The following is a 57,671-nucleotide window of genomic DNA, read 5'->3' on the forward strand; positions in this document are numbered from 1 at the left end:
GCCGGGTCCATATCGTCCTTGACCACTGCCTGAATCTTAACGGTGTCCCCGATCGTATACTCACCTTCCTCAATCGAATAACTTATCAGATTAGGTGCCTCCGTATCCTCCATCGCACTTCCTGTCATCTGAAACGAACTCATCACCAACATCACAACGATGAGTTGAGCTATCCACTTCTTCATCAATTTCCCTCTTCCCTATCTATATATGTAGACTTTTGAATGTTAATCCTATAAATCCCATATAAAAATATAGCATGTTTCTTAAAAACGGAATGACCTGTTTTTAAAAACGAGTGTATGATTGCAACAAAAAAAGAGTGAAGCCCCATCGCTTCACTCTTGCCTCACTGATAGTTCGCCATCGCCGTCACCGGATACTTCCCTTCCTCCCACGTATGGTCCGCTCGCAATGTCGCATCGGACACTAAGAAATAGTCGTACCCGACTTTCCCCGGCTGGTTCGGAACCGGATCGTTCCACGTTGTGTCCAAATGATACCATTCCCCGTCAAGCTTGACGAGGCTCCACGCGTGAAGACCAGTTTCGACTTCTCCTGAAATATATCGCGTCTCGACTCCGGCCGCTTCTAATAGAAGCAACGTCGTCAGCGCGTACCCTTCACAGACACCTTCCCCGTTGAACAATATCGAGTACGGTGTGTATGGGCTCGTTGCGCTTTCCAAGTTATACGCCGTGTTCAACACGACGAAGTCGTTCACGTATTTCACTTTCTCAAAGTCGTTCAGACCGATCGGCATCTCTTGAACGATGCGCTCGACGCGGGCCGCGATCTGATGAGCCTCTTCTGTCGTCATGTCGTACGTCAACTTCATGTCGAGGTCGACATAGCCACCGTGATCCCGATATTGACTCTCTCCGCCGCGCGACAAGCGAAAGACGTAGATGTGGTTCGCCTCGAGCCAGTCCCACGCGGCATCCATCGTCTCCTCAAAGTCTTTCGTCTTCCCGATGTAACGGATACTGAACGTTTCATCGAATCGGCTCATGTGATAGGCGAGTGCCATCCCGAGTTCCTCAGGTGAAGCAATCTGGCTCGGCAATTCGAACGTTTCATCAAGTATCGTGGCCGACGAACTTACCACTTGTCGCGAACCCGGCCACTCGATGATCTTCGCCTCTTGGTACGTCGCATATCCGCCGACCGCACTCACACCCAACATGATCAACGCCAACACGTTGCGTCCTGTCATCGCAATCGAAGACCAGACCGCCGAGCGTCGACTTTTGATTAACCGATTCAACTCATCGCTCACAAGTTGCTCCAATTCGGCTCGTTTCATCTTCACGTTCGAGTGGACTTGAAACACGACTTTTCGATAGATTGGATCGAGCAAGTCAAACTGTCGGGCCGGGTTATGTTCCGCCCGTTTCAATTCGTCGTCGATCGTTCGCAGTTCTCGTCGCAACGCCTGCTGAACGAGTCTTGTCGCACGCCCAGTTCGGAACAATAGTACACCCACTCCTCCGCTCAATCCCATAATCAACATATACATAATGATTTCCACGATAGCCGCTCCTCGCATTCTTCTTTACCAGTTAGAATATTTTTCCTACCCAGCATCCTCTATAAGTATATAATAACTTTATAAACAATATATGGAAGGTGTTGCGTGATGAACATTAATACATATTTGAAAGAATACGCCCACACACTACTCGGCGACGGCACACATGCCGCCCCGAACATTCCCGACAAAAAATTGAACGGAGCCATTAAAAATTATGCGGAGGACGCGCTTCCTGAACACGTTGTCGTCTTATACGATTCAACGCTCTTTAAGAGCGGTAAAGAAGGCATGCTGTTTTTAGGTGACCGCTTCTATTTCAAACCGTTGCTCGAGAAGCCGATTTGCGTCTACTACAAGGATTTGCAACGCGTCGATTTGGACCGTGAAGTCACATATAAGAACGATAAGCGAAAAGAAAAACTTCATATCGTCATGCACACAGAGAAATACGATTACAGTCTGTCTGACAAGCTTGCGACGTATAACGTCGAAGGCGTCGTCGAGCTATTGAACGGGATTTCCGCTTTGAAAGACAAGGAAGACGAGCTCATCAACGTCTCACAGGTCACCCCGCTCGCCGACTTGCCCGAGGCGTATAAGCTCACCTACTTAAAAGTCTTGGCAAACTTCACGTTCGTCGATGATCAACAGATTGATGCCGAAGAGTATAGCGAACTGATGTCGCTCGTCACCCGTATCCATCTCAGTTCGGACTATCGCTTGCAACTTCGGGGCTATTTGAGCAATCCGAATGAACACGAACCGACAATCGCATTGATTGACGAGTTACGCGACTTGTCAACGACCATCGACTTCTCGATTGTCGAGAAATCGTTGTTCAAAGACTTACTCTATCTATTTAAACTGAAGCGCCCGCTCTCGGCTTGGTTCGAGAACAAGTTTCTTGAAGAGTTGAAAGAAGTACTCTCAATCTCGCGCGAAGAAATCGAACTCATCACTAGCGCCATCCAAAGCGACGAGGACATTTTGACGTTCCGTAAAAACGATTCAGAGATCGCCAAATCGATGAAAGACTTGGCGGCGAAAGCAGCTGCAGTCGGCGTCCCACTCACCGCTATCTATTTATCAGGTTCGGTCGTCGGATTGAGCGCGGCAGGTTTAACGTCTGGCCTGGCCTCGCTCGGCATGGGTGGGCTTCTCGGCTTCTCGAGCATGTTCACGGGCATCGGCGTGTTGGTCGTCATCGGGGTCGGTACGTATCAAGGGTTGAAAAAAATCACGGGAATGAAAGACATCGAGAACAATAAACAGCGGGAATACATGCTGCAGGCCATCATCCGCAACACGCAACAAACGCTTAACTGTCTGCTCGAGGACATCAATGAGATCTCGAATCGACTCGTCGCTGCCATCCAGCATGGTAACGCCAACTCAGAAAAGATCAATCAGCTGTCGAACATGCTCCAAATGCTCAATGAGAGTGCTCAGTTCAGTGCCGACAAACAAGTCCACTCGCAGAAAGAACAGATCATCACGCAGCTCCCTTCGAAACTGAGCACGGTCCGTTTAGACGAGTTGACGTCAAAACCGACGTATCAGAAAATTCGTGACTACGTATATGCATGTTATACGCCAGAACCAGTCCAGCTCGATGACTCGACGTTCAGTTCCGAGGAAGAGCTCGTCTTGAAAGAGACGCTCACGCTCGACGAGTTGGACCAGTTACACGAATCGCTCCAAGCAATCGGCTACTTTGACATGTCAGGCGGCGGTCTGGCCGAGGTGACAGGTGGGGCGAAGCGTCTTGTCAAAAACGTCTTCGGTGACAAATGAACCGGTCCGAACAAAATCTAACCGATAAGGCGAAGGCGTTGCTCGCCCAACAACACCAAGCCACGAAAGCCGAACAACGTCTAGGTGACGTTCAGACGCATTTGAGCCAACTTGAAGGGAAGCAAGACGCGCAGTCTGAAGTGCTCGACCAGTTGTTCGAAGACATGATGCGGCTTATGAATGGACAGGCATCCCAAGCCGGGGCAACTCAGTTAACGTCACTCGCCGTCCCAACGTTTGAGGACCTCGAGCCGATTCATGTTTCCGACGTCTCTTGGGATGTGTACTTGGCCAACCTTGATATATACGCGACGAGACATGAAGTGACCGGGCTTGACGACCCGTTCGCCCATCTATTGACAGCACGGCAGAGGCACGACTTGGCGACAACGTTTAAAGAAGACTTTTTGCTGAAGGAAGCGGAATGTGACCGCTACGATTATATGATCGCGTCCTTCAGTGGCCTTGTCGCCGGCCTCATCGACAGTTTCTTTGTCGGTTCCCCGACGGACAGCAAACTCCAGAGTTGGTCAGACGAGAAAGTCGACAACGTCGTCATCAAGTTCGCCAACCTCGTCTGGAAACAAGACAAAAAGAACGGGGCCCGTCTCCGCAAACAACCGGATTCGATTGCGAGTGCCATCGGTTTTTTAGAGCGCCGTTTTAAAGTGAACTATGACGCGCGGTACGCGCGGGATTTGAAGATGGGTGAAGCGACACTCAATATGCGTCCGTCGGACCACCATTTGAAATCACTCGCCCACGCACCGGACATCATCGGCTTGTTCTTTTCAATTTTGGATCAATTCACGGGCAAGGCGAGCTTCATCTCGGACGGTCGCCTGCTTCGACTCGAACCGAAAGAAGACGGCACGCAGCGATTACAAGGCGGAAACCTATTAGCTAAGCTGTTCGCCGGGTTCGCCAACTGGTTCGGCCACCTCTTGTCTGACGTATCAGGATCGAGTGGGGTGCGCGGTCACGACAACGGTCGTCGTGGCGCCGGCATCCCGCTCCCGTTCTTTGAGCTGTTCCAATTCGCCGACTTCGGCCAAGTTTCGCATAACGGGAAGACGCTCTCGTTTGCCGACTTCTCGACGAAAGTGTTCGAGAGCGGGTATGATGCCCGTCACGGCGTGGCGATGGCGGTGCCGGTCGTCTTCAACGAACTCGTCATCCGCCTGCTCTGGGGCTTGAAGAGCCTGTTTTACCATAAGAACAGCTGGCTTGAATCGATTCCTGCCGGCAACAAACCGACGCTTCGGAAGATGCTGTTCGTCGGCCACGGTGCCCTCTGCCTGACCGACGGGATGGATGCCTACATCCGAAGCGGCAATGTCCCAATTTTATTTGCGACGCGCTTAAACTACGTCGCCTGGAGCCGTTTCGCATACGCCTCGATGCAAGAACTGAAGCATGTGCTCGGGAAAGACGTGTACGATTGGAAAGCGGTCGACGCCCATCTCGACCAAGAATGGAAAAAACTTAGCGGTGCATACTGACAATGAAGGAGTCCAATATGACATACTCACTTGATACCATCTTACAGCTTGAGAACACGCCCGAATTCAACAAACTCGATCAACAGTTCAATGCGTTCAACCCGTTCAAAGTACTCCGTGTCGCCAAATACGAGATTCGTCATTCGAACGTGCTCGCATGGTTGTTCGATCCAAATGAGAACCATCGACTCGATAGCGTTTTCCTGCGCAAAGTACTTACGAATCTCATCACGAAAGCAGACAATGAAAACAAAATCGATACGTTCGATTATTTATCGTTTGCCCATGCCTCTTTATCAGACGTTATCGTTCATCGAGAGTGGTCAAAAAATGGGATCGGCGCGATTGATTTGCTCATTGAGATCCCAACGTTGAACTTGATCTTATTCATCGAAAACAAGGTTCATTCCACTGAATCTGCAGGTCAACTCGATCGTTACTTAACGAGTGTGAAGGAATACTATCCGGATCGGAACGTACTTCCGGTTTTCCTGACCTTATCCGGTGACGCACCCTCTCACGAGGCGTATTGGATGTTGACGTATGAGGATGTGCTCGCCATCATCACACATGAACTCGAATTGAACCGGGCAACGATCGCCGATAACATTCACGACTTCTTGTCGTACTATGTCGCGCTCCTCGAAGAGCGACTCGTCGATGATGAGGCAACGATGGAGACGGCACTGCAACTCTACCAAGACTACACATCGGCGATTCATTTACTGTATGCGAACGCCAATCCGGCGAAGCAAAAACAAATCGAGCTCCGCCAAGCGGTCAACATGCTCGCCACGTTCGATGAAGCAACGAAGCATCATCTAAGGCTCATCTATGATCGAAAGCGACAAACGATTGACTACATCTTCAAAACCGGTGGTAATATCATTCCCCAAGCGTTTCTCGAGTTCGTAAGAGAACAGAACATCACGACCTACTCTGCACATACACGCGTCCCGCACTTTGTGATGGATGACTGGTTGCCTTCGTTACAGCACATGCATCGTTTGAAACGCTATTGGCTCAACTACGGCCTCATCATCTGGTTCGAGCGCAAAGGCAGTAAACGTCTCAAGCTATACGTCGAGGTCGGTCCAATCGACTATTCGGAACGACTCCCGCTCCTCGAGGCACTCGAAGCAAAAGACATCGCGTTCTTGAAGTCAGGAAAGCAAGAAGGGAAAAAGTTCACCCGTATCTATACCGAAACGGTCGACGTATCGGATTGGACGAACACAACTGCAGTTAAAGACGCGATGACGACATTGATTGACGCCCCCCCGTTCCATTCTTTCAATCTGACGGTGACCGATGTGTTGCGTTCGTTATATGATCAATCATCAGTCGGACTTTAATTTAGAATGACTCATGAATTTTATTTCGAAAGGGAAAATGATATGCCACCATCTTCATTTAATTTGCGTCCCCATCTTACCGTCGCAAACCGGATTTTTACGGACCGCGAAGAACATGCGACTGCATTTCATGAGGCACTTGCTACATACGATGCATTACGAAGAGAGCCGATGATTCTGAACTATTTCGGGCTTGGAGGGATTGGAAAAACTGCATTATTGCGCAAACTGACGGAGGAATTGGTTCAGTCCAATTGTGACGTGATGTATACACATATCAATTTCGAGAACACCGATCACCATCGCCTTTCCAGCGCATTACTTCAGATGAAAAAGGATCTTCATCAACGTTATAAGATTCCGTTTCGGAGCTTTGAACTGGCGTACTCGGTGTTTTGGAAGAAGTTGAACCCTGGCTTTCTTCCAAATGCTAAAGAAAGTGCCATCCCATTTTTGGACGAGGGCAGCCTGCTGGAAAAATTCATCTCTGAACTGGAGGTCGTCCCTTACTTCTCAATCGTTCCACCACTCCTCAAAAAGATTGAGGATGCATTTACAAGTCACCCTGTGTGGTCCAAGGAATCGAAAGCAATTCTCACAACGCTAGAAGATAAGTCTATTATTGAAACAGAGGACCTATTACTCCATTACTTTAAAACGGATATTTTACGCCACATCCATACATCACAACTAAGTCATCCATTCGTGATATTCTTTGATTCATATGAGTTGTTCTACCAATCTTCACAAAGACATCGTGGACGATCGTCTACCGCACTCAATTGGGTTCAACATTTAATTAAAACACTCCCGAGCATCATTTGGGTCGTCGGAAGTCGCGATAAAATGAGCTGGGAAGATGGACCTTCGGTAAGTACACATCAGTTAAACGAATTGCCGGATGATGATTGCTTGATGTTTCTACAAGCTTGCGGGATAGACTGTGAAGACTCGTTGCATGATATCGCGAGAATGAGCTACGGAGTACCATACTATTTAGATTTAATGGTTGATATGTATCAAAAATCCAATCAAAGCAAGTTCGTGGTCGACCCTCGCTCGAACTCACCGCTCGAAATCTCTAAAAAGTTTCTTGATTGCTTAGACTTGAACGAACGTGAAACGCTTAAAGTATTAGCTGTCCCTAATTTTTGGTCACTCGATCTTTACATTAAATTAATGAAAGAATTTAACACGGGATTTCCAGTCACGGCATATGACCACTTAATCACCTCGTCATTCATCCTCGAAGAGGAGCATCAAGGTTGGCAAATCCATCCGCTCATGCGGAAATGCCTGATAGAAGAATTGAAACAATCAAGTAACGGCTATTTCACACGTCGCATCCACTCATTCATGTGGGCATACTACCTTGAACAACTTGAAGATACAGCTCATCCACATCTCATCAACGACTTGTTTAAAGAAGCTTCCTTCCATGGCGCTCATTCGGAAGAGCTCGATGCGTATGTTGCTTGGATGATGGAGTACGTGAATCGTTATAAGTCGACCCGAGATGTAATAAGTATCGGTCAGGCGATTACGGACGCCATCCATAGTCTGTCCGACTCAAAGCAATTAGGGCCGCTTCATCGTCTAGAAGGAGATCTCTTGTTTTACCAAGGAGACTATCTAGCTGCCTTGGAGGTCTACGATGTTGCACTTCAACACCTTCTCGCGCTACCGTCAAACACATTATCGATTTTAGAGACCAAATCGAACATGGCTGAGATTTATATTCAAATGTCTCGTTACGATAAGGCCTCTCGTCTATTGGAAGAAATCATATCGTCCGATTCTGGCGATTATGTAGATATAGCCTATTTCAGTTCATTCTCGCTCTCGTACATTCGCCTCGGAAAGCTGAAGCTTCGTTACGATAAAGGCGACCAAGCCATCCGGCTCTATGAACTCGCGCTCGTCCACTGCGAGAAGGGGATCAGCTTACATCCAGGTTCGGCCACTCTCTACGCCAATATGGGATTGGCTTACGAAAAGTTGGGTGAGGCTTATGGCGCCGAGAAGTCACTTGTCCAATTCGAGGCCTACGTTCATTCCCTTCAAGCGTATGAACAGGCGATGCAACATGTAACGGATGAGAACGACTATTGGACGATAGTCAATTATGGGATGATGCATAAACGACTAGCTGAATATCACCAAGATCCCGAACTTAAAGATGCTCATTTCACAAGAGCCATTCAGATGTATAATCACGTGCTGAAAAAATCAAGTACGTTTGTAGAATGCTTAGAGAAAAAAGGACATGCCCTCGTCGATTACATGATTCACAAGATTGACGATGCTGATTTCGAGAAGGCTGAAATACTATTCCGCCAAGCTGTGAATGTGTTTGAAACGATTGAGCAACTGTCACCTTATCGCGCCAGCTCAAGAAATAGACACGCTTCGCTGTATACTCATTTTAGTAAAGGATTGATGAAGCAGCATAACTTTGAATCTGCATTGTCTCACTTACAACAGTCACTTCATCTTTATGAAAAAATGGTGGAGTATACTCCGGACTATATTTATTTGAACAATAGTCTCCAAAGAACCCATCAAATGTTAGGAGATGTGTATGATTGCTTAGGGGACGCCCTTCAATCGACGTCACATTACCAAATGTCCACCACGTATGACCAAGTCAACATCTCATAAAAATTAGGTGCCTATATTAAAAATGAAATAACAAAACAGAGCAACTTAATGTTTGGTGATACCACCATCCGATAAGCTGCTCTGTTTTTATTTACTCCACCCCAAACCGATACACCGTCCTCGAGTAATACAACTCCCCTGGATTCAGTTCAATCGACGTCGCCACCTCTGGATGGTTCGGCGCGTCCGGGAACGCTTGGGCCTCTAAACAAATCGCGCTATGCTTTTGCCGTCCTTCGAGCGTCACCGGCGTCTCTTCACTTAAGAAGTTCGCCGTATAGACGACCATGACCGGCTGGTTCGTCTCGACGTCCATGACACGTCCAGATACCGGGTCGTGGAGTCGTGTCGTCCCTTCCTTCAAGAGAAACGGATGATCCAGTCCACCAGCCTTCACGATCGCCTCGTCCTCGGACGTAATCGCCGCGCCGATCTCTTTCCCAGCCCGGAAGTCGAACGGTGTCGCATTGACCTCGAGCAACTCGCCCGTCGGCAATGACTCCTCATCCAAACGGGCCACGTGATCGGCCGGCAGTGTCAGCACGTGATCGTGCACCGTCGGCCGGCCGCCGAGGTTGAAATAGTTGTGGTGGTTCAAGTTGACCCACGTCCGTTCGTCCGTATCGGCCGTCATCGTGACGACGAGCGCATCGTCGTCCGTCAGTTCATACATGACTTTGAAGCGGACATTTCCCGGGTAACCTTCCTCCCCGTCCGGACTGAGGTACGTGAAGACGATCGCTTGTCCGTCGACGTCCATGTCCCAATACCGGGCCGTGATGCCCTCCTCACCGCCGTGAATATGATGTGGGTCCTCGCTTGGGGTCAAGGCCACCCCATCAATCTCGGCGTTGCGGATCCGTCCGGCGATGCGCCCGACGACAGAACCCAGATAGACCGGGTTTTCTAAGTATTGTTTCGGGTCACCGTACTTCAAGATGACGGACTCATAGTTCCCGTCCCGGTCCGGCGCCGTCAACTCGGTCATGGCGCAGCCATAATCGATGGCCGACAGGCGCATGCCGTTCGCGTTTTCAATCGTTGCTTGTTTCACTCGCTCACCTACTTCGACTAGTTTATCTGTTCATTCCCGTAGAAGGCGTGCCGTACTCCACTTTATCGACGTGGCTCAACAAGGAACGCATGAACGCATTGAAACGGGCCTGTCCGTCAGTCGTCTGTTTGAACACACCGGCGTTCTCGAGACATTTGACGAACTTGTCGCCGACGGCTTGCTCGACGATGTGGCGCGCGTCGCCCGATTTTTCTTTGAGCGACTCGGCCCACGCCTTATGCATGTCGGCTACGATGACGTCTTCCCCGTCCACGTAGCGGACGACTTGTTCGAGCTCGGTCTTCAGCCGAGCCGGCAAGACGGCGAGCCCCATCACTTCGATCAAGCCGATGTTCTCACGTTTGATGTGATGGACGTCGGCGTGCGGGTGGAAAATGCCGTCCGGATGCGCTTCGCTCGTCCGGTTGTTGCGAAGGACGAGGTCGAGCTCGTACCGTCCGTCCCGACGCCGCGCGATCGGCGTCACCGTGTTGTGGCGCGTCTCACCCGAATACGGAACGATGTCGCCGTCGGCGTACTCGCGCCAATGACCGAGCAGTTGGTTCGCAAGCATGACGAGTTGCTCTTTTTGCCGTGAACGGAGCCGGACGACCGACAGCGGCCAGAACAGCGTCTCAATCTCGACTTGGTCGTAGCGGTCCGAACGATACGTCTCGACGACTTTGGCGTCGTCCATCGCAAACCGGTAGCGGCCGGCCTGGTAATGGTCGTGCGTCAAAATCGAGCCGCCGACGATCGGCAAGTCCGCGTTCGACCCGGCGAAGTAGTGCGGGAACTGGGTCGTGAAGTCGAGCAGGCGCTCGAACGCCGCGCGGTCGATGACCATGTCGCGCACCTCGTTCGACAGCAGGATCGAGTGCTCGTTGTAGTACAAGTACGGCGAGTATTGGAACGACCACGCCTCCCCGCCGAGCGTGAGCGGGATGATGCGATGGTTCGCCCGGGCCGGATGTTTCAAATGTCCGCCGTACCCTTCGTTTTCAATCGCAAGCAACCCTTTCGGATAGTTCGTCTCCGGCGCCGGTTGCAGGCGGGCCCGGGCGATCTCGCGCGGGTCCTTCTCCGGCTTCGATAGGTTGATCGTGATGTCGAGCGTGCCGTAGCGCGTCGGCGTCTTGTAGCTGATGTTGTTGGCGATCCGCTTCGTTTGGATGTAGTTTGACGCCTGACTCATTCTATAGAAGAAATCCGTCGCCGCCGTCACGTCCGTCGCCCGGAGCGCCTCGAACGTGCTCGTCACTTCAGACGGCTTCGAGACGAACACGTCCATGACCTCGGCCATGAACCGATCTTTCTCCTCGAGCAAGTCTTCAATCAGCCCCGACTTCACCGCCTCGCCCGCGAGCGTCTCGAGTAAATCTGGGATCGTGTCTTGCGGCACGAACGTCGGCGCCTCGAAGTCGAGCTTATTGAGTTTCGCGAGGACACGGTTTCGTGAATAGATGCGGTCCTGCTCGGTGATGAGGCCGGCGTCAATCGCCGCGTTCACGAGCGCTTCAATCGTTGCGTCAATCATCGTCTCACCCCTTCCTTATAGCCATTCGGACGCGCCGCGTGCCAGTTCCAGGCGTCCGTTAAAATCGTCTCAATCGTCGAACGTTCCGGCTTCCAGCCGAGGACACGTTTCGCCTTGTCCGGTGACGCGATCAGCATCGCCGGGTCTCCGGCGCGACGTTCGCCCGTCTTGACCGGGATGGCGTGACCGGTCGTCCGGCGGGCCGCCTCGATGATCTCGAGCACCGAGAAACCGGTCTCCGTTCCGAGATTGAACACATCGCTCGCACCGTCCGCTTCCAAATAGTCGAGGGCGAGCACGTGTGCGTCGACGAGGTCGGTGACGTGAATGTAGTCGCGGATGCACGTGCCGTCCGGCGTCGCATAATCATCACCGAAGACGGTGATCGCCTCGCGCTGACCGTTCGCGACTTGGAGCACGAGCGGGATGAGGTGCGTCTCCGGCGTATGGTCCTCACCAATCTCACCGGACGGATGGGCACCGGCGACGTTGAAGTAGCGCAGTGCGACGAAACGGATGCCGAAGGCGCGGTCGCACCATTTCATCATCGTCTCCATCGCGAGCTTCGTCGCCCCGTACGTGTTCGTCGGGTTCGTCTCGGCCGTCTCACGGATCGGCATCTCATCCTGGTCGCCGTACGTCGCGGCCGTCGAGGAGAAAACGATGCGCCCGACGCCGTGCTTCCGCATCGTCTCGAGCAACACTTGCGTGCCGAAGACGTTGTTGTCGTAATACTTTAGCGGTTCGTCCATCGACTCGCCGACGAGTGAGTTGGCCGCGAAATGGAGCACGTCCGTGATTGATTCACGGCGGAACGTCTCGTCCATGAACGCCCGGTCGCGGATATCCCCTTCATAGAAGGTCACCTCATCCGGCACCGACTCGATATGGCCGGTCTGTAAGTTGTCGATGATGACGACGTCACGTCCGCGCGCGAGCAAGGCGCGGACCGCATGGGAGCCGATATAACCGGCCCCGCCGACGACGAGTACACTCATTTCACTTCCTCCTCTACCAGTTCATGGGCGCCGTCCCCGACGGACGCGATATAACAAGTCGGCGCGTAGCCAATCTCCGCTTCATACACGGTCGATACGGCCTGAATGACCGCCTCGGTCGCCGCCTTCTCGACGATGGCGATGGCGCAACCACCAAATCCAGCCCCCGTCATGCGGGCACCGATGACACCGTCACACTGTTGTGTCGCCGCGACGAGCGTGTCGAGCTCGATCCCGGTCACTTCATAGTCGTCTCGTAGCGACGTGTGCGACGCGTTCATGAGTTCACCGAACGCCTCGAGCCGTCCTTCTTCGAGCGCGGTGAAGGCGAGCTTCGTCCGCTCGTTCTCGGTGATGGCGTGACGTGCCCGTTTTCGGAGCGGGTCCGGAAGTAATCTGCTGACCGTCTCGAACTCGGCGGTCGACAGTTGGCCAAGTGCGTCAATCGCGAAATGGGATTTCAACAGTTCAAGCGAGCGGTCGCACTCGGCGCGGCGCTCGTTATATTTCGAGTCGGCGAGTTCGCGGCGCTTGTTCGTGTTCATGATGACGATGTCATAGCCGTCGAGTTTGATTGGTGCGTAGTCATGATGAAGCGTGTCGCAGTCGAGCAGGATGGCGTGGTCCGCCTTCCCCATGCCGATCGCAAACTGATCCATGATGCCGGAGTTGACGCCGATGAAGTCGTTCTCGACGCGTTGGCCGAGGCGGACGAGGTCGAGTTTGTCTAGGCCGAGCCGATATACGTCATTGATCATGAACGCCGTGACAAGTTCGAGCGAGGCCGACGAGGACAGGCCCGCCCCGTTCGGGATGTTGCCGGCGAGGAGGAAATCGAACCCGCCGACTTCGTGCCCGTCCCGCTTCAAAAGCGCGACGACCCCTTTCACGTAGTTGGCCCAGTCGTGTGCCGCCGTGTAGGCGTCATCTGTGAGCGGGAACGTGACGACCCCGACGTCCTCGAAATTGAGCGAGTAGACGCGGATTAAGTCGTCCTCCCGCCTCCGCACGAGTCCGTATGTGCCGAACGTGATCGCGCACGGGAAGACGTGTCCTCCGTTATAATCCGTGTGTTCGCCGATCAAGTTGATGCGGCCCGGTGCGAAGAACGTGCGCTCATGCGCCGCTCCGAACACAGTCTCGAACTGGTCATACAGGCGTTCTAAATCAAATGAAAGCATACGGCTCCATCCCTTCCATCGCTCACGCCGGGCGAATCACCAGGCAGTAAGCGTCATAGTCTATGTGTTGTGTGAGTGTGATCCCTTGTTGCATCAAGTAACGGCCGCTTAACGCTTTGCCGTCATACGAGTACGTCTTCTCCGGGTCGAGCCCGGCGAGTTTGACGCGGAGTTTGTTTCGCCCGTAGTGCCGCCGGTCGGCGTTGACGAGGGCGACGTAGTCTTCCCCGTCCGTGTAGCCCATCGCGTGGAAACCGTCCGTCTTGAGCGAGGCGAGACGGTAGCTCGTCCCGTGTTGCACGAGCGGGCGGATCGACTTGTACGTCTCGATCCATCGCTTCGACTCGGCCAAGTCCTCATCGCTCCATTCGAGCAAGTTGCCACCGATGCCGAGCGTGCCTTGCATCGCGCTGACGAACCGGTAGGCGAGCGGCAAGGCGCGGGCGTTCAGCCAGTTCGGCGCGTCCGTCACCCAACAGCTCATCATCTTGGCGTTGTAGGCGTAAGAGAATCCTTCTTGAATCGCGAGCCGGTCGAGCGCGTCGGTGTTGTCGCTCGTCCATACTTGTTCGACGCGTGTGAGCACGCCGAGGTCAATCCGTCCCCCGCCGCCGGCACATGACTCGAAGGCGACGCCCGGATGTCTTTCCCGGAGCGTATCGAGAATGCGATAGACGGCCTCGGTGTGGCGGAGCCACAGTTCTTTCGCGTCACGTAACCGCGGGCTGTCGGGCTCCGAGAAAGCGCGGTTCATGTCCCATTTGATGTAACGGATCGCGTGTTTCGAAAGCAAATCGTCCAACAGACCGGTCACGTGCGCCTCGACCTCCGGGAGCGCCAAGTTCAACACGAACTGGTTACGCGACGTCGTCGACGGCCGTCCGTCCGTGTGGTAAATCCAGTCCGGGTGGGCCCGATACAAGTCGCTGTCCGGGTTGACCATCTCCGGTTCGACCCAGAGGCCGAACTGGAGGCCTTTCTCCTCGACGTAACGGATGAGCGGGTCGAGCCCGTTCGGGAACTTCTTCGTGTTGACGTGCCAATCGCCGAGCCCGGCCGCGTCCGAGTGACGCTCGCCGAACCAGCCGTCGTCGACGACGAACAGTTCGCAGCCGATCTTCGCCGCCTCATCGACGAGCCGCTTCTGCCCGTCCTCGCTGACGTCGAAATATGTCGCCTCCCACGAGTTATAGAGGACCGGGCGGAGCGTCTCGCGCGTCGCCTCTGGCATGATGACGTCGCGCTCGAAGTCGTGCGCGTTCCGGCTCATGGCGCCGAAGCCTTGTTGTGTGTACCCGATATAGCCAGACGGCGTCGTGAACGCCTCGCCTGCCTGGAGCGTCTTCGCGAAGTCGAACGGATTGAGCCCGCCCGTCACTTGCGTGAAGCCGAACTGGTCGCGTTCGAAATGGATGGCCCAGTTGCCGGAATGGCCGAGGAAGCCGTAGATGACTTCTCCGTGCGTTTCCGTCGCCGCGTCGTCCAAGGCGAACCACGGGTTGCTTTGATGGCTCGTTAGACCGCGGCGGCTCTCAATCGTCTTCTTGCCCGGAAGCAGCTCGCCTTGTTGGAGCTGGAACTCGCCCGTCCACAGCCCACTGAAGTGGCTGAGGCGGAGCGTGCGGTCGATGAGGCCGAGGCTGAACGATTGGACGCTCTCGAGCGTCGTCTCTGCTTCCGCCTTGACCGTCATGTTGCGCTCGATGATGTCGTACGCCGTATACACCGTGAAGTGGAGCGTCACCGTCAGCCGTTGAATCGAATCGACCAAGTCGAGCTCGAGCGTGTCGCCGTCGATGCGGGCGTCTTGAAGCGTGAAGGCGTGCAGGCGTTCACCCGAAGTCTCGCTCTTTAGCGTCGGCTCGGTGTAGACGAGGTCGCCGAACGAGGCGAACTCGTACGCGGTGACGCCTTCTGGTGTCTCGAACGACGAGTGCAGGACGCGCGCGTCCGGCAATTCGGCGTAGTCGGATTCATGCAGCCGGCCACCAAGATATTGATGGACGAGCCGGCCGCGTGCGTCGACGTCGAACACGTAGGCAAGGCCCTTCCCTTCGATCACGAAGCGGTCGTCGAAGTGGTAGATCATACGCCCACCTCCTGCTTCAAGATGACGACGTCGAGCGGTTCGAGCTCGAGCTTCCCTGAGACGGCGTCCCCGTCGAGCGTCTTCCAGTTCCCGGTCACATCGACCGATGACGTCAATTCCGTCGAATGGTTTAGATAGAAGCGGATGACGTAGCCGTCGCCGTGGCGGTCGACTTTCTCGACGTCGTCCGGGAGGCGCTTCGCGTCGATACCGGCGCGCGTGAGCGCCTCGTTGTAAATCGTGTCGAGCATCGCATCGTCGACCGACGAGCCGATGTACGTCACGTCGCCTTTGTCCGAGTGGCGCGTGACGGCGGCCGTCCCTTGATAGAATGCCTGCCCGTACGTCGCGAGCACCTCGGCGCCAACGGGCGTGATCAAGTCGCACCAGATGTTCGCCGTCGACACTTGATCGCCGAGCTTCACCTCGTTCGACTGGACGGCTTGGAGGCTCTCGTACTCGTCGACCTCGATACCGGCGTATTTGGCGAACTTGCCTGGAAGCGTCAAGTTGTGGCACCGGTTGAGCGGGTCTTTGACGCCGGTCCGGTACGTGAAGATGACGTTGCCGCCACTCTCTAAGTAGTTGATTAGCGTCGCGTCGAACGTCTCATTTCCGAGGAAATAGAGCGGGACGACGACGAGTTTGTAGTTGTCGAGCGCGTCACCCGGGAAGACGATGTCCGTGTTGACGCCTTGGCGGACGGCCGCTCCGTAGAAACGGACGAACTCTTGTTTGAAGTTGAACGCGTCCGAGTGCGGCTGGTGCGTCCACGCCCACAGGTTCTCTTGGTCGTAGTAGACGGCGACGTCGGCCTTATATTCGGCGGCGTTGATCATGTCGCCGTGCGCGTGCAATTCCGACATGACGTGCTGCACTTCCTTGAACTTCCGTTTCGGCTTGCCGTCATGGTCGATGATGCCGTGGCAGAACTCCTCGGTCCCGAAGTCGGCGGCCCGGAAGCGGAAATAGACGATCGCCTCGGCGCCGCGGGCGACGGCCTGATGCGTCCAGAGCCGAATATGGCCCGGGCGCGGCAAGTAGCCGATGCGGCTCCAGCCTTGGGCGCCGCTTAGCTGTTCCATCACCCAGAAGCCTTTCCCTTGTTTCGACGAGCGGCACAAGTCGTGGTCGTGCGCCGTCTTCTCGAACCGGTTCGGCTCCGGCAGTCCGCCCCAGACCGGATAGTTGTCGAACGAGACGTAGTCGAGGTCTTGGGCCATCTGTTGCTGGTTGATCGCCATGTCGCTATAGACGAGGTTGTGCGTGATGAACGCGTCGTCATGGATGAGCGGGCGGAGCGTGTCGACTTGGAGCTTGTTGAACGAGCGGTACGCGTCCGAGCAGAAGCGGTCGAAGTCGACGAGGAGCGACGGGTTGTGTTCTTGGAACACGGTGCGAGGGACCGGAATCTGTGTCCATGCCGTGTACGTATGGCTCCAGAAGACGGTCCCCCAGGCGGCGTTCAACGCGTCGAGCGTCTCGTAGCGCTCCTGTAGCCACGTCTGGAACGCGACTTGGTCGACATCGCCGTACGAGCGGTCCGATTTCTCATGGCCGTACTCGTTGTCCGTCTGCCAGCCGATGACGCGCGGGTGTTTGCCGTAGCGCTCGGCCATCTTTTGCGTGATGCGTTCGCAATACTCGCGGTACACCGGGCTGTTCACCGTATAGTGGCGACGGGCGCCGAAGCTGATGCGGACCCCGTCCGCCGTCACCGGCAAGATGTCCGGGTGCGCCTCGATCATCCATGCGGGCGGTGTCGCCGTCGGCGTGCCGAGGATGATGTCGAACTGTTCGCCGAACGTTTCGACGACCTCGTCCCAAAACGAGAAGTCGAACTCGCCGTCGGCCGGCTCCATCATCGTCCATGCGAACTCGGCCATGCGGATGACGTTGACGCCAAGCTCTTTCATCAAGCGGACGTCCTCACCCCAAAGGGCGCGGTCCGTCTGTTCTGGATAGTAGTCTACTCCTAAATACATTGCATTCACCTCAATCGATTATTTGACCGCCCCTGACGTCATGCCTTTCTGTAAGAAGCGTTGGAAGAAGATATAGAACACCATCGTCGGCAAGCTGATCAAGACGAGCGAGGCGTATAGTTTCCCTGGGTCGCCACCGAGCGCTTCCGTGAAGAACGTCGGCGCCATCGTCACCGTCTGTTTCGCCGGGTCCGTCATGAACGTGAGCACCATCAAGTACTCGTTCCATGAGTTGAGGAAGGCGTAAATCGTCGCCGTGGCGAGCGCGGGCTTGGCGAGCGGCATCATGATCTTATAGAAGATCTGTAATGTCGTCGCCCCGTCGATATGGGCCGCTTCCATCAATTCGTTCGGTAACTCGTCGAAGTAGCTCTTGATGAGCATTAAACCGAACGGGAGGAAGAACGCGACCTCGGCGCCGATCAGTCCCCAGTAGCTGTTCAGTCCGTCGAGCGTCCGCAGCGTGAAGAAGAGCGGGACGATGAGCGACGCGACCGGGAGCATGAGGCCGGCGAGGACGAGGTTGAAGAGCAGCCGTTTCCCGGCGAACTCGAGCTTCGAGAAGCCGAACGCCGCGAAGGCGAGGAACGTGATCGAGATCGTGATCATGAAGAACGCGACGAAGAAACTGTTGAAGACGAACTGTGGGAAGTTCGGGTTCTGTAGCGTCGCGATATAGTTGCTGAACCCGTTCACCCGGAGGCTCTCCTTGAACATGACGAAGATCGGGAACAGCCAGATGACGGCCATGAGCGAGAGGCCGATATTCGTCAGCCATCTGCCTTTTTTCGTTTGAATTTCCATGTGTGGGCCTCCTTAGTCCATTTTCTTCTGTACGCGTGTCTGGAAGTACGTGATGCTGAGCGCGATGATGAGCAAGATGACGGCGATGGCGCTCGCGTAGCCGACCTCTTGGTGGAGCATCGATTTCCGGAACAAGTACGTCGAGATGACCTCGGTCGAGTTACCCGGCCCGCCCTGCGTCGAGATCCAGACGATGTCGAACGTCTTCAGTCCGCCGATGACCCCGAGGATCGTCAGCGTGAACGTCGTCCCTTTTAAGTTCGGGAACACGACGCTCCAGAGCGTGCGCCAGAAGCCGGCGCCGTCGATGTTGGCCGCCTCGAACACTTCACGCTCGATGGCGAGCATCGCCATGTAGTACATGATCATCGACGAGCCCGTCCATTGGAAGATGTTGATCAAGATGATCGAGTAGAGGGCGACGTCCTGGTCGCCGAGCCAGTTCTGGGCGAGCGAGCCGAGACCGACCGACCGCAAGAATTCGTTGATGTAGCCGAACTGGAAGTCATAAATCTGCGAGAACGCCGCACCGAGTACGACCGGGCTCAAGACGACTGGGAAGAAGAACACCGATTTGAAGAACGTCCGGCCGGCCCCTTTCGTGTGGAGCAAGTACGCCAACACGAGACCGATGCCCGCTTGGATCGTCACCGTCAACACCGTGAAGATGCCGGTGTTCTTCAACGCGCTATAAAATTCCGGGTCGCGGAACATGCGGGCGAAGTTGTCGAAGCCGATGAACACTTTCTCGAACGAGATGCCGTCCCATGAGAAGAGCGAATGGTAGGCGTTATAGAAAATCCCGTAATAGATGAACGCCATGACGAACAGGACGGTCGGGGCGACGAACGCCCAACCGACGAGGTTCTTCTTCATCTGTGCCTTCTTCCGGACCGGGTCGGGCTGTTTCGGCGGCACGTTCAAACCGGTCGGCCGGCCGTCTTCCTTCAATTCGGTAGGTTGTTGCATAAGGTTCCCTCACTCTCTTCAAAGAATCGAGCGCCAGCGAGACTGGCTACTGGCGCTCGGATGATTATTTACCTTGGTCGGCGATCGCTTGGATGCGCTCGAGCGCCTGTTTGGCGTCTTGGCCGGCGGCGATGTTTTGAAGCTCTTTGCCGAGCGTGTCATAGACGCGTGGGTCACGGATACCGCGGCCCGCGACGGCGTTCTTCACCGTCTCGTTCAAAATCTCATACGATTCGCGTTCGACGTCGTTCGTGAACTTGTCCTCGTAGTCGACTTCGATGTCTGCAATGGCCGGTGCCATCTCGAACTTCTCCATGTAGAGCGACTGGCCCTCACCTTGTGTCATATAGGCGATGAATGCGGCCGCGCCGTCTTGTTGCGCTGACTCTTTGTTCACGCCGAGCGCCATGTCGATTGAGGCGATGACCGGTTGCTCCGTGCCTCCGGCGAGGTTCGGGAGCGGGACGAAGCCGATCTCGTCTTCGAAGTTGTTCCACTTGTCACGCTTCTCGACCGTCGTCATCGAGTGGGCTTCCCACGAGCCGATGACCCACATCGCGACTTTCTGGTCGAAGAAGTTGTTCATGCCGTCCATGTATGTCGCAAGACCCAAAGCGCCTTCTTGGAACACTTTGTCGGCGAAGAGGCTCTGCCAAAGCTCGGCCGTCTCGACCATCTCGTCGTCCGTCCACTGTGCTTCGCCTGCGAGCACTTTCTGGATGTAGCCCGGTGCGACCTGGTGGCTCAAGACGTTGAACACGTCCGTGCCGACCCAGGCGTCTTTCGCGCCGAGTTGGAGCGGGATGATGCGATCGCCACCGGCGTTGATCGTCTCGATCGCCTCGACCGTCTCGTCATACGTCTTCGGCGGTGTCACGCCGTACTTGTCGAGAATCGTCTTGTTGTACATGAGGTACGCCTGGCCCGTGAAGCCGACCGGCACCGCCATCTGTTCGCCGTCGACCGTCGTCTGTTCGACGCCGAGCTCGATGAACTTGTCTTGCCAGCCTTCACCGGCCGCTTTGTCCATGTAGTCTTTCGCCGGGACGAGGCGGTCTTTGTATTGCGGGATCATCGGTTCTTTCAAGCCGATGACGTCCGGGCCGTCGCCGCCGAGCATCGCGACTTGGAGCTGCTGCTCATAGTCCTCGAGGCGCTTGAACTTGACGACGTAGTCGTCTTGCGATTCGTTGAACGCCTCCGCGAGTGCCTCGCCGACTTCCGGTTGTGGAGCCCAGCCCCACCAGTTGATGATCGGCTTGCCGTCTTCCGTTGTGGCGGCCGCCTGTTCCTTGTCGCCGCAGGCTGCGAGTAGCGATGAGAGGACGAGTACAGATGATGCGAGTGCGATGGTCGATTTCTTCATGGTCATTCTCCTTTGAATGTGTAGTCACGCCACGAGTCGGTGGCATAGTTCCCGAATGAGTGGTGCCGGCATCGGCTTGTCGCCGAGCCGTGTCAACGTATAGGCAATCAGTTCGATATCGAGTTTCGGCCCGTCTATATATGGCCCGACGACATATAAGTCCGCCCCGAACGGCAGCGCGTCTTGCTCCTTCAAGCGCCAGAGCAACAACTCGAACAACCCGTCCGCTTCGTCCGTCCTCGCGTCGCGCGATAAGTTCGACACGCGGAACAAGCGAATGTCCCGGGTCGCCTCGTCATAGAGCCGGAAGATGCCGTCTCGCCGCGAGCGGGTGATGACGATGTCGGTGCCAGTGCCTGTTAGCGCTTCCATTTCGCTAAACGTTGAACCGTCCCGACTGAAGATGCGGGTCGCCCCGTAACGGCCGAATATGTCGTGAAACTGGTCTTTCAATGGTGTCTCTTTTTGCATCATTACCCCTCCAGACGTGTTCCCGAGAGTGTCACCCCTTTCTTAGTAAATTAAATTTATTATCTAACTACAAACACACTATAGCACACCGCTTAAAATCTTGTAAACGCTTTCTTCGAAAGAAATGAAAAATCGCCTTTCCAAGTTAGAAAGACGATGCGTGGCTTCATTGGATTTCCCGGAACAGCTGGTTCGTGATCAAGGCCGCCGCCCCGAGCGCGCCGTGGTCGGCGTTCCATGGGACGACGCGGATGTCGGTCTGACGAGCGTCGATTGTGAGCGCAGTCTGGGCGACCCGCTCCTGGATGTTCGCGACGACGTTCGGCGCATAGTTGAACAGCGGCCCGCCGAGGAGGATCCGTCTCGGGTTCAACAGATGGATCATGTTGAGCGTGGCGATACCGATAAATTCCCCGGCCCGCTCGTACAAGGCGCGGACGTCCGCGTCATCCTTCACTCGGTCGCGGAGCACGTCGAGCGTCAAGTCGTCGTTCGACTGGAGCGCCTCGTTCAAGATGGCCCGTTCCCCGGCGACGGCCTCTAAGCAGCCGCGGTTGCCGCACGAGCAGATCGGCCCGTCGAGCATGATGCGCATGTGGCCGATCTCTCCGGCGATATGGTGCTCCCCGTCAATCAGCTCCCCGCCGTGGACGTAGGCGCCGCCGATGCCGTAGCCGGCGTACACGTAGAAGAACTCGTCGATGCCGATCGCCTCGCCGAAATACAGCTCACCGAGGGCGAGCGTCCGGACGTCGTTCTCGACGAAGACGTTCTGTTTGAGCCGTGTCTCGAGCTCCCGCTTGAGCGGGATGTCGTGAAGATGGAAGCGTGGCGCGAACAAGACGACGCCGTCGCCGGCCTCGACCATCCCGTGAACGGACACCCCAAGTCCGATCACGTCGCCTGCCGCCTTGCCGGCGAGTTCGATGTAGAGCGTGACGATTGCCTCGATGAACTCGTCGTTCGTGTCGAACCGTTCGTCGTGCCACGCCTCGCCGAGCAGTTCCCCGTGGATGTTCGTGACGACGCCGTGCAGCTTGCGCTGCGTCGCATCGATGCCGATGACGAAACGGTCGCTCGCCGCGAGTTCGAGCATGATCGGCCGACGCCCGCCGCTCGATACGCCGAGCTCACGCTCATTGATCAACCCTTCTTCTTTCAGTTCGTTGACGATGTTCGAGATCGTCGGCTTCGTCAAATTCGTCTCTTTGGCGAGCTCGACCCGGGACACCGGCTGATGGAGCCGGATGAGCCGGAGGATGAGCGAGCGGTTATACGTCCGCATCCATTTCGAGTTCCGTGGTGTCGTCTTCCCCATAACTGTTCCACCCATTTCTGTGCTTTTCATAAATTGTATCATTTTTTCAAACTATATTTTGAAATTGGTTCACCAATAGTGAGAGATATAAATACTTTTCTTCATGTTTATCTTATACAAGATTACCTATGTGCCTCCTCGAGTCTCACTATTAACTCTTTTTTAATATTATCAATGTGTTGAAACATCTCTTCTCTACCCTCTTTATAACTTTTCCAGATATTAGAATCAAATAAATCGAGAAGAGAATCGTATATACTTTCGGAATTTTTTGTGAAACTTGATAACCCTAAATAAATCGACATCGTTTTTTGGAGATCCTCTTGAGATATTAAAATTTCTTCCATATCAGATACAAATTCAATATCTTTTTTAATTCTTGTAAAGAGCACACTAAGCAATCCGTCAATAGCATAATCCTTTAAAAAGTAATCTTCACCATCTCTACCTCTGTCTGGTTTTTCTTCTGTGAATTCGAAATCAATGTTTTCAATTATATATGTACGTAATGTGGACTCCAGACCTTCATCTTCATTTATTTTACAGTGTTCAGATAAAACTTTATTTATTTGAATTTTGTTGTGTTTATTCAGACTGTGCCAATCTCTACTTCGCTTCAACTTGTTGAGGTCTAAAGCAATAGTACTAATGCTAGATTTTTTTAAAGTAGTTATAAGTTCAATATATATTTCCTTATTTGATAAAAATATATCCTGTTTTCTTTCTTCTTCCCTTTTCTGTTGATCCCATCTCATGGTAGAAAAAACTCCCATGACCCCCAAGAATGAACCAATGATACTACCCCAGAACCCTATCCAGTTGCTGTTCGAATACACAGTCCATACTATAAACGCTACAACTGCCAGTGTAATCATAATCAATAATGAAACGATTCTATAATCTTTTAAAAAATTAATGGCTTTAATCTTCATTTACCCTCCATAGTTCTAAATTTATCTTTCTGCATTAAACTATCTGACTTCAGTCGCAACGATACTGTCAAAGAAGTCCCGAACGTGATAGTCATGCGGATACGCAGACAACTCCTTCGCATAGGCGAAGTCGCCGAACAGCTTGTTCATCGTCATGTTCTTGTCGACGAGCGTACTGATGATCCCGTTGAAGAGCCCCGTCGTCCGGACGTGGTTGCCGTGGACCGAACCAATCGTCTTCACGAGCTCGGACGTACAGACGTAGTCGGCGTTTTGCGGATGGAACGTGCCGTGATCTTCATGGATGATGAGGAGTGTCAAAAACTCCGCCAGGTTGTCGACGTGGATCATGCTGCGGCGGTTCGTATAGTCTGGGAAGAGCGGCACTTTTCGCGCGAGCCCGGCGAGTTTGATGTAGTTCCCTTTCGAGCCCTTACCGTAAATCATCGGCGGACGGACGTTCGCGACGAGGAAGTTCTCGTCCGCGAGTTCCTCAAGTTTTTTCTCGGCCTGGAGTTTACTGTTGCCGTAGAAGTTCGTCGGCTTCGGTTCCGTGTCTTTCGTGATCATCTGGGCGTTCGAAGCATCCCCGTACACAATCATGCTGCTCAGGAAGATGAACTGTCTTACGCCGTCTCGCTTCGCCTTCGCCGCGACCTCGGCCGTCAAATCGGTGTTCACTTTATAGTACAAGTCTTCCATACTCTTGTCCGTCGAGACGTGGGCGATCCCGGCCGCATGGAGAATCACGTCATACCCAACGAATGACTTCTCTTTCCATTCCCCGTTCTTCATCCCGACCGTATCGACTTGAATGTCGTCCGCATAGTTTGCCTCAATCCACTGTTTGAACGTATTGCCGACATAACTGTTGGCGCCTGTGATTAATACTTGTCTCAACGTCCTGCCTCCTCATAAAAAAATACAACCGTTCCAGCCGAAGGCATGAAGCAGTTGTCTCTCGTTGTTTTGATTTTACCATAATCCGTCATTTCATGGCGTACTATCCTGGGGTGATCGCAAGTAAGTGTCCCATGATGAGACTCCCTCACGAACGCACCCCCTTGTCCCTTTAAATATTCATCGATATTCGACATGGAACAGCGCCCTTATCGCACATAAGCCCGGGGCTTGTTTGAGATATCGGCTTACAATTGAGAGATGGAGCCGAGAGGCGTACGTACAGCAACACCTAAAATTTGAATATCGATGACTATACTCGAATTAACCTAGGAAAATCAACAGAGCGCTCGGAAAAGAATTGCCACATGAATCCGATTGATGATCAAATCGTTGAATGGGAACCGATGATCCATTACGTGATCCGCCATCTCCACATCCACCCGAACGAACAAGAAGACTGCGCCCAAATCGCAAGGATCGCGCTATGGGAGGCGTTGAACCGCGGCTGCACGTTATCGAAGACGTACTGCTTCCAACGGATACGGGGCGCCATCCTCAACCACCAACAAAAGAACGCCCGACACTTGAAGCACGAGGTCGCGGCCGAACGCATTCCGGAACAATGTATGACGTCCGAGCGTCGTCTCTTCGACTGGCTCGATGAACAACGGGTGTTGCTGTCACCACGCCATTTCGAGCTCCTCTGCCACTTGATTGACGGGACCGAGCAGACGCTGCCATATTCCGCGAGCCGGTTGCGGGCATATAAGGCCGACGTCCAACGGGAACTGCGAGAGGCAATCAACTTGAAGGAGTGAATGAGATGAAACGAGTATTATTGAACGAAGCGATCGACCTGTACTTGCAAGATATGACAGAACGAAAGGAGTACCCTGCGACGACGTTGAAGAGCACACGAAACACGTTACGGAGCTTTGCCCGGTATGCGACCGAACGCGGTGCCATCTACATCCAGGACATCACCGAGATGGACTATGCGATTCCGTACAAGAAACAGTTGAGCGGGAAAGCCGACAATACAATCCGTTCGTATATCATGCGCGTCCGCGGGCTGTTCACGTTCGCCGTCGAGCAGCGTTGGATAGAGCAGAACCCATTCAGTCGAATCATCACGCGGGAAGGCGTCACCGAACCACCGACGATCATCAGCCGCGATCAATTGGATGTCGTATTGTATCACGCCAAAAACTATACGCTCTATACGATCTATCTCGTCGGGGGCGATGCCGGACTACGAATCAGCGAGATTCTGAACTTGGAGCTCAATCACATCAACTTTGAAGAGCGCTTACTCACCGTCATAAAAGGCAAAGGCGGCAAGACGCGCGTCGTGCCGATGACGCAGCGGCTCACGAAAGAGTTGAAGCTGTATATCGACGTCCGGCGCCCGAAGACCGGAAACTCGAACAACATCTTCTTGATGCCGACAGGACGCGTCGTCCAGCCGGGCTTCGTGAACAAAGACCTGAAAGATATCGCGGCCGAACAGTTCGGTCTGCATCTGACGAGCCATATGTTGCGCCATAGCTTCGCGACGACGCTGTACGAGCAGAGAAAGGATATCGTCGGCGTTGCCGAGTTACTCGGACACAAGTCAATTAGTACGACTGAGCGTTACCTTCATGTGTCGAGAGAACGAACACGTCAGTTGATTGAAGGATTGAATAAAAAATGATTAGTTAAATACAGCAACATGCGGTGCAATATTGTAATGACTTTTACAAAATCTCGATGAACGACAACGAGCGACCATTTTAAAATGGTCGCTCGTGAAGCTTTTGTGAGAATCTAATCAATACACTAATAGATTATAGATAATAATAGATGTAATTCACATAATTACATCTATGAAATAATACTACTTACAACTCTAAACTACTTACAACTCTAAACTTCTTAATATTGTTACTTCTTTTTCTTTAGATTCTAGTAAATGGTACTCTGAATACATTAGTAACATAGCCACACCCATGACAGTCGACTGTAAATAAGGATTGAATAACCCTGAAGATAAAAGTAAAGATATTGAAATCAAGCTCTTGTAGTTTATTTTAAAATTTTTATTTAAATATAGAAGAATCAAGGTGACCAATATTATAAAAGCTGGAAATCCGAATTTAAATACCATTGATAACCATTGTAATTCATAAATATATTCTGTTCTTATATATTGACTACTATAACTTCCTATTCCTGCTCCTAAAAATAAGTTCTCTGATATCATTTTTACAATCGCTTCAAACTGCTCGTTCCGAATCCCATCCGATGAAATATTATTAATATCTGAAGTAGAAAATCTTTTTGATATACTCTCAGGCAAACCGTTTATAGTTAAATATATTAAAGAAAAACCTAAGGTGAATACAGAAATAATTACTTTATTAATATTAAGTTTTACAATCGAGAAAAAAGGAAGAAGTGACGCTATCAAATATATTACAAGAAGAAATCTAGAATAGCAAAGCAACATACTAAGAAGTAATGTTATATAAGTGATAGTTATCAAAATTTTTGATTTAATTACTTTCTGAGCCGAAAATAAAATTATTGGAGTAAAAGCAATTAATAAATCGTTTACAATGTAAATCCTTACAATATTATATTCTTGTGAAATTAACATACTAACTAATCTATAGCCAAATATAGTTTCTATTGTATTGAAAAACGTTGTAAAGCTTAAAACACCTGTTGAAATTAAAGTTGCTGCCATGACCTTTAACAATGAGTAGGTAAATGCTCCATAGAGCATAGTTTTTTTTAATGTGATAATACTCACAAAATCCGACCTGTAAAGAGCGATTACTAGTATTGGAGATAGTAGTCCAATAAGTTCGCCTAAAACATATGACTCATTAAATCCTTTTAGTATTCCTATTAGTGCCGAAAAAAAATATAAAACAAAGAAAGACACTAATAAAGCTAAATTAAATTTATTTATAGTCTTTTTTTGACTATATAAAATTACTATCAGTGCAAATGATGAAACACCAGCTAGAAATAACTTAATATCAATTCCATATAATGATCCAGTCATAAAAACAAAAGTAGTAAATATTAATAAAATAAATGCATATTTATAAATTTTTACGAGCACCGACACACCTCCAACCTCCTATAACAGGTGAATTTAGTTATATCTAAGTCATAAACTAGAGTAACAACTTTTTTATTTATGACGGTTTGTCAAATTAAGCGCAACACTTCCTCCGTGAAGGCCTCGTGTGCGGTCTTCCAGCCTTGGCATTTCCTCGTCCGTCCGTTGATCTTGGCGAGCGCGTCCACCATCTCTCCTTGGCCGACCGTCGCGAAGTCCAATCCTTTCGGGAAAAACTCACGCAGGAGGCCATTGGCGTTCTCGTTGCTGCCGCCCTGCCGCGGCGAAACAGAGCGCACGCCGAGCGACGCCCGGACGCGCTCGTGACAGCTGAACTCCTTGCCCCGATCCGCAATCGATAGGGCGAGGTAGAAACGGCTCTTACGCTCGACGAACGTCGCGACGCAGACCTTCGACTTCCCGCGTCCGGAGACGACTGTGTCGAGCTCCCAGTGCCCGAACGTCTCGTGTGTGCGCACCTCCCGCGGCCGGTCCGAGATGGTCAGCCCGACGTTGATGCGCTCGCGTGTCTCCACCGGTTTTCGGCGCTTGCCCTTCTGGCGGAGCACGGTCACCGGCACGTCGATCCGTCCCGCATAGATCCAGCGATAGATGGTCGAGAAGGCGATTCTTCCTCTGAAGAGTCTCCCCACGATCTGTTCAGGGGGGCAGGTCGCCCGCAGCTTCTTGATGATCGTCCGGCTCATCATCTCGTCGAGCTTCGTCTTGACGCCGCAGTTGTTGGCCTTCATCTTCGTGTAGCGTCTCTGTGCGCGTCCCGACTCGTAGCCGGGGTTCCGCCTGATTTCCCGCGAGACGGTCGAGGGCTGTCTCGCGATGGACCGGATGGACATCCCGAGCTCCAGATGGGTCTCTATTTTCACGCGTTCGGCTGTGGTAAGATGGGTGTAGCTCATAGCGATTCCTCCGTCTGAATGTTTATGTGGTAACTTCATTCTACACGAGGCCATCGCTATGAGCTTTTTTGCGTTCACGTTCAGGTGTTGCACTTAATTTTATACTTCATCAATTATAAAAAAAGAGATTGCTGTATTTTTTTAAGCTCTTTAAAAATAAAAGTAGCGTTATATTAGAGTCATATTTTTAGATATAATCTTATTATTGATTTTAGGTCTTTTTAGTAGCTTAATCATTATTTACAAAGATATTACTTTAATTTAAATCAAAAACTTTAGTAAGCGTATTAAATTTGATATTTCAATTCAAAGTATTCTCTATAATCACCACTTAAGATTTGTTCCCACCACTCTTTATTATCAAGATACCATTGAATCGTTTGGGCAATTCCAGTATCAAAGTTGTAAGTAGGCTTCCAGCCTAATGCTTCGAGCTTAGTTGGGTCGATTGCATATCGTTTGTCATGACCTAGGCGATCAGAAACAAACTCAATGAGTTCTTCTGATTTACCTAGCGCTTTAATGATAGTTTGAACAACCTCTAAGTTTGTCTTCTCGTTATGGCCACCAACGTTATAAACCTCTCCGTTGACTCCCTCATGCATAACCAAATCAATGGCTAAACAATGATCTTTGACGTGTAACCAGTCCCGAATGTTTTTGCCATCACCATAAACCGGAACTTTTTGTTCATTTAGCACACGAGAAATAGTCAACGGGATTAATTTTTCTGGAAAGTGATAAGGTCCGTAGTTATTTGAACAACGTGTGATATTGACCGGAAGTCCAAAAGTTTCATGATAAGCTCGAACTAGAAAGTCACTTGAAGCTTTACTCGCACTATAAGGACTGTTTGGTTGAAGAGGAGTCTCTTCTGTAAAGAATGTAGTCGGATCAAAATCAAGTTCTCCGTACACTTCATCAGTTGAAACGTGCACAAACTTTTTAAGGCCATTGGCTTTGGCTGCATCAAGTAATGCCTGTGTCCCCATAACATTCGTTTTCACAAAAATCTCGGGATGCGTGATCGAACGATCGACATGACTCTCAGCCGCAAAATGCACTACGTAATCAAATTTTTCAGAATCGAACAAACTCATGATAGCTTCTCGATCGACGATATCTAACTTCACAAACGTGTAGTTATCTGCGTTCTCTATTTCTTTATGCTTAACCAAGTCGCCAGCATAAGTAAGTAAATCTAGATTAAAAATATGATATTCAGGATATTTGGAAACCATGTGTTGTACAAAGTTACCGCCAATAAACCCTGCGCCACCTGTTACTAGTACTTTTTCTTTATTCATTTATACGTTCACCTCTTGGTCTAATTCTTTTAAATAGTGTGCTAACGCTTTTTTCCAATGTGGAAGGGGTGCAAATCCCATCTCAACCAACTTCTGTTTAGACATACGCGAATTTTTAGGTCTTACCGCAGGTGTTGGATATTCTTCTGAGGTGATTCTGTTTACTTTTACATCTCGATTAGCTTGTGCAAAAATCTCTAATGCGAAATCTGCCCAACTGCAATATCCTTCATTTGTAGCCTGATAAACTCCATATTTATCAGTAACGATCATGTCGACTAATAACCTTGCCAAGTCATACGTATAAGTAGGAGATCCAATTTGATCATCTACCACACTTAATTCGTCTCTTGATTCGCTTAAACGTAACATCGTATTAATGAAGTTATGTCCATTTGTTCCAAACACCCATGATATACGCACAATGAAAAACTCATTTAAAAGTTGTTGGCAGACTTTCTCTCCTTCAAGTTTAGTCAAACCATAATAACTCTGCGGATTAACCAGGGATGTCTCTCTGAAGGCTGTGTCACCTTCCCCGTCATATACATAATCCGTACTGATATACATGAATTTAGAACCGATTTCAGCCGCCAATTCAGCTAAATAACGTGTCCCGTTAACGTTGACATCCCAAACCAATTCCTTTTGTTCTTCCGCTTTATCAACTGCAGTGTATGCGGCACAATGAATAATAGCGTCCGGTTTTACATTTTTGACGAAGTCGATGACATCATCTTGTTTAGTAATATCTAAATCTTCAAACCCAATACCAATCATTCCTAAGTTTCGCTTTTGGCCTTCCTGAACGACATCGAATCCTAATTGTCCATTGTAGCCTGTGACTAAAACCTTCATACGGTACGCACCAATACAAAATTGTTTTCAGCATCAACAAATGAAGGCGCATTTAAATCTTTGTCTGACAAAATTGGATTGGAGTTGATTGGCCAATCAATACTAAGAGTGGAGTCATTCCATTGAATGCTACGATCATGTTGTGGTGAATAGAGTTCATCGACTTTGTATTGGACTTCAACATCTGGGGTAAGTGTTAAGAAACCATGTGCAAATCCTTTTGGAACAAGGAGTTGTTTTTTATTTTCAGCCGACAACTCCACTCCAAACCATTCTCCGTATGTAGGACTACCTTGACGAATATCAACAGCGACATCGAAAATCGCTCCTTGGGTGCAACGAATCAGTTTTGTCTGCGCTTTTGGGCTAAGTTGATAATGCAGACCACGAAGAGTACCTTGTTCTGCAGAATAGGAATGGTTGTCTTGAATAAATTCAATATCAATTCCATTTTCTTTTAAAATCGAATGATTAAAAGTTTCAGTAAACCAACCTCGGTGATCCCCAAACACTTGAGGTTCAAAAACTTTTACACCATCTAATAATGTATATGTGATTTTCATTTAATCCCTCTTTTTAATAACGAATTTTTCCAGCTGCGACTTCAAGCAAATACTGTCCGTATCCTGTTTTTTGAAGTGCTTCTCCTGAAGATTTTAGAGCCTCTTTATCAATCCACCCATTAAGATAAGCAATTTCCTCAAGCGCTGCGATTTTTACTCCTTGATGATCTTCAACAGTTTTCACAAAATTAGTAGCTTCTACTAAGCTTTGATGAGTTCCCGTATCTAGCCATGTGAAGCCACGCCCCAATAGTTCGACGCTTAATTCACCATTATTTAGATACGCTTCATTAATAGAAGTGATTTCAAGCTCTCCCCGGACTGATGGTTCTACTTGCTTTGCAATTTCCACAACTCGATTATCGTAAAAATATAAGCCAGTAATCGCATAATTTGATTTAGGCTTTTGTGGTTTCTCTTCGACACTAATTACAGTTCCACTGTTGTCAAATTCAACTACACCAAAACGCTCCGGATCAGTAACATGATAGCCAAACACGGTAGCGCCTTTTGTTTTTTTTGCCGCTTTTTGAAGAATGTTACGCATTCCACTCCCATAATAAATATTATCGCCGAGCACCATTGCCACAGAATCATCTGCAATGAACTCTTCTCCCAAAATAAAGGCTTGAGCTAATCCTTCAGGTGATGGTTGGACTTTATATGACAAGTTAATCCCAAATTGATTCCCATTTCTTAGTAAACTTTCAAATCTCGGCAAATCTTCTGGAGTAGAAATGATTAAAATATCTTTAATTCCTGCTAACATTAATGTGGAAAGTGGGTAATAAATCATTGGTTTATCATATACAGGTAATAACTGTTTACTTGTCACCATAGTCAATGGGTATAGCCTTGTCCCGCTTCCTCCAGCGAGTATAATACCTTTCATCATCTAATCTCCTTGTCATTATTATTGTAATCAATAATAGTATGTGCTATTTGATCAAAATGTTGACTAATAATCTTTTTCATTCTATTTATATTTTCAACCTTTACTTTTGAATTTAACAGACCCCCAATACCTTTTTCTATTTCAGTAACTTCGATATTGATAAGAGAAGTTGTTTGCCAAGTTTTTAAGAATGAAACCAATTTCAGAACCTCTTTTGAAAAAGCAGAGTGCGGAACTTCATAAGCAATAGCAGTAATTGCTCCGTGCAACGAAGTGCCTGTATAGCCATCACTGTTAGCTATATAATATGCAGTGTCAAAGATGGTGTTTGATTCTGGTAAGAATAATCGATTTGAATTAATTTTCTTACTCAACTTTTCTTTAATTCGTTCAAGAACGCGATGATCAGAATGTCCTTCTGCTCTTCCGATAGGCAGGAGAACGATATTTATGTCGTTGTTTCTTTCTAAATAGTTACATAATCCATTATAAATTTCTGCAAAATGAGCTTTTCCGATTTTTTCACTAATTTGAAATACAAAATATGTTCCATTTTTTTTCGAAAAGTAAGATTTAGCTTCCTCGGAAAGTCGCTCTTGTAAGGATTCTTTAGAAAATACGCTATCCATGGAAACAACTGTATCAGGTATCAATTTTACTTTCCCTGTTATTTTTTCACCAAAAGCATCTTGTAATGAATTAAGCGTCTGTTCATCTCTTACAGCAAAGTATTTACTTCCAGAAATAGCGTCTCTGATTGCATCTAGTTCACTAGACTTTAGAATTGATAAATCGCTTCCCCCGACAGCATTGACTATATAATTATTTGAGTCAATTTTACTTTTTCGAAGCAGCCATGGATGAATATTTCCCATTGAGTACTGGGACATTATTCTCTTGTTAACCCAAAGGCTTTTTCCCAGTTTATTATGTAGAATTCTGTACCCCATTCTTCTGACTTTATTATTTGTAGGGAAACAAGCATCCATACCAAACCAAGTAGTTCCTAGTGTTTCTCCTCCAGCCAAAATAATTACTTCGTTTTCTATATAATTCAGCTGATGGACCGCCTGAGTTATTTTAGCTCCAAAATCACTTAAATCGCTTTCTCTTAGTCCGTAATATCTGAAGTTGAATTCAGAGTCGCCTAACCTTTTCAAAAGATGCTTTTCTAAAACAATAGGAAATAGTAAATCTCCGTAATTATTTCGATCAAATGCTCCAAATATATTTATGTTCAAGTTTAAAATCCCTTTCTCTTTAATAATCTTTCATACGCAAGCCAAATCAATACGGCTGATACTAAACTAGAAATAGCAGCTCCATAGTAAGATAAAAAAGGAACTAAAATAATAGATAATATTGTGTTAGCCGTTAATCCCAGAATCGCAATATTAGTTCTGTATTTTTGCATGTTTTCAATGGTAATCACAATCCCTGGGATTGTAGAGATAAAACGGAAATAAACCATAAAACTTAAAATGATTAGCAAATCATTTGTACTTTCAAACCCTTTTGGGAAGATAAAATTTGTTAAAAAAGCGGAAATAACTAAAAATAAAGAAATTATAGCCACAGAACTATAAATTATCATTTTTTTCGCTTTTCCGATTCCATTTAAATATGAAGTGGGCTTTGTCTCTTTCAGCCTTACAAATTTCGGAATCAGAACATTATTAATCACTTCCGTTCCAACTAAAATGATGCCTATTAATTTAAATGCTGCTGTATATTCTGCAACTGCATCCAAAGAATCTAGCTGCTTTAAAACCAAAGTATCGATTTGAAAGTATAGTGTCCCAATTGTTAGGTGGAGAGCATAAGAAAAGTTTCTCCTAATTAAGTTTTTTGCTTGTCTAAATTCAAACAATTTCGGATTAAAATGACTAGTTCTCATAATTTTCTTCAGTGACCAAGTCATTACAAATAAATGAAGAAACTTAAATAGTATAAACGGCAATAACAATATGGATAAATTTGAAATGACATTTCCTGAGATGAATAATACTCCAATGGATACTATAGTCATAGAAAACGATATTAAAGCCTCACTTCCAAACTGACCATAATTTCTATAAAGTACTCCATAAGTCGCTATTAATGAATTGATAATCCCTATAATAAGAACCAGAAATAATAAGCTTGGACTGTAAATTACTTTTAATATGGTTCCTAAACCAATAAAAGCAACAATACCTACTGAAGCTATTAATTTAATTGTTATTACTTGGCTTACAAGTTTTTGATTGTGCCTTGGATTTAGTGTTAACTCTTTAGCCATGTAAAGGTTAAAACCATAGTCAATAAAGACCAACAACATTAAAGTGAGGGCTTGATAATATGAGAACAGCCCGAATAACTCTTTAGAGACAACATTGATTATTACCAAAAACAATAATGAAGTATTAGCCACTTTACTAAAAACATTCACAATAGAATACAAATAATTTTTCATATCAACTCTTTCACCGACTGTTCACTAGTTCCAAAAAACGTAGAAAAGATTTTTTCAATATCTTATAATCCAAAAAAAGTAAGAAAATAATTTCTGACATTGTTCTTATTGAAAACTTATATATGGATAATTGATCTTTAAAAATAAAGTCTCTATGTTTAAAAATCATATACCAGTGATTCGATCGAGATAAAACTTTTAAATATGGTGATTGTTTTTTCACTTCTTTGAGATAACTATTAATTGGCCATTTTTTTATTTTACCCATACCTCTCCCATGAAATGCAACCACATCACCAACGTAGAATGAATCATAACCATTTTTTTTCAAAGAAATCGCGATATCAATATCTTCTTTATAAGCATGAAATTTATTATCGAAAATATAACTCCCGTTGTTAACCTTCTTAATAATGTCAACATTATAAGAAACTAATGCACCACATATACCATCTGCAATTTCGTTCTTATTATACTGCCCCGTGTCCTTTTCATGCTGTCCGCGATCGATGGCACGTCCACTAGGGAAAATTTTAATGCCTGCAGAATCTATAATTAAAGTTTTTTTCATTTTCTCAAAATCATACTTTAATAACTTGCTTCCTATTGCGCCTATAGTATCGTTTGAAGGAATATTTCCTATATTTTTATTTATCTTCATGTAATAATCTGCTTCAAAAAAAGCATCAGCGTTCATAATTGTAACCCATTTAGAATTATGGGATATTAATTTAAAGCCAAAATTGGCGCCTCCTGCATAGCCTAAATTTTCTCCTGTGTGAAAATACTTTAGTGATTCCCACTCAGGAAGTAAAGTGACATCATTAACTTCAGGACTATTATCAATGATTATGATTTCTAATGGTTTCATACTAATTGTAGAACCAATGGTTCTTTTCAGAATTTCAAAATCATTATATATAACATATATAATAGATAATTCATATGATTTGATCATTTATATAAAAGTCCTTTTTTATAACCCAAATACTTTACTACATTTAAAAGAAAAAGTTTAATTATCAGATGGAACTTCTTCTCTTTAATTAATTGATTAGTTTCATTTAACACAGATTTTATTCCTTCCTTCTCATTTTTGCCGAATTCATCTTGAATCCATCTTTGTGATTTGTGAAACTTCCCTATTTCGACATATCTTAAAAACTCTTCTTTAAGTGAATAGTTGTGTGTATGGAAAACTATGGCTTTTGACTCGTAGAAAATGTTGTATCCCTTCAAAATTGCTTTAGCAGCGATATACATGTCCTCAGAAAAGTTAAGACTAGCTGGAAATCCACCTAACCTTTTGAATTTTCCAGTATTGTATGCTGAAAAGGCATTTGATGCAAAAGCAGTTTTTATTCCTAATTCTTCTATGTGCGATTTATTTTTTATTTTACTTTGGGAAGGATAGTTAAATTGACGCGCTCGTTTTTCAAACCAACTTCCATTTAGCTCATCTGCAATTTGACGACCGTACGCCATAAAAATATTTTCATTATCTATCATTGCCATAATAAGATTATTGATTGAGTCAGAATCTGCCAAAACAACGTCTTGAGTCATCATTACAACAAATTCACAATCATTCAAAATCTCTACTGCCATATTTCGAGTTGCACCATGGTTAAATTCACTTTTATTGATTTCTACAACTTTAAAACCATATTCAACAGCTAAATTTACAGTTTTATCTACAGATCCAGAATCTATTATGAGCTTTTCAATTTGAAAATCTATTTTTTGTATTGAGATTGAATTCAATACATTTTCAAAAAATTGTCCGGCATTTAAAGTTGGAATAAACAAACCGATTTTTTTTATCTCAGCCACTTATTTACCTCATTTCAAATTCATTAAAAACACACTCAATATCCTTATCAAAGTATATTAAGCTAAAAAACTATAAAGTTAATTTAAATTCAACCAATTTAATTCATTTAAATAGCGTTAAATTTATTAATAAGCATCTTTACTTCCCACTAGAACCTTAAATGTTTTTAAAATAATTAACAAATCCATCTTGATACTTCTTGATTTTATATACTCTAAGTCAAGTTCAACCATTTCGTTAAACCCTATATTACTTCGGCCACTTATTTGCCAAAGTCCTGTACAACCTGGCAATGCCAATAAGCGTTGCAAGTCATAAGCAGTATATTCTTTAACCTCTCTCGGCAAAGGCGGTCTAGGTCCGACTAAAGACATATCTCCCTTTAATACATTCCATAGTTGCGGAAGCTCATCCAAACTTGTTTTACGAATGAATCTCCCCACCTTTGTCACGCGTGGGTCATTGGACATTTTAAACATAGCACCCGTCGTCTCATTCTGACTCAGTAAGGCCTCTAACTGTTTTTCAGCATCTGATACCATTGATCGAAATTTATACATCTTAAATGCTCTTCCATTTATCCCGATTCGCTCTTGTGAAAAGAAAATTGACGCTTTCTTGTCCTCAAGTTTAATAATAATAGCTAATATTAGAAGTAATGGACTTAATAGAATTAAACCAAACAATGAACCTAGAAAATCAACTATCCGTTTTTGAACAAAATAAGTTGTTGCGGGCTTAGGTAAATCAGGAGCTGTTGCAATCCTTATCGATTTGTCAATTTGTAAAGAAGCCAAGTCTTCCAATTCAGAAGATGGTGGTAATACAGTGACTGCAGTCTCATCTTGCAATGGGGTTTTATTAATCATTTAATTTACCTCACTTTTCAATAAGGATTTGATGGTTTTCAAGTAGCTCTTTCATGAGCTTTTGCACATCATCTCCCAAGTCATCGCGCATCAAAGCGAACTCTAATGTAGTTCGAATAAATCCAAGTTTTTCTCCCACATCATAGCGCTTACCATCAAACTCATAAGCAAACACACGTTGCATTTCATTTAAACGTGTAATTGCATCGGTCAACTGAATCTCATCCCCTGCCCCTGGCTGTTGATTTTCTAGATATTTAAAGATTTCTGGGGTGAAAAGATAACGCCCTAAGATGGCTAAATTTGAAGGTGCCGTCCCCTGCTGAGGTTTCTCAACAAATGACTTAACCTTATGTAGTTTTTCTGAAACGCTTGAACTGAGATCTACAATCCCATACCTTTTTGTGTCCTCATCTGCTACGGGCTGTACCCCAATGATTGAGCTATTTGTAATTTCATACTGATTAATCAATTGTTTGGTGCATGGCACGTCCGCCTGTACGATGTCATCGCCAAGCATGACGACGAATGGTTCGTCCCCAACAAACGCTTTCGCTTGTAGCACCGCGTGACCAAGTCCCATCGGTTTTGATTGACGGATAAAGTGGATGTTGATGTTCGTCGTCTCTTCGACAAGCTTTAAAAACTCAGATTTCCCTTTTTCGATCAATGTTTGCTCGAGCTCAGGCACTGAATCGAAGTGATCTTCAATCGCGCGCTTGCCTTTCCCCGTGACGATCAAAATGTCTTCGATGCCCGACTCGACCGCTTCTTCGATGATATATTGAATCGTCGGCTTATCGACAATCGGCAACATCTCTTTCGGCATCGCCTTCGTCGCCGGGAGGAAACGTGTGCCGAGACCCGCAGCCGGGATAACGGCTTTTCTCACTTTTTTGATTGTCATGATACTCCTCCTCTGTATATGAAACTATTAATTGTCTAAACCATATAAAAAAGGATGTATTTAACATCCCTTGAAAATTATAAATTAAGGTTATCACGTTATAGCTTCTTTAAAAACCAATGATAGGGAATTAAAACCTAAAATCGTTCGACAACTGTCGACAAAAATCATATCGATATACCTTATGTCAAGAGTAGTTTGTTATAAAAGGGAAATTATTTCTTCCATTTCCCTCTCCAGTTCTTTATTGGAAGAACGGGAGGGTCGATGAAGATGAATTCGTCTTTCACGATTGCCTCGGCGTTCGTCATGTACGTTTCCCACTTGTCTTGACCGAGTTCTTTCGTGACGACCGCTTCGACGTCCGTCCAGTAGAACGTGCGGCGACCGGTGCTGTGGGCATCCGAGGCGATCAAATGGCTGAGCCCGTTGCGGAGAAACGTGAAGGCGAGCTCTTGCACGTTTTGGCCGAACTCTCCAGTCAGGCTCGACGTCGTGATTTGCGACAATGCGCCGGATGAGACAAAGTCCATGAGCCGCTTCGGGTTCGTCGCGAACTCTTTATTGCGCTCCGGGTGGGCGATGACCGGCGTGTAGCCTTCCGTCTGTAGACCGAAGAACAACTGCTCGGCGTAGGCCGGCACCGAGTCGCTCGGAAACTCGACGAGGACGTAACGTGACCCGGCGAGCGAGAGCGCCTCGCCTTTCTCGAGTGCTTCGACCAAGTCACCGAAGATGCGAATCTCTTGACCCGGGTACAAATCGAGCGAGATGCCCTCTTTATGGAGGATCGTCTGTAACGTCGAAGCGGCGTGTTGGACGTTCAACTCGCCCGTCTCGAACTGAGGGTGAAACGCGTGGGGGGTGACCACGATCGCGGTCACCCCTTCGCTTGCTGCGCGTTTCGCCATTTCAATCGCTTGTTCGACCGTCTCCGGTCCGTCATCGACGGCCGGGAGGAGATGACAATGGATATCAATCATGGCGTTTCTCCTTTACTCGTACGCGTAGTAGTAATAATAGTCGTCGCTGCCTTGCGGCTCGCGCTTGTTGAGGACGACGCCGAGGATGTGGGCGTCGGCGAGCGTCAACTGTTCTTTCGCCTTGACGACCATCTGGCGGTCCGACTTGTCGCAACCGACGACGAGGACGATGCCGTCGACTTTACGAGCGAGCAGGCGCGTGTCGGCGACTTGCATCATCGGTGGCGCGTCGAGGATGATCATGTCGTAGTTCGTCTTGAGTTCTTCAATCACGCGGTCCATCATCTTCGACGACAATAGCTCCGACGGGTTCGGCGGGATCGGTCCTGCCGCGAGTAAATCCAAGTTCTCGACTTGCGTCGTATGGATCGCCTTCTCGCTCGTCGTTTTCTTGGCGAGGACGGTCGAGAGGCCGATGCCGTTCGAGAGGCGGAACGTGAAGTGGGCCGTCGGGCGGCGCATGTCGCAGTCCATGAGAAGGACGCGCTTGCCTTGCTGGGCGTAGACGACGGCGAGGTTCGACGCCGTCGTCGACTTGCCTTCGCCTGACGAGGCCGACGTGATGGCGACCGTCTGCAACTCGTCATCGACGGCCGTGAACTCGAGGTTCGTCCGGATCGTCCGGTACTGCTCCGAGATCGGGGACTTCGGTTTGTGGACCGTGATCAAGTCGCGGCCCGTCTTGTCATATTTGATATGCTTCGATTTCTTTTTGCCGAACTTAAACATGGACTTCTTCCCCTTTCACTTTCGCTTGACGTTGCTGCTGCATCTCGACGCGGTCGATGACCGGGATCGAGCCGAGCACCGGAAGCTCGAGAATCGTCTCGACGTCTTGCTCCGTCTTGATGCGACGGTCGAGGACGATTTTTAAGAAGGCGATGGCGACACCGATCATCATCCCGAGGACGGCGGCGATCGCCGTGTTGAGGAGGATGTTCGGGCTGACAGGAGACATCGGCACGGATGCGTCCGAGAGCACTTTGACGTTATCGACGCCACTCATCAACTCTTTCACTTCTTTCGAGAACACAGAGCTGATCTCGTTGGCGATGTCCGTCGCCATGACCGGGTTCGTATGTTGGACTTTAATGTTGATGACTTGCGAGTTTTGTTCGCTATTGACCGAGATCAAATTGCTAATGTTTTCCGGGGCGCCGACGACGTTGTTTTGGACTTGTTCCAAGATCGTAGGACTTTGGATGATGACGCGATACGTGTTGACGAGCGCGACCGATGACTGGACTTGACTGCTGTCGATCATGTTGTTTTGCGTCTCTTTCGGGGCGACGAGCACTTGCGTCGACGCCTCATACGTCGGTTGAATGACGAACGAGCTGACCAAAAAGGCGATGAGTGCTGCCACAATCGTCAAACTCGCGATGAGCCATTTGCTCCGCTTCAAGATGGAGAACAATTCTCCGAGGGAAATCGTTTCTTCGTTCATAGTTTGATCCTACTCTCCTCTATGTGTGAATGGACTGCTGGAAAATTCCCGCAGATAATATTTAATCTGACAATACCAAAACATTATAGCAAAAATATTGTCCAATGATGACCCATTTTTAAAATTTTGGGTTTTTTGGCATATAAATCTGCTAAACTTTGTAGGGAAAACCTTATTTTAAAGGAGGATGTAACAGTGCACGTCAGTGAGCGCCTACTCCAACTGTACGCAGAGCTCGATGCGTCGACACGGATCAAGATTCAAGAGAGCATTAAACAAAATTTAGGGGATGGCAAACCGCTGTCCGTCTCATACGAGGAATTGACTGGAAACACGTCCACAGACCTAACGACCGACGAGAAATCAGCGGCCGACTTCACGGCTTGGATCAAAAATGGGAAAAAAGACACCACGTTTCTTCCATATTATGTGGCACTGCTCGAGAATGGCGGTGTGTCGGTAAAGAAAGCGATACCGGGAATTGAAGACACCCCGCTCGTTGAAGATGTACCGGTTCGTGAAGACGAAACGACAAGATCACGTGACCCAATCGTCAAACAACGGTACATGCCGGAAGCCCCGGTCCCGTCACGGGCGGAACGGGCGAAGTATCAACGTGCCATCGAACCAGCCCGGCCCCGGAAGAAGTCCGGGGCCAAATGGCTCGGCGCCCTCGTTTTGATCGGATTACTCATCGGTGGCGGCTATATCGGGTATCCATATGTATCGGCCTTGTTTGAGCCGAGTGAACAAGCCGAAGAAGTCGCAGCACCGACGGAAGTTGCAGAACCGGTCGCAGAGACACCGGCCGTGACCGAAGTGTGGCTCACGGAGAAGAACGTGTCGCTCCTGAGCGAACCGAACAGTGACAACGTGACGTACATCGGGGATATCGGTGACCGCTACGACGTCCTCGAAGAACGGGACGACCATCTGTTGCTCGACCTCGGCATCGATGGGATGACGGCATGGGCCCCGGTCGCGTCGACGACGACCGAGTGGGGAGATTCGACGGTAAGCGATGACCAAGTTCTCGCTTGGATCGAGACAGGTGTTGACCCGACGTTCATCAAGACGTCGGTGGAAGAGTACTTGACGTTCAGTGAGACGGACCTGTATGAATCACTCGGCCAACCGTACGGCCGTGACGAGGACGCGTTGAACGACTATGTGTTTTATAGCGGCATCTTCTTCGTCATCCAGGACGAGGCGGTGCACGCCATCGACTGGACGAACACTGGCACGACGAAAGAAGAGTTCAAACGACTCGGCACACCGACGATCGAGACGGAAGACGCCATTGTCTATGAGAGCCCGACTTATTCGATTCGCATGTTCATCGGCACGAACGGGACGGCGCGCATCCGCGTCACCGAGATTTAAGTTGAAAGGAGCTTTCTTATGCCAACGATCCTCGTGACGGGTGGTGCCGGCTACATCGGCACGCACACCGTCCTCCAATTGCTTGAAGATGACTATGACGTCATCGTCCTCGACAACTTATCGAACAGCCGCCGTGAGGCGCTCGACCGGGTCGAGGCGCTCACCGGGAAGACCGTCGAGTTTTACCTCGGCGACATCCTCGACCGCGAGTTGCTCGAACAGATTTTCTTGAAACATACGATCGACGCCGTCATCCATTTCGCTGGCCTAAAAGCCGTCGGCGAGTCGGTCAATGAGCCGCTCCGATATTATGAGAACAACGTCGTCGGTACGACCGTCCTCCTCGACGTGATGGACGCGTTCGACGTGAAACAAATCGTCTTCTCTTCGTCGGCGACCGTCTACGGTATGCCGGAACGGACACCGATCGACGAGACGTTCCCGCTCAGCGCGACGAACCCGTACGGGCGCACGAAGTTGATGATCGAGGAGATCATGCGCGACTTGGCCGTGGCCGACGACGCGTGGAGCATCGCCCTCCTCCGCTACTTCAACCCGATTGGTGCCCATGAGTCGGGCCAGATCGGCGAGGACCCGTTCGACGTCCCGAACAACCTCATGCCGTACATCACCCAAGTCGCCGTCGGCCGCCTCGAGCAACTGAGCGTGTTCGGTGACGACTACGACACACCGGACGGCACGGGTGTCCGCGACTACATCCACGTCGTCGACCTCGCCGCCGGCCATTTGAAGGCGCTCGACTACGTGATGGAACATACCGGCGCCGAGGCGTTCAACCTCGGGACTGGGACGGGCTACAGCGTCCTCGACCTCGTCAAAGCGTTCGAGGCCGAGAGTGGCAAAGCGATCCCGTACACGGTGACGCCGCGCCGCCCGGGTGATATCGCGAGTTGCTTCGCCGACCCGTCGAAATCGAAACGAGTGCTCGGCTGGGAAGCGACCCATGACGTCCGCGCCATGTGCCGCGACGCCTGGAACTGGCAATCGAACAACCCAGAAGGATATCGGGGATAATTAAATAAGAATCAACCCATTGTAAGCTTTCAGACAACAAAAGAGATGAACCTCTCCGCTTCAGAGGTTCATCTCTTTTTCCGTTATTCTTTATTCAAATTGACCTTCTAACATACATGATGTTACGTGCTGATCATAGCATCTCTCACATAAATCCTCGTAACTACATTGAGGATTTGGACATGGGCGTGTATCGTCCGGGTCCATATTTCTACCACAAATCTCACATTCAATCATGTATTCACTCTCCTCGTTTACTTGAATCAACATATTATCGACATTTAGCTACTTTTACCATTTGAAATCAAACTTGAAAAAACCATTTGGATAGCTCTCCTCGTTACGGAAGTATCTTAATTTCTGACGGTTCTCCTGTTTGGACTGCTTTCCCCGGCGTCACGAGCACCCCGAAGTCGAGGACGACGACGAGGATGGCGATGCCGGCGAGGGGCCAGGCGGCCTCGAGCGGGAACTCGCCGACGATGAAGCCGAACGAGACGAAGGCGGCGAACGTCAAATAGTAGCCTTTCCGCCAGAGTGTCCGGTAGCTGTTGGCCACGTCCCGATCCCACATGTAGAAGGCGACGTAACTGACAAGGGCGATGAAGAGCGTGGCGAACATCCAGTACACGAACGATTGCAACGTCAATTGAAACAAGTACAGAAATAGCGATTGATCCATCGAAATTCCGCCTTTCGGTGTTTGGTCTAGGTTGACATGGAACTTCCTTCTATTCCATTTTCTACCTAAAGTACCAATGCGTCAATACACCTAGACGAAATTCCTATTATTTAGGCCGTAAGTCCTATACTTGCCGAACCCAGACGTAGCCGTACGGCGCGAGTTCGATTTCGTCGACCGGTTCCCCGGTGAACAAGTTGACGCCGGACTGATTGACTCGGACCGTCTCGTCCGACACGTTCGTGTGCATGACGAGCGTCTCGCCCCCTCCCGTCCGCTCGACCGTGAACAGACGTTTATCGACCGATTTGAACGTTTGCGACGCATACGGCGAGAAGGCTGGATGCGTCCGGCGCACGTTCAACTGCCCGAGTACGCCTGAGAAGACGTTCAACCGGTAAGGGTCCGTCTTCAGCTCTTGGACGAGCGAGTCCCGGTCGACCGGTGTCGTGACGCCGAGGAGCGTCCGGTAGTCGACGGACGGGATGCCTTGGAACGACAACAGGATGCTATGGGCGGCGAGCAACATCTCCTCGCTCGGCTCGATCAAGTTCTTCTCGAACGGGTCGCGCTCTTGGATCGACAAGAAGTTGAAATACGTCTTGCCTTCCGGCGGCGCCTCAATCCGTTTCGCCCAATCGGTGAGCCGTCCCGCATCGCCTTGCGCGAACGCGAGGAGCGTGTGCGACGCGAGGTCGAAGTGACAGATGGCGTCGGCGACGTCGAAGTATGTTGACACATCCAAGTCCCCTTCATAGGCGAGGACGAGTTGTGCGTTCGGTTTATAGTGATGGAGCACCGTGTGCCAGAGGCTGAGCACGGTCCGAATCCGGTCTTCCGGCATGCCCCGGAACGACTGGACGTGGACGCGCAGCTTCGTCGCCCCTTGCGCGAGCCGCTCTAAAAATGAGTCGGTCTCTTTCAACAAGTCGAACTGGGACTCGTTGTACACGTCCGGTGTCACGTCATACATGAGGTCGAACTCGTGTTTGACATGGCCGAGGTCCTCGGCGAGCCGGATGCGCGGGTCGACCCGGGTATCGGTCGGTGTCGCCGCATACGGGAACAGCGAGACGAGGTACAAGTCGCTCACCGTCGCCTGGACGTGTTCTTTCAACAGCTCACGGAGCGCGTCGAGGTCCGGTGTGCCGTCCGTCGTGACGGCGTTCGCGTCGATCATGAGGACGCTCGTCTTTTCATTTGGCGGCGTGGCGTCGTGCCATAGATGCCCGTCCCACTTCTCGAACAGGCGGCGCCATTCTGCTTCCGTATGGTCGTCGACGAGCTTGCCGACGAGTGGTGCTAACGTTTCCCAAATCATACGTTTCCCTCCTCCATTATCCTCTTATCCTTGTCCCACTGTTCACCCGTTTTCAAACAAAAAAAGCCGCCACGCGGGCGACTTCATTCCATGAGACGTTTCAATTCGGTTTGGACGCCCTCGAGCGAGGCCGGGTCCGGGTTCCAGTAGTAGACGCCGTCCGACTCGATGCCGCCGGATCCTTCGAGGCGGAGCGTCGAGGCGTTGCGGAACGCCTTCATATAGTCCGTCGACAACGTCACGAGCTCGTTGAACTCGAGGTTCGTCTTGGCGCGGCGCCCGGCGACGTCGAGCAGTTTCGTCACTTTGTCGACCGAGAAATCGGAGCGCCCTTTCTCGACGATGGCCGAGACGACGGCACGTTGCCGCTCCTGGCGGCCGAAGTCGCCGTTCGGGTCGTCGTAACGCATGCGCGCGTACGACAGTGCCGCCTCGCCGTCCAAGTTCACCTCGCCGACCGGGAAGTTGTAGCCGTCCGTCGCGAAGGCGAAGTTGTTCGTAACGGTGATGCCGCCGAGCGTGTCGACGACGTCGGTGAACGCGTCCATGTCCGTCTCGACGACGTAGTCGATCGGGATGTCGAGGAGCGCCTCGACCGAGTCCATCGCCATCTCGGCACCGCCGAACGCGTAGGCGTGGTTGATCTTGTCACGGATGCCGCGACCGATGATCTCCGTCTTCGTGTCGCGCGGAATCGACAGCATCGCCCCTTCGTTCGTGTCCGGGTTGAGCGTCATGACGATCATCGAGTCACTCCGTCCCTGCTCGTTGCCGCGGCGGTCGACGCCGAGGAGGAGCACTGACACGGACCGCTTCTCGTTGATCGTCTCGACTTGTTTCCGTTCCTCGCTGATTTCTAAGTTGTCGTTCACTTTCGTCACCGTCTCGTTGACGTCTCGGTACATCGACCAGACGAACAGACCGCCGGCGACGAGGAAGACGGTCATGACGCCTAGTGTGACGAATACCCATTTCTTCCATGATGATTTTTTGCGATGTCTCGCCATCGGACCACCTGCTTTCCTCACGTATATAATGTATGAATTCCCGCTCTCCGTGTTTGATTATAGCATGTTGCCAAAAAATGCTAACGATATCTTTTAAATTTTCATGGATAATGCGTCCGTCTCGGCGTCCGGCGCATATAGTGCGGCCAGGCGGCGTTAATCTCGGCGCCGAGCAGCATCGTCGCCGCCGTCAAGTAGAGCCAAATCTGCAGTAAGATGACGAGGCCGATCGTCCCGTACGTCTCGCCGAACATCGTGAAGCGCTCGACGTAGACGCTGTATCCCGTCGACAAGAGCTGCCACGAGATGACGGCGAAGACGGCGCCGGGGAGCGCGTCCTTCAGTCGCACGCGCTGTTGCGGCGCGATCATATAGAACGCCGAGAAGGCGAGGATGAGGATGACGGTCGAGACGGTGTAACGCGAGAGCGTCGCGAGCCGGGAGAACTCCTCGACGGCGGGCGCGGTCCGATACAACAACTCAAGGAACTCTTGGCTGAAGATGTGGAAGACGACGAGGATGACCGCCCCGACGCTCCAAGCGAGCAACGTGATGAGGCCGATGAACCGGCGGCGCATGTAGCCGCGCACCTCGGTCTCCCCGTAGGCGAACACGGTTAATTTCACGAGCCGGGCCGTGCCATTCGTCGCCGACCAGATGACGATGAGCGCCCCGAACGAGATGAGGCCGACGTTGATGTTGCCGCTGACGTCGTAGACGATGGAGAATAAGTCGCGTACCGTCTCCCCCGGGACGAGCGTCTCGATCTGTTCGATGAGCATCGTGTCGTCGATGCGGAAGATCGCCGTGAAGGCGAAGACGAGGAAGAACGTCGGGAAGATGGCGAGAAACCAGAAGAAAGCGAGCGTCGCGCTATAGTCGTTGATATGGTGGTCGCGGAACCGATGGCGGACGTCGATGATGAGCCGTAGCAAGTCTGACAACGAAGTCACCTCGTTTTTGATTTTATTATCGCACAAAATAAGCGCCCCATCCGTAAGGAATGAGGCGCTCGTGTCATTGTTCCATCAGTTCGGACAAATACCCTTGTATATCCGCCAACGAGGCGGCGTCCGGGTTCCAGTAATAGATGCCGTCGCCGGCCTTGCCGCCCGTCCCTTCAAGACGGAGGACGTCCTGGTTCTTGAAGGCGTCCATGTAGTCGGTCGAGAGCGTGCGAATCTCTTTGAACGTCATGTTCGTCTTGGCGTTGTTGCCGAGAACATCGAGCATGTTGTTGAACTTCGCGATCGAGAAGTCGTCTTTCCCTTTATTGACGAGCGCCGTGATGACGTCACGCTGACGTTCCTGGCGTCCGAAGTCGCCGCTCGGGTCATCATAGCGCATGCGCGTATAGGCGAGCGCCTCCGGTCCCTTCAACGTGATCGTTCCCGGCTCGAACGCGTAGTCGCCCGACGTGAAGGCGAACTTGTTCGTCACGGTGACGCCCCCGAGGAGGTCGACCGTGTCTTGGAAGCCTTTCATGTCGACTTCGGCGACGTAGTCGATCGGGATGCCGAGCATGTTCTCGATCGTCTCGAGCGCCATCTCGGCCCCGCCGAACGCGTAGGCGTGGTTGACCTTGTCCTCGACGCCTTTGCCGACGATCTCCGTCTTCGTGTCCCGCGGGATCGACAGCATCGCGCTCTTGTCTTGGTTCGGGTTGAGCGTCATGACGACGATCGAATCGCTGCGTCCTTGTTCGTCGGCGCGGCGGTCGACCCCGAGCAACAACACCGATACCGGTTTCTTCTCGGAAATCGTCTGCACGTTCATCCGCTCTTCGCTGAGACCCGACGACTCGTTCAAGCGGTCGACGGTCGAGTCGACTTGATTGTATAGGTAAAACGCCACCCCGACCCCGATGAGCAGGAACAGCCCGATAATGATACCGGCGATCGACGCGATGCGTTTGGCCGGGGAATGTTTTCTACGACGTTTCTTGACTCTTTTTTTCTTTTGCTCTTCCATGACGTGGCACCTTTCTGAAAACCCGTTAATGATTTGACATAAGTATGATTTTATCATGCAAACTATTCCGACATTTTTATTATTTTGTAAAATAGGTAAATGGTTGTCGGTTGTTGTCGAACGTTCTGTTCTTTTTTATGTATCGGTCAGTTCCAAGAAACGTTTAACGTCCCGCTCGTTAGCTTACCACTGTTTTAAAAAGGTGAAACCGTTCTCATTTTTTCAACCTACCTCGAAAGTCACGTTGTTTCTATAGGACCACTATGGATTCACTTCGGATTTGCCATCGATTGCTCACTTTTTTAGGACTGTTTACTCATGTTTCAAGGACAATATGAGACAAATGGATTATTTTTTGTAATAATTGTATTAGTTGATACGAAATTGTAATTAAAAACCAAATGATGATCAAGGAGCCATGGAAATGCGTTTTATCGTGACGTGTTATTTGAGAGAAGGAAAGACGGTAACGTTTTACGCGTATGGGAGTTCACAGTTCGACGTCGAACGGACGTTCAAGGAGACGCTCCTCGCCGCGAGCCCGTTGAACGACTTCGTCGAGTTGAGCGAGGGTTGGAACATCCCGGTCGGATCGATTCTCGCCTATCGGGTCGATGAAGTGAAACCAGCTCTTTTGAAGCAAACCGATTTCGGGTAACCCTATTAAGGAACATATTCATGAAGGGGTGACGATATGGAAATCGGAATGATCGGTTTAGGCAAGATGGGGTTGAACCTCGCGCTCAACTTGACGGATGCGGGCCACCGCGTCCTCGGCTACGACCCGGGCAACGTCTCGACGAGCCAGTTCGAGACGAAAAATTCGCTCGAGGAAGTCGTGGAAAGCTTGAAAGCACCGCGCGTCGTCTGGGTGATGGTGCCGGCCGGCGAGGTGACGGAGCACGTGTTAGAAGACTTGCATCGGCTGTTGTCGCCGGGGGACATCGTCATCGACGGCGGCAACTCGAACTATAAACAGTCGATGGCACGCGCCGAGCACTTCAAGGACAAGCTCATCTACTTCTTCGACGTCGGGACGAGTGGCGGCATGGAAGGCGCACGGCACGGGGCGTGCACGATGATCGGCGGGGACATGGAGGCGTTCGGCAAGATCGAGGCGCTCTTCTCTGACGTATCGACGGACAACGGCTACTTATACGCCGGCCCTAGCGGCAGCGGGCATTTCTTGAAGATGGTCCATAACGGCATCGAGTACGGCATGATGCAGGCGATCGCCGAAGGGTTCGAGATTCTCGAGAAGAGCCCGTTCGACTACGACCACGAGCAAGTCGCCCGTGTCTGGAACCACGGCTCGGTCGTCCGCTCGTGGCTCATGGAGCTCACCGAGAGCGCGTTCCATAAAGACGCGAAGCTCGACGAGATCAAAGGCGTCATGCATTCGTCCGGGGAAGGCAAATGGACGGTCGAGACGGCGCTCGAGTACGGCGTGCCGGCCCCGGTCATCGCCATGTCGCTCATGATGCGGCAACGTTCGCTCGATGAGGACACGTTCTCCGGTAAAGTCGTCGCCGCGCTCCGGAATGAGTTCGGCGGACATGCGGTCGAGAAAAAATAACATCCTTCTTACGCAAAAAAAAGATCGATGATTTAACCCGACTACACCCTCGTCCCTCCTGTGAGGGACGGATTTTTTTGGAAAAGAAATTAATATTCACTTTCCCCTTTTTTATCAATCAAGCGTGTTTGTCATCGACCCGATCGAGCTATTTTTCGCTTGCAGATGCCAACTGTGACATTTATCCGCATTGGGTAATACTTGATTTTCGTTTGTATATATAGGAAAAACAGGTTTTCACCTAACTAAATATTATTTTATTTGTCAAATTATCGAGGGCCATAGTAGCGTATGATTAAATTGTTCTATAAATGCGATTACTCTGGAGGAAATCTTATGAACCCATTAACCGAGTCAAGCACGAATCGCTCCGAAGCACTACAAGAAGCAATCGAACAGTTCGCGTATTTCACACGAGGAGGGGCAGCGTACGACGTAGAGAACCTGTTTGCGAACCTGTCCGAGCAAGCGACACGCCTCAGCGAGCAGTCTAACGTGTTCGACGTCCAAGTCGACCGTGAAACACAGCCGACGCTCAAGCTACATATCAAGGAAGAAGACTTCGTCATCGGAGGCATTCAAGCCGAGCTCGACAAAGAACAGAACACGATCTCTCTCGCGGTCTTCACGTGTGAGAAGGAAGTATTCGCAACGATCGCAAAAGATGTGTTCGGATTGGTGTTGTTCACACCGGTCACACAACCGAACGCATTCGGCCTCGATCCGCGCCGTGTCGGACCACGGTTCATGGAAGAGTTGACGCTCGTCTTGTTCAACGAGATCCATAAGTTCCGTGTCCCTGAGTAACGATTTGACCGTCCGTCCCTCCTGTTCGCAGGAGGGATGTTTTTAGTTGGCTGACACATTGAACGACCTCCCGCGGGCGAGCAGGAGGTCGTTCTTCATTTCATCTCATATAGCTCTTCCCCAAGCTTCACCCGTCCGTCCGGATACTTGTATAGCACGTGCGAAAGCGACAGCTCGGTCGGCGCCTTCAGCCCGGCCGCGGCCGTCATGTTGTACAGCCCTTCCCGGAGCGAGATGATGTAGTTCGTGACACGGAAGCTCTTCTCGTCGACGACGAGGGCGCGCTGGAGTTTCGGGTCGGTCGTCGCCACACCGACCGGACATCGGTTCGTGTGGCACACTTGCGCCTGGATGCAGCCGACGTTGAACATGAGCCCGCGGGCGATGTTGACGCAATCGGCACCGAGCGCGAGGGCGACGGCGATCTTATCGGCCGTGACGAGCTTGCCGGAAGCGAACAGTTTGACGCGATCCCGGAGACCGTGCTCGAGCAGGAGCCGGTGCACGAACGGGAGCGCGGCCTTCAAAGGGAGCCCGACCGTATCGGCGAGTTCTTGGTACGTCGCCCCGGTGCCGCCTTCGCCACCGTCGACGGTGATGAAGTCCGGGTGCTTATCCGCCTTGGCCATCGTTTCGATCAAGTGTTCGATATCATCGAGTTTCCCGACGACGAGCTTGATGCCGACCGGTTTCCCGCCGGCGTCCCGCAGCATGTCGATGAAGTCGAGCAGTTCCTCGTTCGTGTTGAACTCGGAGAAACGGTTCGGGCTGTCGATCGTCTCACCGACTTTGACGTTTCGAATCGCCGCGATCTCCGGCGTCACTTTCGCGCCGTCGATATGCCCGCCGCGCGTCTTCGCGCCTTGGGCGAGCTTCAACTCGAACGCCCGCACTTGTTTCAAGGCGGCCTTCTGCTTAAACGCCTCGAGCGAGAACGCCCCGTCCTCGGTGCGCACCCCGAAGAGCGCCGGACCGATTTGACAGATGAGGTCGACACCGCCTTTCAAGTGATGGTCCGACAGTCCGCCCTCGCCCGTGTTCATCCACGTCCCCCCGGCCCGGCCGAGCCCGATCGACAGCGCCGTGATCGCATGCTCGCCGAGCGAGCCGAAACTCATCGCCGACTGTCCGACGAGACCCCGGAGACGGAACGGGTGCCGGCACGTCGTCTCCCCGATGACGGGAGCGTCTTCTTCCGTCAACAAATACGGGGCGATTTCCCGCTCGACGAGATGCTCTTTGCGCGTGAACAAGTTATCCTCATCGACCTCGTAGAGCAACGTCGTCACACGGCTCGAGTTGTCGATGCGGAGCTCGTTCCGGTTCGTCGGATAGAGGACGTTCTGCAAGTAATAGCCGCCCGCCTCGAAGTCACGCTCGGAGCCGAAGCCGATGATGCGTGACTTGTATTTCCCGGAAATGACGGCCGCCTCGTAGTCGTTTCGCGAGAACGGCTTCGCCTCATTGTCGTTCAAGAACAGATACTGCCGGAGCTCCGGCCCGGCCTTCTCGAGGATGTAGCGCACTTTACCGAGGATCGGGAAGTTCCGCAGGACGGAATGTTCTTTCTGCATCCGGTCCTTGCGCCACATATAAAGGAGAAACAAGAACGGCGCGGAGATCATCGCGAGCATCAACACGAGTAACATCACGAGCATCATCGTATTCACGGACATCGGGTCGCCCTCCCTCATGGATTGTCCTTATCCGATACCACGGCCGAAAGCTCTCGAAACGAAAAAGACCGGCGAATGCCGGCCCGTTCACTTCTTCGTCAACTCGTTTGCCTTGTCGACTTTCTCTTTGTCGTGCTTCAGTTGCTTCTCGATATCGTACGCCATGTACATGTCGTTTTTGATCATGTAGTCGGCGATCTCGGCATGGTCCTCGATTGCCTGGTTCAACTGCTTGATGAGCACTTTCCGCACGTCCGGTGACGCCGTCTCGGTCACGGCGACCGCATACGCCCGGACGGCCGACTTGGCCGTGATCAGCAGGTCCGTCGCGATCAACTCATCCCGCTGCTTGCTCGGCCGTTTCAAGTTTTCAGTGATGCCCATTCATCTCTCCTCCTCACGCCTTGTTCGGCAACAGTTGCTTCAACTCACTGACCGCCTGCTCGGTGTTCTTCAAATGCTTTCTTGCGATCTTCTTCAGCTTGTCGTCTTTGATGAGCGGCTCGCTCACGTATCCTTTGACGAGCCCTGCTTGCTTCAACGTCAACATCTCGTGAATCTCCAACACTTCGTGAATGGCGAGCTTGTTTTTAGCCATCATTGTTCCTCCTTTTCGTTAACGCGCGACCGGCGCATCGGCCTTCTCCCGAGTATGTTTGAGCAACCATCCGTGGAACAAGAATTCGACGACCGCGGTCGCAAGCGCCGTGTAAAGCGCGAGCAAGACGAAGCTCGTCTCGGTGGCGATGTCGAAGTCCAAGATCCAAAGGAAGAACCACGTCAAGAAGAAGACGAGTCCGAAATCGGCCGCTGTCGCGACGAGGTTGCCAAACTTTCGCAACACGAGCAAATCCCCTAACCAATACGCGATGATGCCGACCATGAACGAAATCCAGGCGGCATGATACCACGGCACGCCGAACCCGAGCGTCAAAACGGCGATAAAGACGACGAGAAGCGCCCCATGCTTCAGCGTCAACGCCTTCATATGATTGACCGGCATGTTGATGTCCCCCTTTCCTGTGTTAACCATGTTTCCCGAACGCCCTCAGAAAAAACGAGAAAATTTTCCAACTGTATCGCAACATAGTGATAGACGGACTCTCTCCAACCTACAAAAGACCCTCATCCGCTTCGGACGAGGGTCTCGCTTCACGACTCATTTACAGCCGACGTTTCCTACAAACATTTACAGTTGTATGACAGTCAGTTCTTGGGCGGGAGCGACTTGACGGCCGGTCCCTCGATGACTTCGCCGTTCGGTTTGAAACGCGAGCCGTGGCACGGACAGTCCCATGAGCGTTCGGCGTTGTTCCAGTTGACCGTACAGCCCATGTGCGTACAATTCGAACCGACGAGCGACACGTTGCCGTCCGGGTCCCGGTAGGCGGCGACGTGCTCACCGTTACGGTTGACGATCGCGCCTTCATCGAAGCCGAGGTCGTCCACCGTCTTGTCCGCTCGCTTCACTTTCCCTTTGACGAACTCTTTGGCGACGTCGGCGTTCGTCTTCACGAAGCGGGCCGCATCCGACAGTTTCCACTTCGACCGGGTCGGGTCATACAAGTCCTCGTATCGGTTCGGCTGACTCGTGATGAGGTCGGCGATCAACCGCCCGGCGACGATGCCTTGGCTCATCCCCCATTTCGAGAAGCCGGTCGCGACGTAGACGTGCGGTGTATCGTTCGTCATCCGACCGATATACGGGACTTTGTCGAGCGTGATCATGTCTTGGGCCGACCAATGGTGCGTGAACTCGTCGACACCGAAGTGGCGCTCGGCGAACTCGCCGAGGTGCTCGTAACATTTCTTCGTCTCTTCCTTGTGACCCGACAGATGGTTCTCCCCGCCGAACATGGCGACCTTCTTGCCGTCGCGCTTAATGTGACGGAGGGAACGGCCGGGCGAGTCGACACTGATGAACATACCTTCCGGGAACTGATCGACCTCGGCCGCGACGACGTACGACCGCTCGATTTCCATCTTCGCGAAGTAGAGTCCTTTGAAATCGTTGAACGGGAAATGGGTCGCGACGACGACGTCTCTCGCCGACACGGTGTGGCCGGTGAGCGTCGACAAGACGTGCGGTGTCCCGTACTCGATCTTCGTGACGCGTGTCATCTCGTACAGCGTGCCCCCGAGCTCGAGGAACCGCTTCATGAGACCTTGTAAGTATTTGACCGGGTGGAACTGGAGCTGGTCGCGCATGACGGTCGCCTTCTTCACCTCATACGGCAACAAGCCGTTCACCTCGTCGGTCGCGTCGCCGCCGTCGATGCCGAGTTTCGCATACGCCTCGTCCTCTTTCTCGAGCAACTTCGCCGAACTAGATGACGCGTCGCTGTACATGTAGGCGTGCTGCCGCTCGAGGTCACAGTCGATCTGATGCTGTTCGACTTGGTCCGCTAAATAATGGAGCGCGTCCATGTTCGCCTCGTAGTAGAGCTTCGCCTTCTCCTCGCCGAGCGTCTTGATCAGCTCCGCGTAGACGAGGCCATGCTGGGCCGACACTTTCGCCGTCGTATACCCGGTCGCCCCGCTCCCGAATTCGGCCGCTTCGATCAAGACGACGTTCCTGCCCCGTTCGGCGAGCTCGAGCGCCGCCACGACACCGGCGATGCCGGCCCCGACGACGGCGACGTCCGTTTGGATATCCGCTTGGAGCGATGCCGTCTTTTCCCCGGCGACGTCACGCCAATACGACTTCGGAAAATCGTGTAACATAGAATCCCCTCCTTCAAATGTGAATGCATGGTTGAATTACCCTTCATTTGACGGAAGGAAACAAAAAGAGGCCTCGCGTCAGGCCTCCTTCTTCTCGGGGATCGTGATCGTATCGAACTGTTCCGCCCGGCAGAGCGTGATCGCCTGCATGGCGAGTTTGTAGTCGTCCTCGGTCAAGGCGAGCAGCTCGGTCGGGAGCACCCATTCCTTGTTGTTGTACAGATGGATGACGAGCTTGACGAGGGTGAGCGCTTCCTTGTCGAACGTGTTGTCATCGATAATCGTCCCCGTCCGGATCGCCCCTGTCTCCAAATCCATGTACGGCAGCAAGATGTCCCGTACGCTCTCGTTCCCTGAGATCAAGTAGAGCGCCGAGAAATACTCGCGGCTCACGTTCCCCGGGTCAGCCAGACGGTGCGCCAACTGCTTGAACGTCTCGTAATGGTCGGGCGTTAAAAATTCAATGTTATGCATGGCGAATTCCTCTCTCGTCTCTAGGCCGTGTGTCGTTCATCTGTATTAATTCCACCATTTGGAGTTAAGTAACCCATTTTCGCCGGAAAATCGTGGATCGGACACAAAAGATGATAGAAATACCCCGCCCTGTATATTCCAGTTTTATTCTAATTTTAGCGAAGCCGGTTTTCGGGAAGGATAGTGTCAAGAAGGTTCACAGCAAGTTCTTGGACTACATTACAGTTAGGAAGTGATTGGTGTGTACACCATTGGCGTCGATATCGGGACGACGAGCACGAAAGCCGTCCTGTTTTTCAATCACCAGCAACTCGCGGTACATAACGTGTTGTACCCGCTCCTCACCCCGGACACGGAGACGGCCGAACAAGACCCGGTCGTCATCTATGGGGCCGTCCTCGAGGCCGTCTCGGCCGTTCGCGCGCACGCCGACGGTCCCGTCCGCTTCGCGTCGTTCAGTTCGGCGATGCATAGCTTGATCGCCCTCGACGCGTCAGGACACCCGCTCACAAGGAGCATCACGTGGGCCGACAGCCGGGCGAACCCGTACACGCAAGAGATCAAACGCGAGTTCGACGCGAGCGCGCTCCATATGCGCACCGGCACGCCGGTCCACCCGATGGCGCCGCTGTCGAAGCTGCGTTGGTTAAAACATGAGCAGCCGGACGTGTTCTCGCGCGCCGACAAGTTCGTCTCGATCAAAGAGTACGTCTTCTACCGCCTCACCGGAAGCTACGTCGTCGACCACTCGATCGCCTCGGCGACGGGGCTGTTCAACTTGGAGATGCGCGACTGGGATCCGGAGGCGCTCATGATTGCCGGCGTCACGCCGCGACAGTTGTCCGCTCTCGTGCCGACGACCGAAATTTTAGCTCTTAAACCAGACATCGCCGGGACGCTCGGTTGGGACTTCCCGCTCGTCGTCGGGGCGAGCGACGGGGCACTGTCGAACCTCGGCGTCGGGGCGTTCAATCCGGGTGTCGTCGCCGTCACAATCGGAACGAGCGGCGCCATCCGCACGGTCGTCCGGGAACCGGTCCAGGACCCGAAAGGCCGCATCTTCTGTTACGCGTTGACCGACAAGCACTGGGTCATCGGCGGGCCGGTCAATAACGGCGGCATCATCCTCCGTTGGCTCCGCGACGAATTCGCAGCGAGCGAGGTCGAGACGGCGAAACGACTCGGTTTGGACGCCTATGACGTGTTGACACGGATTGCCGAGACGGTAAAACCGGGGTCGGACGGCCTGTTGTTCCACCCATACTTGATGGGTGAACGGGCACCGCTCTGGGACTCGAGCGCGCGCGGTTCGTTCTTCGGGTTGAGCATCCATCATAAGCGCGAGCACTTCATCCGTGCCGTGTTAGAAGGCGTCATCTTCAACTTGTATACGGTCATGCTGGCGCTCGACGAGTTGACGGGCGCGCCGAACCGGATTCACGCGACGGGTGGGTTCGCCCAGTCGAGCCTGTGGCGCCAGATGATGGCCGACATCTTCGACACGCCGGTCGTCGTCCCGGAGAGCCATGAGAGTTCGTGCTTAGGGGCGGTTATGCTCGGGGAGTATGCGTTCGGCGACATCGACGACTTCACGGCCGTGCCGCAAGTGACGCATGAGCACACGCCGAATATGGAGGCGACGACCGTCTACCGGGAGCTGTTGCCGATCTACATCCGGCTCTCCCGTCACTTTGAAGAAGAATATGAGGCGATTTCAGACTTTCAACGAAAGCATGTATAAGAAAAGACCAAGTTCATTGCGAACTTGGTCTTTCGTACGTCACCATGACGAACTGTCCGAACGCGCGTTGGCTCGTCAATTTCAACTTCGTCTCTTTCGTGCCTTCCGGGAAGAGCGGGATGCCTTCCCCTAATACGACCGGGGCGATGGCGATCTCATAACGGTCGATCAAGTCGTGCGCCATCGCTTCTTTGATGACCTCTCCTCCCCCGACAATCCAGATGTCGCCGTCGACGTGTTGCTTCAACCGTTCGATGAGCTGTTCGATCGGCTCGTCCGTGAACGTGACGTACTCGGCTTCCCGGTCCGGATGTCGCGTCAGAATATAGTTCGGGATGTCCTTGTACGGATAGCCGTCCGGCTCGAGCACGAGCACTTCCTCATACGTCTTTCGTCCCATGATGACGGCACCGACCGTCTTAAAGAAGTCGGCGTACCCGTTGTCCCCTTCCCCCTCGACTTCAAACAGCCAATCAAGTTGGTCGTTCATGCGGGCGATCTTTCCATCTAAACTCGTCGCGATATATAAAACGACGTTTGCCATGATGCGTTCCTCCTTCATTCGTGATATGTTCAGCTTACTTGAGAACCACGACAAAAATTGACGGGAATGAGTGAGATGAAAAAACGACATTTGCAGTTGATTCGGCTGTTGAATCGCGGGCGTCGGT

The 57,671-nt window shown here is 50.8% G+C and carries 55 protein-coding genes (1 of these 55 running past the window's edge); 13 read left to right on the forward strand and 42 right to left on the reverse strand.

Features of this window, described 5'->3' with window-relative positions; all coding sequences use genetic code 11:
- On the reverse strand, nt 1-185 hold a 185-nt coding region (locus tag L971_RS06545; protein ID WP_047375029.1), incomplete at its 3' end, for a hypothetical protein.
- Nucleotides 186-349: 164 nt separating this feature from the next.
- The gene (locus tag L971_RS14820) at nt 350-1,531 is read right to left on the reverse strand and encodes a transglutaminase domain-containing protein (protein WP_197053167.1); all 1,182 of its coding nucleotides are present in this window, start codon (nt 1,529-1,531) and stop codon (nt 350-352) included.
- A gap of 108 nt (nt 1,532-1,639) precedes the next feature.
- Here L971_RS14820 and L971_RS06555 point away from each other — a divergent pair, with 108 nt between their 5' ends.
- Genes L971_RS06555 through L971_RS06570 form a run of 4 tightly spaced genes read left to right on the forward strand, consistent with a single transcriptional unit; the run spans nt 1,640 to nt 8,846 of the window.
- Entirely contained in the window at nt 1,640-3,328 is a 1,689-nt protein-coding gene (locus tag L971_RS06555; protein WP_047375030.1) for a hypothetical protein, read from the forward strand.
- Nucleotides 3,325-4,830 (forward strand): hypothetical protein, encoded by a 1,506-nt coding sequence (locus tag L971_RS06560; protein ID WP_047375033.1) that lies wholly within the window; start codon nt 3,325-3,327, stop codon nt 4,828-4,830. Before L971_RS06555 ends, L971_RS06560 begins: the two co-directional genes overlap by 4 nt.
- 17 nt (nt 4,831-4,847) lie before the next feature.
- Entirely contained in the window at nt 4,848-6,185 is a 1,338-nt protein-coding gene (locus L971_RS06565) for a PD-(D/E)XK nuclease family protein (protein ID WP_052200313.1), read from the forward strand.
- 42 nt (nt 6,186-6,227) lie between these two features.
- The gene (locus L971_RS06570; protein WP_156111504.1) at nt 6,228-8,846 is read left to right on the forward strand and encodes a hypothetical protein; all 2,619 of its coding nucleotides are present in this window, start codon (nt 6,228-6,230) and stop codon (nt 8,844-8,846) included.
- A 91-nt stretch (nt 8,847-8,937) separates the two neighbouring features.
- Here the strand turns inward: L971_RS06570 and L971_RS06575 are convergent, their stop codons facing one another.
- The 13 genes from L971_RS06575 to L971_RS06635 form a co-directional block, all read right to left on the reverse strand.
- Nucleotides 8,938-9,900, reverse strand: coding sequence for an aldose epimerase family protein (locus tag L971_RS06575; protein ID WP_047375037.1), 963 nt, complete (start codon nt 9,898-9,900; stop codon nt 8,938-8,940).
- A gap of 22 nt (nt 9,901-9,922) precedes the next feature.
- The gene (locus L971_RS06580; protein WP_052200315.1) at nt 9,923-11,437 is read right to left on the reverse strand and encodes a UDP-glucose--hexose-1-phosphate uridylyltransferase; all 1,515 of its coding nucleotides are present in this window, start codon (nt 11,435-11,437) and stop codon (nt 9,923-9,925) included.
- Nucleotides 11,434-12,435 (reverse strand): UDP-glucose 4-epimerase GalE, encoded by a 1,002-nt coding sequence (gene galE, locus L971_RS06585; protein WP_024370742.1) that lies wholly within the window; start codon nt 12,433-12,435, stop codon nt 11,434-11,436. Before galE (L971_RS06585) ends, L971_RS06580 begins: the two co-directional genes overlap by 4 nt.
- Nucleotides 12,432-13,616: a galactokinase gene (locus L971_RS06590; RefSeq protein ID WP_047375039.1), complete on the reverse strand. Its 1,185-nt coding sequence runs from the start codon at nt 13,614-13,616 to the stop codon at nt 12,432-12,434. The genes galE (L971_RS06585) and L971_RS06590 overlap by 4 nt, the downstream gene beginning before the upstream one ends.
- A gap of 22 nt (nt 13,617-13,638) precedes the next feature.
- On the reverse strand, nt 13,639-15,705 hold the full coding sequence (locus L971_RS06595) for an alpha-galactosidase (protein WP_047375041.1): 2,067 nt from the start codon (nt 15,703-15,705) through the stop codon (nt 13,639-13,641).
- Complete coding sequence (locus tag L971_RS06600) at nt 15,702-17,690, reverse strand: beta-galactosidase (RefSeq protein ID WP_047375043.1); 1,989 nt, start codon at nt 17,688-17,690, stop codon at nt 15,702-15,704. The genes L971_RS06595 and L971_RS06600 overlap by 4 nt, the downstream gene beginning before the upstream one ends.
- Before the next feature lie 18 nt (nt 17,691-17,708).
- Nucleotides 17,709-18,494, reverse strand: coding sequence for a carbohydrate ABC transporter permease (locus tag L971_RS06605; RefSeq protein ID WP_047375044.1), 786 nt, complete (start codon nt 18,492-18,494; stop codon nt 17,709-17,711).
- A 12-nt stretch (nt 18,495-18,506) separates the two neighbouring features.
- Complete coding sequence (locus tag L971_RS06610) at nt 18,507-19,463, reverse strand: carbohydrate ABC transporter permease (RefSeq protein ID WP_052200316.1); 957 nt, start codon at nt 19,461-19,463, stop codon at nt 18,507-18,509.
- Nucleotides 19,464-19,527: 64 nt separating this feature from the next.
- Nucleotides 19,528-20,829 (reverse strand): ABC transporter substrate-binding protein, encoded by a 1,302-nt coding sequence (locus tag L971_RS06615; protein WP_231557573.1) that lies wholly within the window; start codon nt 20,827-20,829, stop codon nt 19,528-19,530.
- 24 nt (nt 20,830-20,853) lie between these two features.
- A complete protein-coding gene (locus tag L971_RS06620) occupies nt 20,854-21,300 on the reverse strand; it encodes a hypothetical protein (protein WP_047375048.1) in 447 nt (148 codons plus the stop codon).
- 166 nt (nt 21,301-21,466) lie between these two features.
- Nucleotides 21,467-22,618, reverse strand: coding sequence for an ROK family transcriptional regulator (locus L971_RS06625; RefSeq protein ID WP_047375050.1), 1,152 nt, complete (start codon nt 22,616-22,618; stop codon nt 21,467-21,469).
- A gap of 122 nt (nt 22,619-22,740) precedes the next feature.
- Nucleotides 22,741-23,550, reverse strand: a complete 810-nt coding sequence (locus tag L971_RS06630; protein ID WP_047375052.1) for a hypothetical protein — start codon at nt 23,548-23,550, stop codon at nt 22,741-22,743.
- 39 nt (nt 23,551-23,589) lie between these two features.
- Nucleotides 23,590-24,450, reverse strand: a complete 861-nt coding sequence (locus L971_RS06635; RefSeq protein WP_047375053.1) for an NAD-dependent epimerase/dehydratase family protein — start codon at nt 24,448-24,450, stop codon at nt 23,590-23,592.
- A gap of 368 nt (nt 24,451-24,818) precedes the next feature.
- Here L971_RS06635 and L971_RS06640 point away from each other — a divergent pair, with 368 nt between their 5' ends.
- Nucleotides 24,819-25,271 carry a sigma factor gene (locus L971_RS06640; protein WP_029334372.1) on the forward strand — a complete coding sequence of 151 codons (453 nt, stop codon included), beginning with the start codon at nt 24,819-24,821 and terminating at the stop codon, nt 25,269-25,271.
- A 5-nt stretch (nt 25,272-25,276) separates the two neighbouring features.
- Nucleotides 25,277-26,149 (forward strand): tyrosine-type recombinase/integrase, encoded by an 873-nt coding sequence (locus tag L971_RS14825; protein WP_052200318.1) that lies wholly within the window; start codon nt 25,277-25,279, stop codon nt 26,147-26,149.
- Nucleotides 26,150-26,353: 204 nt separating this feature from the next.
- Here the strand turns inward: L971_RS14825 and L971_RS06650 are convergent, their stop codons facing one another.
- The 15 genes from L971_RS06650 to L971_RS06720 form a co-directional block, all read right to left on the reverse strand.
- Complete coding sequence (locus L971_RS06650; protein WP_156111505.1) at nt 26,354-27,568, reverse strand: hypothetical protein; 1,215 nt, start codon at nt 27,566-27,568, stop codon at nt 26,354-26,356.
- 89 nt (nt 27,569-27,657) lie between these two features.
- On the reverse strand, nt 27,658-28,485 hold the full coding sequence (locus L971_RS06655; RefSeq protein ID WP_047375059.1) for an IS30 family transposase: 828 nt from the start codon (nt 28,483-28,485) through the stop codon (nt 27,658-27,660).
- A gap of 287 nt (nt 28,486-28,772) precedes the next feature.
- Nucleotides 28,773-29,792, reverse strand: coding sequence for a dTDP-glucose 4,6-dehydratase (gene rfbB / locus L971_RS06660; RefSeq protein ID WP_047375061.1), 1,020 nt, complete (start codon nt 29,790-29,792; stop codon nt 28,773-28,775).
- Nucleotides 29,793-30,650, reverse strand: coding sequence for a dTDP-4-dehydrorhamnose reductase (rfbD, locus tag L971_RS06665; RefSeq protein ID WP_047375063.1), 858 nt, complete (start codon nt 30,648-30,650; stop codon nt 29,793-29,795).
- Nucleotides 30,647-31,213, reverse strand: coding sequence for a dTDP-4-dehydrorhamnose 3,5-epimerase (gene rfbC, locus L971_RS06670; protein WP_047375065.1), 567 nt, complete (start codon nt 31,211-31,213; stop codon nt 30,647-30,649). Before rfbC ends, rfbD begins: the two co-directional genes overlap by 4 nt.
- A gap of 13 nt (nt 31,214-31,226) precedes the next feature.
- Nucleotides 31,227-32,105: a glucose-1-phosphate thymidylyltransferase RfbA gene (rfbA, locus tag L971_RS06675; RefSeq protein ID WP_047375067.1), complete on the reverse strand. Its 879-nt coding sequence runs from the start codon at nt 32,103-32,105 to the stop codon at nt 31,227-31,229.
- Nucleotides 32,105-33,349: a polysaccharide pyruvyl transferase family protein gene (locus L971_RS06680; RefSeq protein ID WP_047375068.1), complete on the reverse strand. Its 1,245-nt coding sequence runs from the start codon at nt 33,347-33,349 to the stop codon at nt 32,105-32,107. Before L971_RS06680 ends, rfbA begins: the two co-directional genes overlap by 1 nt.
- Nucleotides 33,350-33,351: 2 nt before the next feature.
- Entirely contained in the window at nt 33,352-34,563 is a 1,212-nt protein-coding gene (locus L971_RS06685) for an oligosaccharide flippase family protein (protein WP_047375069.1), read from the reverse strand.
- A 10-nt stretch (nt 34,564-34,573) separates the two neighbouring features.
- Nucleotides 34,574-35,521 carry a glycosyltransferase family 2 protein gene (locus L971_RS06690; RefSeq protein ID WP_047375070.1) on the reverse strand — a complete coding sequence of 316 codons (948 nt, stop codon included), beginning with the start codon at nt 35,519-35,521 and terminating at the stop codon, nt 34,574-34,576.
- Nucleotides 35,518-36,396: a glycosyltransferase family 2 protein gene (locus L971_RS06695; protein WP_052200320.1), complete on the reverse strand. Its 879-nt coding sequence runs from the start codon at nt 36,394-36,396 to the stop codon at nt 35,518-35,520. The genes L971_RS06690 and L971_RS06695 overlap by 4 nt, the downstream gene beginning before the upstream one ends.
- Before the next feature lie 126 nt (nt 36,397-36,522).
- Nucleotides 36,523-37,266, reverse strand: a complete 744-nt coding sequence (locus tag L971_RS06700) for a sugar transferase (RefSeq protein WP_047375071.1) — start codon at nt 37,264-37,266, stop codon at nt 36,523-36,525.
- Nucleotides 37,267-37,276: 10 nt separating this feature from the next.
- The gene (galU, locus tag L971_RS06705; protein ID WP_047375072.1) at nt 37,277-38,173 is read right to left on the reverse strand and encodes a UTP--glucose-1-phosphate uridylyltransferase GalU; all 897 of its coding nucleotides are present in this window, start codon (nt 38,171-38,173) and stop codon (nt 37,277-37,279) included.
- A gap of 215 nt (nt 38,174-38,388) precedes the next feature.
- The gene (locus L971_RS06710) at nt 38,389-39,156 is read right to left on the reverse strand and encodes a tyrosine-protein phosphatase (RefSeq protein ID WP_047375073.1); all 768 of its coding nucleotides are present in this window, start codon (nt 39,154-39,156) and stop codon (nt 38,389-38,391) included.
- A gap of 12 nt (nt 39,157-39,168) precedes the next feature.
- Nucleotides 39,169-39,885, reverse strand: coding sequence for a CpsD/CapB family tyrosine-protein kinase (locus L971_RS06715; RefSeq protein ID WP_029334354.1), 717 nt, complete (start codon nt 39,883-39,885; stop codon nt 39,169-39,171).
- Complete coding sequence (locus L971_RS06720) at nt 39,878-40,603, reverse strand: YveK family protein (RefSeq protein WP_029334353.1); 726 nt, start codon at nt 40,601-40,603, stop codon at nt 39,878-39,880. Before L971_RS06720 ends, L971_RS06715 begins: the two co-directional genes overlap by 8 nt.
- Before the next feature lie 195 nt (nt 40,604-40,798).
- Here L971_RS06720 and L971_RS06725 point away from each other — a divergent pair, with 195 nt between their 5' ends.
- Both L971_RS06725 and galE (L971_RS06730) read left to right on the forward strand, forming a co-directional pair.
- Nucleotides 40,799-41,986 (forward strand): hypothetical protein, encoded by a 1,188-nt coding sequence (locus L971_RS06725; protein WP_047375074.1) that lies wholly within the window; start codon nt 40,799-40,801, stop codon nt 41,984-41,986.
- Nucleotides 41,987-42,004: 18 nt separating this feature from the next.
- Nucleotides 42,005-43,021, forward strand: a complete 1,017-nt coding sequence (gene galE / locus L971_RS06730) for a UDP-glucose 4-epimerase GalE (RefSeq protein WP_047375075.1) — start codon at nt 42,005-42,007, stop codon at nt 43,019-43,021.
- A 340-nt stretch (nt 43,022-43,361) separates the two neighbouring features.
- On the opposite strand, the gene L971_RS06735 is transcribed toward galE (L971_RS06730), so the two are convergent.
- The 5 genes from L971_RS06735 to L971_RS06755 all read right to left on the reverse strand — a co-directional run bounded on the left by L971_RS06735 (nt 43,362) and on the right by L971_RS06755 (nt 48,002).
- The gene (locus L971_RS06735) at nt 43,362-43,703 is read right to left on the reverse strand and encodes a hypothetical protein (protein ID WP_047375076.1); all 342 of its coding nucleotides are present in this window, start codon (nt 43,701-43,703) and stop codon (nt 43,362-43,364) included.
- A gap of 124 nt (nt 43,704-43,827) precedes the next feature.
- Entirely contained in the window at nt 43,828-45,024 is a 1,197-nt protein-coding gene (locus L971_RS06740; protein WP_047375077.1) for a DUF3459 domain-containing protein, read from the reverse strand.
- A gap of 83 nt (nt 45,025-45,107) precedes the next feature.
- Nucleotides 45,108-46,031 (reverse strand): LCP family protein, encoded by a 924-nt coding sequence (locus L971_RS06745; protein WP_047375080.1) that lies wholly within the window; start codon nt 46,029-46,031, stop codon nt 45,108-45,110.
- A gap of 101 nt (nt 46,032-46,132) precedes the next feature.
- Complete coding sequence (locus tag L971_RS06750; RefSeq protein ID WP_115336676.1) at nt 46,133-46,975, reverse strand: YihY/virulence factor BrkB family protein; 843 nt, start codon at nt 46,973-46,975, stop codon at nt 46,133-46,135.
- Between the two features lie 73 nt (nt 46,976-47,048).
- On the reverse strand, nt 47,049-48,002 hold the full coding sequence (locus tag L971_RS06755) for an LCP family protein (protein ID WP_047375083.1): 954 nt from the start codon (nt 48,000-48,002) through the stop codon (nt 47,049-47,051).
- 424 nt (nt 48,003-48,426) lie between these two features.
- Here L971_RS06755 and L971_RS06760 point away from each other — a divergent pair, with 424 nt between their 5' ends.
- From L971_RS06760 to L971_RS06770, 3 genes are all read left to right on the forward strand, one after another.
- A complete protein-coding gene (locus L971_RS06760; RefSeq protein WP_029334345.1) occupies nt 48,427-48,660 on the forward strand; it encodes a hypothetical protein in 234 nt (77 codons plus the stop codon).
- A gap of 36 nt (nt 48,661-48,696) precedes the next feature.
- Nucleotides 48,697-49,578 (forward strand): phosphogluconate dehydrogenase (NAD(+)-dependent, decarboxylating), encoded by an 882-nt coding sequence (gene gnd, locus L971_RS06765; protein WP_047375085.1) that lies wholly within the window; start codon nt 48,697-48,699, stop codon nt 49,576-49,578.
- Nucleotides 49,579-49,914: 336 nt separating this feature from the next.
- Nucleotides 49,915-50,385: a hypothetical protein gene (locus L971_RS06770; protein WP_047375087.1), complete on the forward strand. Its 471-nt coding sequence runs from the start codon at nt 49,915-49,917 to the stop codon at nt 50,383-50,385.
- Between the two features lie 95 nt (nt 50,386-50,480).
- Here L971_RS06770 and L971_RS06775 read toward each other — a convergent pair whose 3' ends face one another.
- From L971_RS06775 to L971_RS06800, 6 genes are all read right to left on the reverse strand, one after another.
- On the reverse strand, nt 50,481-52,061 hold the full coding sequence (locus L971_RS06775) for an FMN-binding glutamate synthase family protein (RefSeq protein ID WP_047375089.1): 1,581 nt from the start codon (nt 52,059-52,061) through the stop codon (nt 50,481-50,483).
- Between the two features lie 87 nt (nt 52,062-52,148).
- On the reverse strand, nt 52,149-52,445 hold the full coding sequence (locus L971_RS06780) for a spore coat protein (RefSeq protein WP_029334339.1): 297 nt from the start codon (nt 52,443-52,445) through the stop codon (nt 52,149-52,151).
- Between the two features lie 13 nt (nt 52,446-52,458).
- On the reverse strand, nt 52,459-52,659 hold the full coding sequence (locus L971_RS06785; protein WP_029334338.1) for a hypothetical protein: 201 nt from the start codon (nt 52,657-52,659) through the stop codon (nt 52,459-52,461).
- 18 nt (nt 52,660-52,677) lie between these two features.
- A complete protein-coding gene (locus L971_RS06790; RefSeq protein ID WP_024370761.1) occupies nt 52,678-53,064 on the reverse strand; it encodes a DUF2512 family protein in 387 nt (128 codons plus the stop codon).
- A 203-nt stretch (nt 53,065-53,267) separates the two neighbouring features.
- Nucleotides 53,268-54,785 (reverse strand): FAD-dependent oxidoreductase, encoded by a 1,518-nt coding sequence (locus L971_RS06795; RefSeq protein WP_047375092.1) that lies wholly within the window; start codon nt 54,783-54,785, stop codon nt 53,268-53,270.
- A 78-nt stretch (nt 54,786-54,863) separates the two neighbouring features.
- A complete protein-coding gene (locus L971_RS06800) occupies nt 54,864-55,259 on the reverse strand; it encodes a hypothetical protein (RefSeq protein WP_029334335.1) in 396 nt (131 codons plus the stop codon).
- 241 nt (nt 55,260-55,500) lie between these two features.
- Here L971_RS06800 and gntK point away from each other — a divergent pair, with 241 nt between their 5' ends.
- Complete coding sequence (gene gntK / locus L971_RS06805; RefSeq protein ID WP_047375094.1) at nt 55,501-57,000, forward strand: gluconokinase; 1,500 nt, start codon at nt 55,501-55,503, stop codon at nt 56,998-57,000.
- A gap of 13 nt (nt 57,001-57,013) precedes the next feature.
- On the opposite strand, the gene L971_RS06810 is transcribed toward gntK, so the two are convergent.
- Nucleotides 57,014-57,544 (reverse strand): dihydrofolate reductase family protein, encoded by a 531-nt coding sequence (locus L971_RS06810; protein ID WP_047375096.1) that lies wholly within the window; start codon nt 57,542-57,544, stop codon nt 57,014-57,016.
- A gap of 75 nt (nt 57,545-57,619) precedes the next feature.
- On the opposite strand from L971_RS06810, the gene L971_RS06815 reads away from it, so the two are divergent.
- Nucleotides 57,620-57,671: the 5' end (the start) of a YafY family protein gene (locus L971_RS06815; RefSeq protein ID WP_047375097.1), read on the forward strand. 839 nt of this gene lie beyond the right edge of the window; only the first 52 of its 891 coding nucleotides appear in the window; its start codon is at nt 57,620-57,622; the stop codon falls past the right edge of the window.

This window comes from Exiguobacterium sp. ZOR0005, assembly GCF_000798975.1.
Classification (GTDB): domain Bacteria; phylum Bacillota; class Bacilli; order Exiguobacteriales; family Exiguobacteriaceae; genus Exiguobacterium; species Exiguobacterium aurantiacum.

Coding starts and splice junctions, on each gene's coding strand:
- L971_RS06710 (WP_047375073.1), bottom strand. CDS start 39,156: ATGATTGATATCCATTGTCATCTCCTCCCGGCCGTCGATGACGGACCG.
- rfbB (WP_047375061.1), bottom strand. CDS start 29,792: ATGAATAAAGAAAAAGTACTAGTAACAGGTGGCGCAGGGTTTATTGGC.
- L971_RS06620 (WP_047375048.1), bottom strand. CDS start 21,300: ATGCAAAAAGAGACACCATTGAAAGACCAGTTTCACGACATATTCGGC.
- L971_RS06800 (WP_029334335.1), bottom strand. CDS start 55,259: ATGCATAACATTGAATTTTTAACGCCCGACCATTACGAGACGTTCAAG.
- L971_RS14825 (WP_052200318.1), top strand. CDS start 25,277: ATGAAACGAGTATTATTGAACGAAGCGATCGACCTGTACTTGCAAGAT.
- rfbC (WP_047375065.1), bottom strand. CDS start 31,213: ATGAAAATCACATATACATTATTAGATGGTGTAAAAGTTTTTGAACCT.
- L971_RS06790 (WP_024370761.1), bottom strand. CDS start 53,064: ATGCCGGTCAATCATATGAAGGCGTTGACGCTGAAGCATGGGGCGCTT.
- rfbA (WP_047375067.1), bottom strand. CDS start 32,105: ATGAAAGGTATTATACTCGCTGGAGGAAGCGGGACAAGGCTATACCCA.
- L971_RS06735 (WP_047375076.1), bottom strand. CDS start 43,703: ATGGATCAATCGCTATTTCTGTACTTGTTTCAATTGACGTTGCAATCG.
- L971_RS06770 (WP_047375087.1), top strand. CDS start 49,915: ATGAACCCATTAACCGAGTCAAGCACGAATCGCTCCGAAGCACTACAA.
- L971_RS06600 (WP_047375043.1), bottom strand. CDS start 17,690: ATGTATTTAGGAGTAGACTACTATCCAGAACAGACGGACCGCGCCCTT.
- L971_RS06690 (WP_047375070.1), bottom strand. CDS start 35,521: ATGATCAAATCATATGAATTATCTATTATATATGTTATATATAATGAT.
- L971_RS06570 (WP_156111504.1), top strand. CDS start 6,228: ATGCCACCATCTTCATTTAATTTGCGTCCCCATCTTACCGTCGCAAAC.
- L971_RS06685 (WP_047375069.1), bottom strand. CDS start 34,563: ATGAAAAATTATTTGTATTCTATTGTGAATGTTTTTAGTAAAGTGGCT.
- L971_RS06630 (WP_047375052.1), bottom strand. CDS start 23,550: ATGAAGATTAAAGCCATTAATTTTTTAAAAGATTATAGAATCGTTTCA.
- L971_RS06755 (WP_047375083.1), bottom strand. CDS start 48,002: ATGGAAGAGCAAAAGAAAAAAAGAGTCAAGAAACGTCGTAGAAAACAT.
- L971_RS06700 (WP_047375071.1), bottom strand. CDS start 37,266: ATGATTAATAAAACCCCATTGCAAGATGAGACTGCAGTCACTGTATTA.
- L971_RS06560 (WP_047375033.1), top strand. CDS start 3,325: ATGAACCGGTCCGAACAAAATCTAACCGATAAGGCGAAGGCGTTGCTC.
- L971_RS06615 (WP_231557573.1), bottom strand. CDS start 20,829: ATGAAGAAATCGACCATCGCACTCGCATCATCTGTACTCGTCCTCTCA.
- L971_RS06595 (WP_047375041.1), bottom strand. CDS start 15,705: ATGATCTACCACTTCGACGACCGCTTCGTGATCGAAGGGAAGGGCCTT.
- L971_RS06655 (WP_047375059.1), bottom strand. CDS start 28,485: ATGAGCTACACCCATCTTACCACAGCCGAACGCGTGAAAATAGAGACC.
- L971_RS06610 (WP_052200316.1), bottom strand. CDS start 19,463: ATGCAACAACCTACCGAATTGAAGGAAGACGGCCGGCCGACCGGTTTG.
- L971_RS06760 (WP_029334345.1), top strand. CDS start 48,427: ATGCGTTTTATCGTGACGTGTTATTTGAGAGAAGGAAAGACGGTAACG.
- L971_RS06775 (WP_047375089.1), bottom strand. CDS start 52,061: ATGTCCGTGAATACGATGATGCTCGTGATGTTACTCGTGTTGATGCTC.
- L971_RS06640 (WP_029334372.1), top strand. CDS start 24,819: ATGAATCCGATTGATGATCAAATCGTTGAATGGGAACCGATGATCCAT.
- L971_RS06565 (WP_052200313.1), top strand. CDS start 4,848: ATGACATACTCACTTGATACCATCTTACAGCTTGAGAACACGCCCGAA.
- L971_RS06580 (WP_052200315.1), bottom strand. CDS start 11,437: ATGATTGACGCAACGATTGAAGCGCTCGTGAACGCGGCGATTGACGCC.
- L971_RS06785 (WP_029334338.1), bottom strand. CDS start 52,659: ATGGCTAAAAACAAGCTCGCCATTCACGAAGTGTTGGAGATTCACGAG.
- L971_RS06810 (WP_047375096.1), bottom strand. CDS start 57,544: ATGGCAAACGTCGTTTTATATATCGCGACGAGTTTAGATGGAAAGATC.
- L971_RS06795 (WP_047375092.1), bottom strand. CDS start 54,785: ATGTTACACGATTTTCCGAAGTCGTATTGGCGTGACGTCGCCGGGGAA.
- L971_RS06605 (WP_047375044.1), bottom strand. CDS start 18,494: ATGGAAATTCAAACGAAAAAAGGCAGATGGCTGACGAATATCGGCCTC.
- L971_RS06720 (WP_029334353.1), bottom strand. CDS start 40,603: ATGAACGAAGAAACGATTTCCCTCGGAGAATTGTTCTCCATCTTGAAG.
- L971_RS06590 (WP_047375039.1), bottom strand. CDS start 13,616: ATGCTTTCATTTGATTTAGAACGCCTGTATGACCAGTTCGAGACTGTG.
- L971_RS06745 (WP_047375080.1), bottom strand. CDS start 46,031: ATGGCGAGACATCGCAAAAAATCATCATGGAAGAAATGGGTATTCGTC.
- galU (WP_047375072.1), bottom strand. CDS start 38,173: ATGACAATCAAAAAAGTGAGAAAAGCCGTTATCCCGGCTGCGGGTCTC.
- L971_RS06555 (WP_047375030.1), top strand. CDS start 1,640: ATGAACATTAATACATATTTGAAAGAATACGCCCACACACTACTCGGC.
- rfbD (WP_047375063.1), bottom strand. CDS start 30,650: ATGAAGGTTTTAGTCACAGGCTACAATGGACAATTAGGATTCGATGTC.
- L971_RS06625 (WP_047375050.1), bottom strand. CDS start 22,618: ATGGGGAAGACGACACCACGGAACTCGAAATGGATGCGGACGTATAAC.
- gnd (WP_047375085.1), top strand. CDS start 48,697: ATGGAAATCGGAATGATCGGTTTAGGCAAGATGGGGTTGAACCTCGCG.
- L971_RS06740 (WP_047375077.1), bottom strand. CDS start 45,024: ATGATTTGGGAAACGTTAGCACCACTCGTCGGCAAGCTCGTCGACGAC.
- galE (WP_024370742.1), bottom strand. CDS start 12,435: ATGAGTGTACTCGTCGTCGGCGGGGCCGGTTATATCGGCTCCCATGCG.
- galE (WP_047375075.1), top strand. CDS start 42,005: ATGCCAACGATCCTCGTGACGGGTGGTGCCGGCTACATCGGCACGCAC.
- L971_RS06715 (WP_029334354.1), bottom strand. CDS start 39,885: ATGTTTAAGTTCGGCAAAAAGAAATCGAAGCATATCAAATATGACAAG.
- L971_RS06780 (WP_029334339.1), bottom strand. CDS start 52,445: ATGGGCATCACTGAAAACTTGAAACGGCCGAGCAAGCAGCGGGATGAG.